This is a genomic window from Paenibacillus nuruki (assembly GCF_001721045.1).
Classification (GTDB): Bacteria; Bacillota; Bacilli; order Paenibacillales; family Paenibacillaceae; genus Saccharibacillus; species Saccharibacillus nuruki.
In genome coordinates, this window is sequence record NZ_MDER01000012.1 from 1 (window position 1) to 57,671 (window position 57,671).

The following is a 57,671-nucleotide window of genomic DNA, read 5'->3' on the forward strand; positions in this document are numbered from 1 at the left end:
TCACTATTATTTATAATTTTACAAAAACTTAATTGATAAAATTTAATTTTACGCAATTCATTATAGTTATTATCGGTATGAACACTATGATTTAAAAGGTTTTTTATAAAAAAAGGTTATATATCTCTATTTTGACCTGAATCCGTATGCATATAGATAAGATTCAAAATGATTCTTTATTTAGAAACCTTATCCCCTCTTGCCCGTAGAAAGTAGAAAGGAATAGGAAATGTACTTAGTAAATGCAAACACATGTCAACCGTTTCCTATGTGTTAAGACCTATTCCGCTTCATTATTTCAAATAAAACCACAAATGTACTTCAAAATGAACAAAAAAGGAGCTATTTATTATGGGTATGATTAAAAGTCTGATCAAACATCTGATCTCTTCGAAGAAAAAGCGTAGGTGTTCGTATAGTAGCAGTGATCGTTATCGTCGTGGAGGTTTTCATAATCAACATGGGCGTGGACATTATCGAGGAAAGCGTTCATCCAGCTCGTATAGCAGTAGCTAATCCGAGGATGATGTATTTCTATCAAGACAAAACAAATATCCCGTGCAGAATATCGTTAAGAGATACGATGTTATTCTGTCGGGATATTTTTATGATCATTATTCTAATTTGAAATCATTTCAATCTCAGCAATAATCTGATCGATTTCTTGAGCAATCTCATCGATCTTATCGTAAGGCTGTGCTGGCTCCACGAGGAGCATACGACGAATCATCTGATGCGTACGTGGATGAAGAGACAATTCGTCTTCCCAGCTACCCTGTGATTGTTCTGTAGCGATAGAAGCTTCTTCGCTCTGCTCTTCATGACTATAGAGAAGGAATAACAACAAATGCCCCAAACCGTAAAAGTCGCTCGTTACATGCAAAGCTCGTCTAATCCGCTTCTCTTCCTGATCACCACTAACCAGCTCATCAAGTAGCGCTACACTTCTTGTTCCTTCTCCTTGTTGCCACATCAGCCCTAGATCGATCAAATAGACTTGATCTTGATCATAAATCACATTCGAAAGACTAATATCTCGGTGTACCCATCCTTGATGATGAATAGCAGTCACAATCTCTACTAATGGCTTCATCCATTGCAGAGCTTCACGTTCATTCAAGCGTATCCCTTGTTCGAAAATGAGCTCTCCTACATTATGCCCTTCCATATACGTCATCACCAGACAATGATAATGATGATATAGAAACGTATCGATCAATGCAGGAATGCAAGGATGATCTATTGCCGCCATCGCTTTACATTCACGGTCATAGATTAATTGTGCACGCCTATGACCACCACGCAAAGGGTAGACTCTTTTCAATACACAGGTCTGCAAGGTCTGGATATCTTCGCATAGATAAGTGACACCATAACTTCCTGTGCCTAAGCGTCTACTAATCCGATAACGCTCATGAATAAGCTGTCCTTCTGCAAAGTGTCGCTCTTGAACCCAGCGCATCAGATGACCTTGTAGTCGTTGTAATGCCTTCAATCATTTATCCAGCCTTTCTGTTCAGATGCTTATTTAGGATCGTCTACTGATGTGATCTGAGATATATCTTGTTTTTTGGTACGTTCACGGAATTTTTTGTATAATTTGCCGACGGTTTCAGGAGTGACTTCGATATTACGTTCGTATGCATATTTCACAGAATAACCTAGTGCTAATGTAATTGCTCCCGCCACGCCTGCTCCAGCTACAGAACCTGCACCCGGGAAGATTTTGAGCACTTGAGCAAATAGACTTTTGCCTAGATTACCAATAATAGCTGTAATCACTATTTCTTTCGCGGTTTCACGACTAATCGGCTTATTATACAGTGCAGCTAAGCGTGTCAGTAGCCCGATCTGAATCGCTGTGATCGGAATAATATCAGCTCCTGGAATAGGTGCTGCTCCTATCGCCCCCGCCGAAGTAGCCGCGCCCACAATCCATTTGTTGGCAGTTGACGATTTTTCTTTGATCGTACGGGCGAATAGAATGTCCTTACTTTTTTTTTTCAATAGATCCAAAATGCTATCACGTAATGTATCAATATTTTGTCCGGTGCGTGAAGATACGGGAATGACTTGATATTTATGCCCTGTTTCTTGTTGAATACGACGAACCAGACGATCAATCTCATCTGCCGCATCAATTTTGTTCAATACAATAATAATATTGCTATTGATTTTCTCTAGTGCTTGTAATGAATTTTTTTCAGCTTCTGAATATACGGTTCCTGCGGCATTTAGGAAAAAAAGAACCACATCCGTTTTGCGATAATATTCGCGTGTCACGGCTGAGTTGCTAAGATTCACATCATTCAAGCCCGGTGTATCGATAAAAATAATCTTTTCCCGATAAGCATAAGGCTTAATCTCGGTCGTCTCACCCGGTTCGGCGCCGACACCAGCTACTTCTTCGCCTACAATCCGATTAATGGTCGATGACTTCCCTGCATTCACATCACCGATTAAAGCGATCAATACTTCATCTTTCATCTGGCGATTAATCTCATCCATTTCTTTATCAAAAGCTTCATCTGCTGTTTTGCGAATCGTCGCTTTGAGCTGGTCATTATTCGTACTCATCGTGTGCCCCCTATATAGATCAAAATATCGTTTACGATTCAAAATCTTCTAATACTAATTTGCCAATCATATCGCCTGCTTCTAACAATCGATGGGCTTCTCGTAACTGAGTGGCATTGATCGGACGTAGACGCTTGGTTTCTGTCGTACGAAGCTTTCCTTCATCAATGTGAGTAGCAATCCGATTCAAAATTATACCTTGCTCACTCATATCGTCTGTCTCATACATCGAACGGGTGAACATAAATTCCCAGACAAACGTAGCACTTTTGTTTTTGAGTGCTTCCAGATCAATCGGTTGCTCGGTTTCGACAATCGAACAGATTTTGCCTTGTGGTGCTATCGCATCCGCCATATGTTGCCAGTGTTGATCGGTATGATTTAAGCATAAAATATAATGCACATCGGAAAAACCTATCTTTTTCAACTGAGGCACAAATGTATCATGGTGGTTAATCACATGATCGGCTCCATGTGCTTTCGCCCAATCTGATGTTTCTGGACGTGAAGCTGTACCAATAACCGTCAATCCTGCCAGATGTGCAATCTGTGTAGCGATAGAACCGACTCCGCCTGCGGCATTGATAATCAATATTGTTTTGCCAGAATTGGATACTGTATCTTCCGAAATTCCCAGACGCTCATGAATTGCTTCCCATGCTGTAAGTGCAGTCAAAGGCAAAGCAGCCGCAGCGGCAAAATCAAGTGACTTCGGCTTATGCCCTACAATTCGTTCATCAACAAGATGGTATTCACTGTTACCACCTGCTCGTGCAACACTCCCTGCATAGAAGACCTCATCTCCTACCTGAAAATGAGTGACTTGATTTCCTACTTCAACCACAATACCCGCTACATCCCAGCCTAGAATACGTGGATTCTCTTCCACTTGATCTTTGGGTGCTCTAATCTTGGTATCTACAGGATTCACAGAAATCGCTTGGACTTGTACCAATAGATCATGTCCACTAGCCGATGGTCTCGGTATTTCTACATCTAATAGACTGTCTGCTTGATCGATAGGTAAGTAATGGGTCACCCCTACAGCTTTCATCGTATTCATTATTTCATCCCTCCGGTATCTATGTACTTCTTTGGTATATATTTACCCGTTATTCATTTATCTCACACTAACCGCTTCGCTCTTTTATTTATCCCTTATTCTACTTCTACGTTCAGATCACCTTATTGGATACAAATACATGGTACATTGGGCAAATCAATGGATGTATGTGACGAAGGAGCTGACGATCTACGTATGAAACTTTCTGTGTTTACCGTATGTACTCCTGATCTAACACCTGAACAATTGATTACAGCAGCAACTCAAGCAGGGATAGACGGGATTGAGTGGCGGTTTGCGTCTATTCCTAAAGAAGCTTTAGCAGAAGAACCTTCGTTCTGGCGACATAATCGTTGTTCGATTGATCCAGAACATACCGAACCGAGCGTCTCGATCATTAAGCAATCTGTACAGCAACATCAATTGGAATCGATTGCTCTTGTGCCTTATCTAAAATGTGGTGATCTAGACAGCACCCATCATGCTTTTGCCACTGCTCAGCAACTGGGAGCTTCGATGATGCGTGTTGGTGTGCCAATGTATGATCGCACCCGTCATTATCGTGATCTGGATGCAGAAGCGACCCGGTACCTTTCCAGTGTGCAAGAACTCGCTCAACAATACGGGATCCAAGCATTGATCGAAACGCATCATCAGACGATAGCTGCCAGTGCTTCTGCCGCTTTACGTCTGGTTGAACATCTTGATCCAGAACATATAGGCGTTCTCTACGATCCGGGCAATATGGTGCATGAAGGATATGAGAATTATCGGATGGGACTTCAATTACTCGGGCCTTATCTGGCTCATGTTCATGTTAAAAATGCAGCATGGATACAACAAGATCAGCAGTGGCATTGTCAGTGGGCTCCGATGCTTGAAGGTATCGTTCCGTGGCAACAGATTATTAGTGATCTGCAAAGTGTAGGATACGACGGTTATCTGGGTGTCGAAGACTTTAGCGGACAAATGGATTCCTTCGAGATGTTGCAGTATTTTGCCGGATCATTCCGTGAGCTTGCCGGACAGTATATCAAGGAGGGACAGTAATGACACAGTCAGATTCTAGCGTACGTGTAGGTATTATTGGAGTCGGCAATATGGGGAGTGCTCATGCCCGCACTTTATTATCAGGGACGATCAAGGGTGCAGAACTTGTCGCTGTCTGCGATATTCGAGAAATGATGCGTGATTGGGTGAGTGAACAGTTATCACCGACACTGGCTTTTTGGACAAATGCAGAAGAGATGTTGTCTTCAGGTACGGTGGATGCTGTCATTCTAGCGACTCCTCATTATGATCATGCAAGACAAGCGGCACTCGCTTTTGGCGCAGGTATTCATGTCTTAGTTGAAAAGCCTGCTGGCGTATACACAAGACAAGTACGAGAAATGAATGAAGCCGCTGCTCAAAGTGGTAGTGTCTTTTCGATCATGTACAATCAACGTACCAATCCCCTTTATATCAAATTAAAAGACTTGATCTCTTCCGGTGAACTGGGCGAGATTAGACGGCTGAATTGGATTATTACTAACTGGTATCGGTCGCAAAGTTATTACGATTCTGGCGGTTGGCGTGCGACATGGAGTGGTGAAGGTGGTGGGGTGTTGATCAATCAATGTCCACATCAACTCGATCTATTGCAATGGACAACAGGGATGATGCCTACACGTATTCGAGCATTTTGCCAGTTCGGTAAGTATCGCAATATTGAAGTGGAAGATGATGTGACTGCTTATGCCGAATATGAGAATGGCGCAACCGCTGTATTTATTACTACCACAGGTGAATATCCGGGTAGCAATCGATTTGAAATTACAGGCGATCAAGGCAAAATCGTAATCGAAAACGACACCCTGACATTTTGGCGCTTACGTGAATCAGAGACTCAATTTAATAAGCATTATGAAGGCAAGTTCGGGCATCCTGAATGTTGGAAATGTGAGATCCCGATCGAAGGCATCGAGACCGGTCATCCAGGCATTATACAAAATTGGATCGATAGTATTCAGCATGGTACAGCTCTGATTGCTCCCGGGGAAGAAGGGATTCGTGGATTGAGCTTATCGAATGCGATGTATTTATCTACATGGATCGATGATTGGGTAGCATTGCCTGTCAGTGAAGAACAATTTGAACATGAATTAGAACAACGTAAACAACATTCCTCGATCTCCAAAAGTAATGCGGCAACTGACCAACTGCCTACAGATCTAAGTGCTACGTATAAATAATTTTGTATAAGCTATGTATTTAGGAGGTTTAGAGATGAGTCAGAACCACAAAGACGGCATGTTCTATGCACCAACAAGTGAATATCAATCTCAAATCGTCTGTGCCCCCGGTCAATTTCAGATCGCTGTTGCTGCACTGGATCACGGGCATATCTATGGAATGTGTGAAGGACTGGTACAAGCGGGAGCTTCGGTCAAATGGGTGTATGATCCTGATCCACTCAAAGTCGAACAATTTCGTAAGCAATTCCCTGAAGTGGCTATTGCTCCAACATTAGAGCATATTTTACAAGATGACGATATTGTGTTGGTGGCTGCGGCGGCTATTCCAGCAGATCGAGGGCCTTTGGGGATACAGGTTATGCAAGCAGGCAAAGATTATTTTACAGACAAAGCGCCATTTACTACACTGGATCAGCTGACTCAAGCTAGGCTAGAAGCAGAACGTAGTGGACGTAAATATATGGTCTATTATAGTGAACGTCTGCATGTAGAAAGTGCTGTCTATGCAGAGCAATTGATTGGGCAAGGTGCAATCGGACGTGTCATACAGGTGATCGGCACAGGGCCTCATCGCTTACAAGCTTCCAAGCGACCGGACTGGTTTTTTCAGCGTGAACGGTATGGCGGTATTTTGTGCGATATTGGAAGTCATCAGATTGAACAATTTTTAACCTTTACAGGTTCTACAGATGCATCGATTCAGCACAGTCGTGTTGCAAACTTTCATCATCCTCAATATCCAGAATTAGAAGACTTCGGAGAAATTTCATTGCTAGGAGATAGTGGAGCTTCGGGATATATGCGTGTCGATTGGTTTACACCGGAAGGGCTTAGTACATGGGGAGATGGACGAACGACTATTCTAGGCACAGACGGTTATATTGAACTGCGTAAATATGTAGATATCGCTCGGGATTCTACAGGAGATCATGTGTATCTGGTTAATCACGAAGGTGAATATCATTTTGACGTAAAAGGTAAAGTGGGTTATCCCTTTTTCGGTCAACTGATATTGGATGTATTGGAACGAACAGAGCGTGCGATGACACAAGAGCATGCATTCAAAGCCGCTGAATTATGTCTACTTTCACAACAACAAGCGTGGAATCAAGCAGCGCCTTTGCAAGGATTTACTTCTTCGCCTGTAGTGAATCGACTGTCCTAGCATTCTCTGTCAGTGTTACAATGGAGTCGAGATTATAGACCCATTGCAGGAGGTACACTGGCAGATGCCAAATACATTGCGTTTAGACCAGTCTGTCACTTATGGATATCGCTCGGAAATGCCTTTTCAACCACCGACCGTCGATGGATTTCATTCTCATCTGCATTATGAAATTTATTATTTTCATGCAGGTGTATGTACGTATATTATTGGAGATCGCAGTTATGATCTACGTCCAGGCGATGTGTTATTGATGCATGGTATGACATTACACCGTCCTCATCCTGCTCCAGATCAGCCTTATATTCGTACAATTTTGCATTTTGATCCGTCGGTGTTACACAATTATATTCAAGCAAAACATATCACGGAATTACTATATCCTTTTGAACAGATCGGTAATTGTCGTCTTTCTCTGAATCCAGAGCAACAAGCGGAATGGGAGCAATCTTTGGCTTCTCTTCAACAGATCGCTCCTCAGGCAAATGAAAAAGTATCGCTGCGATTTATGATGCGTATGTGTGATCTACTGTCTTTACTTGCAGAACGATGCAAGCAAGAACATATTGCCTATGAGCGTATCGGCAAATCAGGATATGCACAGGCGATCCTTGATTATATCGAAGCTCATTATATGCACGATATCACACTGGATCATATTGCCGATCATCTTCATCTCTCCAAGCCTTATATTGCAAGCGTATTCAAGCAATCGACAGGGACAACCGTGTTCAAATATCTATACAATCGGCGGATTACACAGGCTACATTGTTATTTCAATATCAAGCCGATCTATCGATTACAGAAGCAAGTCGATTGGTTGGATTCAAGCAATTAACTCATTTTAGCCGACTATTCAAGCAAATGGTCGGTTGCTCACCTGAAGTGTACCGAGCCAAGTGGGTCAACACTATAGTCGATTCGTAATAAGTAGCAAAGCCTGATCACTGTAAGTTATATCTACAGTAATCAGGCTTTTTGTATGTTTACTATTACATGTGTGACCTTAAGATTGTATCCAACCGGATTGCTGTAACAACCGACGAATCATCACTGTCGCTTGTGCGCGGGATACGTCGCTTTGCGGCTGAATCGCTCCTTGAACACCTTCAAGAATATGATATTTCACGGATAGTGCTAGTGCAGGTACTGCCCAGTTGGATACTTTCTTCCGATCGGCAAATGGGTTTAGCTGTGCATTCGCTTCACGGGTCGTGATCACTGTGCTCAATCCTGTTAATTTCATCGCATGACTTAAGATCTCGCTGGCTTCTTCACGGGTAATCTGCTGATTCGGACGGAAAGTCGTATCATTGTATCCTTCAATCAGTCCATGATTACTTGCACTACCAATCACACCTGCATACCAATCGGAATCATGTACATCCGAGAAAGTGGTCTTACTTGGCTCCGCAGATAATCCTAGTGCTCTTACGATCATCGCCGCAAATTCTGCTCGTGTCACCAGTCGATCAGGCGCAAATACTCCCCCTTTTTCACCTGTGACTATCAGTCGAGAAGCCATATCATTCACATCTGCTGAGCTCCAATGAGAACGAGTATCTATCAAAGATGGATGATGAGATACCAGTGCATAGATGCCATTAGTCCATCCATGAATATGTGCTGTAGCACTGCTATCATTCGGTGATGAGATCAATGTAGGTACAGGATGCATGGAATGATCGGCTTGATATACTATTGCTGTAGTAGGTTTGGACGATATTGAATCTGTCGATGTTGTTACCGGTACTGGCATCGTAAGTTCTAGACTTTGATCGGTGCCTTGCGGAGAAATAGGTACGGTCTGTCCATCATATGAAGCTTGTAATTGTACACTTACAGGCGAGCCGACGATATTGATTTGTTGTAGATTTAATAGTGATTGCAGAGATGCTATATCATTATTGGATGGTGTCTTTATCTGAATCGTCAACGTGATTGAGGTCATCGATACAGGTGGCTTTGCAAAAGACTGTATTACCTTTTGCGGTTCTAACATAGCGATTGGTAATGTATAGGTGACTTGCGGAAAGACAATCATGATCATTGCTTTTTGATCGTATAATGCTTGTAGTAACGAACCTTCGATCGGTATCTGTATCGATGAATGATTACTTGTCACTGGAATCGTCAATGTATGCTCGCTATTAGCGGTGAGTTGCTCAATCGCTACATCGTTATTGATCTGGATAGAAGTGGTACCTGATGGGTCTGATTGGATCGTTGTCAGCGGATGAATAGCTGTTGGGTCAGTATCGGAATCATCAAGCGGAGTGGTCTTAGAATTTATTATAGGATCAGCTGACCCGACTACACTATCTGAGATGGATGGATGAGTCGTAGGGATCATCAAGCTTGCTGTTGGATCAGCAAATAGATACGTACCCTCTCTACCTAACTGAATCACAGCCAATAAGCGGTTATTTGTCGGATCGGCTTGCTCTCGAATATAGAGGTAACCCGGTTGCCACCGTATAGGCGTCACTATATCATCAGCTTGAATCCAGTGACCATTGATTCCATCTGTAGAATCTAGACTGTATTCGATCAAAGGAGTCGTCCCTGTTAACCAACCTGCAAGCACATTAATATCGACACTCTGTAGATCCACAGACGATCCTGCAAGTACAACAGGTGATAACAAGCTATCCCATCCTAAGGTATCTTCTGCTTTAGCCGATTTCACTCCGCCCCATCCCCATGCCATGATTATCAACAGACTGACACAACAGGCGTACACCGAATAGCGAACTGCATAACGTCCTTTATACCGATCCATCGCTAACCCCCTACTCTTTTCTGTACATCCGTATTTCTTGAATCATTCTATTGATGAAGTCGTTGGTATAACTGGACAGTTTCTTTTTCAGGTTCAATACCCAAGTCTTCTCGAAGCAAATTCACAAATCCTCGATAACAACTCGCTAATAATGCGTGATGACCAATACTTGCATAAGCTGTCATCAATAAGCGGCAGATTTCTTCAGAATATGGATCTTTCTGCCATGCTCCTAATAAACGCTGAATCGCTTGCTGTTCCCGGTGATGAGTAATCTCATATTGAGCGGTAGTAAACAGCAAATTCATATACGCATGCAGTAGATTTTGACGGCGAATACTTGCCCATGGATAATCATGTTCTTCTAAATAATCCCCTCGATATAACGATAACAAGTGATCATTTTGATGATAACAATCTTCTGCATAATCTTTGTCTGCTTGAATACCTGCTTCAAAGCGATCTACATCATTCATAATGCCTTCTTGATTCAAACGGTACCCTTCTTGCGCATATTCTAACTTGGTCGTAATGCCCCATTCTTTGAGCAACTTGCGAATCTGATAGACCGATGTATGCAAATGAGTCGTCGCTTTTTCCTCTGTATATTCCGGCCATAACGCATCGATGATTTTTTCTTTGGAGACCCATTCGCCTTTATGATGTAGCAAAAATGCAAACAGTTCTTGTGCTTTCATCGTGCGCCATTTCAGCTTTTTGCCATCATGTTGTCCATCTTGTAAAGTAAGTCGCTTAAAGCATAATACTTTGACAACATCTTCAACTTGCTGAGGTTCCTGTGCTTGGGGTACAGGAATAGAATGACGAATACGTTCTAGTGTTTTCTGGAAACGAACCGGTACAATCGGCTTCAAAATATAATCCAGTGCATTCAATTCAAAAGCTTCTAAAGCATATTCCGAATAAGCTGTAATATAAATAATTTTGATCTCCTGATCGATCTGTTGAATATATTCAGCCGCTTCTAGACCGTTAATCTCAGGCATACCGATATCAAGAAAAACAATATCTGTTTTATTTTTCTTCAGGTGATCAATACCAGCTTGAGCAAATGTGTATTTGCCGACCACTTCAATATTTCCATCTTTGTTTAATAGTTTTTCCAAATGTAACAACGCCGGCTTCTCATCATCAATCAAAATGGCTCTCATGCGCTTACTTCACCTCCCGGAATCGTAAAGCTTATCGTTGTTCCTTTGCCGACTGTGCTTTCAATATGAAGCCCTTGACCATACATCGCTAGTAGTCGTTTGTGAATATTGATCACTCCGACACCGCTATTGGCTGATGTAGATTCTCCTGCTAATAAAGCAGGAATCTTCTCAGGTGCCATCCCTATACCGTCATCTTGAATACGGACAAGTAGATTATTCTGTTGTTCTTGAATAGAGATAGTTAATATCCCTCCTACTGCTCTGTTCATCAGTCCATGACGTACTGCATTTTCAACAAGGGGTTGGATACTGAGCGGTGGAATCATCTGCCCTAGTTCACGATCCACATCCCATACAATCTGCAAACGTTCATCAAACCGTGCTTTTTCAAGCGATAGATAAGACTGAATCAATTCAATTTCTTTATTTAAAGTCGTTAACTGATCTCGATTCTGAAAATCAAAACTTCGCCGTAAATATTGACTAAGCTCAATTAACAACTCTGAGGCTTGATCCGGATCGATCGAACACATCGCAATAATCGTATTCAGCGCATTATATAAGAAATGCGGCTTGATCTGTGCTTGCAAAAATGCCATTTCAGTACGCAACACGGTCTGCACCGAAGACTTCAGTTCTAATAAAGTGTTCACACGTGCTCTTAGTTCAATCGCATGAACAGGCTTACCTAGAAAATCATTGACCCCTGCGGCAAATCCATTCTGAATATCTTCAGGACGACTGCGTGCGGTTAACATCAATATCGGTAGTTCGGATAAGGAGTAGCGTTGACGAACTTGACGACACAGTTCCAATCCAGACATCCCGGGCATCATCCAATCGGTAATCATCAGATCAATCTTCGGATGATATCGTAATTTATCTAGTGCCGCTTTCCCACTTTGCGCTTCGATCACTACATATTGTTGTAACGATAAAATGTTATTCAACACCCGTAAGTTCACCGGATCATCATCTACGATCAAGATCACTTGAGTATGATGTGAATGAGATAGCTCATCCTCTTTATTGATCAATGGCTCTTTCTCACGTTGGAGTACGGGTTTGCTTTTCGAAATAGACCGTTTCACTTCAGGTGGAGCGGTCATCGGTTGAACAGTATTTATCATTTCTTTGGTTATCGGCACATCAGCAGTAGGCAATGTAACTGTAAATGTAGATCCTTGACCAAGAACCGATTCTACCGTGATCTGCCCATCATTTAATTCAACTAACTTTTTGGTAATACTAAGTCCAAGCCCTGTGCCGGCGTAACTTTGCTCGGATAGCCCTAAGCCTTGTTCGAACGATTTGAAAATATCTTCATACCGATCTGCTTCAATTCCGATCCCTGTATCGACTACAGCGAAGGTAACATGCCCTGCACCGACTTCAACAATAAAACGAATCTCGCCTTGCTCTGTAAATTTCACAGCATTGCCGAGCAAATTATAAAGAATCTGACTTAACCGATCTTCATCGGTATATAAAGGAGGCACATATTCAGGCCATTCTTGGATAAATACAATCTGCCGTCCTGCGGCCGTATAACTAACAATCTCTAGCACCGATTCAGCAACAGTTCGTAGATTAACCGCTTTGCGATCCAGTAAAAGATCACCATTTTTCAACTTGGAATAATCCAAAATATCATTGATCAATGCGGCAAGCTTATGCCCTGTCGACGATACCACTATCAATTGCTCGACTTGCTTATCTTCCAGAGGCCCTGCGGCTCCTTCGATCAGTGATTCGGTCATATTAATCATGCCATGCAGCGGTGTACGAAGCGCATGCGAAGTATTTGCAATAAATTCATTTTTCAATTCATCTAATGTCAGTAATTGCTGAGATAGATTTTCAATTTGCTGAAAAGAAAGGGCAAATTGTCGACCGATCATCAGACACTGTGTAATCACAAAAAATAGTACTTCGATAGGAATAATAGCTGTATTATCTATAATTCCGCGCAAGCTAATGATACTGATAATAGCGACAACCGCCAGACTATGCACACTTAGAAGCATCGACTGACTATGCGGTTGCTTCCTGATCACTGCTCTGACTACGATATAGATTACATACGCAATCGTTAGTAGGTTACAGAGGAACCAGATTTGATCTATTTGTGTGAAAAAGGAAGTCGGTGTAAACACACTCATCGCTAGTAAAATAATGCTCATGATCCGATAACTACGTAACACAAGCACATGTGCTACATTAGGCAAAGATTTACTCACATAAAACAGCAAACAATAATAGAAAATCACCGAACAACCCAGTTGAACACGTAACACCAGTTCGTACGACAGTTCTGGCGATATCATACTGAACAACTTTTCTCCGTGAGTTAATACATGTAGAAAAGCAGCAATACAGAAAAATCCAAGATAAAGTAAGGTCTGATCTTTGCGTCGCATCTGATACAGAATCAATACATACAGACCCGGAAGTAAAAAGCCCCCCATGACAGCGATATCGCTAATAATAGAAATTTCACGTTCTTTTGTAATAGCAGTCATATCGCCAAAGTTAATCGGATAAGCGATACCACCAGAGGAATAACTATAATTCGATACTTGTACAACCAGATCAACAGTATTGCCATCGATAGGAACCCATGTGTTATAAGGCACATTGTTAGGGACTGTTGTTGCCGCTGTTGTACCAGGTGTTCCACTGGAACCTACCCGTTGTCCATTAATAAAAATTCGATGAGCAGTACGAATATTTTTGACATGAATCCCGTATAAACGTTCTGCTTGTTGCTGATCTCCTACCAGAATACGCAAATGGTAAGTAGCATATCCAAAAGCAGAGCTACCGTTTTGTTGCATGACTTTATTCCACGATTGAGGGACTTGAATCGGTTGCGCGGGAATATTTATTTTCGCTGATGCTCCATTTTGAAAATCTTGAGGGTTCAGAAATACAGAGGGATAGATATCCCATTCGCCATTTAGCGACACAGTACCGTTGGTACTATAATCCCATTGGCGTAAATCTATAACTCCATGTTGTGCGACAGGATGATCTATTTTATCGACAAGATATTGCCGGATAAATCCGTATACAGGCGCAGCGATTAGCAATAGTACGATTAAGGGCACTAGCCATTGTTTTTTCATAACGGCTCCTTCGTCTTCTAATATCTTGTGTCTATGTAAAGCCGATATTGCATCTTTGTGCAAATTTTATGCATGTCCTACTCTATATAACGGTTGAAAGGATCCAGAAATGTTGGTTTTGAAACAAAAAAAATCAGTATTTTTGCTAATTATTCAAGATGTTTGATTTGGTGTATGTTAACTATAGAGACATAGCCTACGAGGAGGAATACTTATGAAAGCAGTTGTTATCGAACAATACGGTGAAAAAGAAGAACTGAAAGAAATGAATGTTCCTGATCCTGTACCCGGAGAACATCAAGTCGTCGTCAAATTAAAAGCAACTTCGATCAACCCGATCGATTGGAAATTACGTGCAGGTTATTTAAAACAAATGATGGATTGGGAGTTCCCAATTATTTTGGGATGGGATGCTGCTGGTGTAATTACAGAAGTCGGTTCTGCGGTAACGGAGTGGAAAATAGGAGACGAAGTATTTGCTCGTCCGGAAACAACACGTTTTGGAACCTATGCAGAATATACGCTTGTGGATGATCATTTATTAGCAGCGTTGCCTGTGAGTGTGACTTTCCAAGAAGCCGCTTCTATTCCACTCGCTGGACTTACTGCATGGCAAGCACTGTTCGATCATGGACAATTGCAAGCTGGTGAAAAAGTATTGATTCATGCAGGTGCAGGTGGCGTAGGAAGTCTAGCGATTCAACTTGCCAAAAATGCAGGTGCACATGTCATCACTACAGCTAATGAGAAAAACAAAGAGTTCGCCACATCTCTAGGTGCGGATGAAGTGATCGATTACAAATCGACAGACTTTTCGGAAGTCTTGTCCGATATTGATCTGGTATTTGATACGATGGGCGATAAGATTCAAGCAGATAGCTTCAAAGTACTCAAACCGGGCACTGGACGCTTAATTTCTATCGTAGGTGAACCGGATGAGAAGTTAAAAGCACAATACGATGTGACTGCTAAGTCGATCTGGTTAGAACCTAATGGCGAGCAATTGCAAAAGCTAGGTTTATTGATGGCTGAAGGCAAGCTTAAAGCAATCGTAGGCACTGAAATTCCTTTCTCTGAAAAAGGACTACAAGAAGCTCATGAATTAAGTGCAACTCATCATGCTAAAGGCAAAATTGTAATCACGTTCGAATAGAAACGGTGGTGCAATAATCTATGGGATGGTTAAATCCAGCAACCGTATTTTCTGACCCTTTATTTCGCTTGGTCTGGTTCATTGAATTACTGATATTGTTATTTGTGATTTTGACAGGTTCACGCTTTTCTCGTAAAAGCTGGATCGGCACAACGATTCTGTTGGTCTTAGGGTTAAGCGCACTTCTCCCCGGTTACATTTATCAATTAACACATCCTGATCGTGTCGGTGCATTGATCGATATTCCATTGTTACTGATGTTTCCTATTATGCTGGTCAGTGTTTTATGGGCGATCATCATTTGGATCTATCGCTGGCGTATCCGTCAACGTTCACGTGTTACACAGACCTAATCTAAACCAAAAACCTCTTATATCGGCAACTCGCCAAAGTAAGAGGTTTTTGGTGTACTCTATTTTCAAAGTCATGACCAAAAGCACCAGACTTTAGTTGTCTTTTTGCAATTGCTCTACAGTGGTACGTATAATTAACTGAAGAGCACGTGACATAAGATTGATAGGTAGTGTTGGTAAGCTTGGCTTGTGAAGTGCCATTTCGGTAGACGCAGGAAAATGCACAAATCCTGCGAGTACACCCGGACTGGATTGCTTCACATAATCGAGAACACCATACATCACGTTGTTGCAGATAAACGTCCCTGCGGTATTGGAGATCACAGCTGGAATGCCATTTTCAATCAATCGATCTGTTATTTGACGAATCGGTAACGTTGAAAATAATCCGTCCGGTCCATTGGCTCGAATCGGTACATCTTGTGGACGTTCATTGCGATTATCTCCATAGCTCGAAGCTTCAATATCTTTGATATTAACAGCAATACGCTCCAGATTGACTGCGGTACGTCCGGCTGCAAGTCCGCAAGCGATAATAATATCCGGCTGAAAACGTTCTACTTCAGCAAGCAGTAACTCTACACACTCATCATAATGTACAGGTAACAATATCGTATGCAGTTCTAACGAAATATCGGTAAACGAATGATCTTCCATCGCTTGTACTAAAGATTGCGTAGGATTAATCGTATGACCGCCAAACGGCTCAAATCCAGACAATAACAGTTTCATTATTTACAGCCCCTTTTCGCTTATGGTATGTGTAGAAAACATGGTTATTAGGAAGATATCAGACCTTTTGTTTCTCTACAGTTTACATGAAGATGACCAAGTTGGACATTGACATTTAAAATGAATCCGTTACAATTAAAGTATACATTTTTAAAAATTAAATTTTGCAAAATCATTTTTAAAGGAGATGGAATAGAATGTCAGTATACGATTATTCAGCAACAACGATTGATAAAGAAGAAAAGTCTCTTGCCGATTACAATGGGGATGTACTCCTTATCGTAAACACAGCAAGTGGTTGCGGTCTAACTCCTCAATATGAAGGTCTGCAAAAATTATACGATACTTATAATGAACAAGGATTCAAAGTGCTTGGTTTCCCTTGTAACCAATTCAAAGGACAAGAGCCAGGAACAGAAGAAGATATCAAATCTTTTTGTCAGGTCAACTACAATGTTAGCTTCCCATTGTTCTCCAAAGTAGATGTGATCGGTGAGACAGCTCATCCATTGTTCCAATATCTAGTGAATGAAGCTCCTGCACCTTCTCGTACTGGGGAGATCGAATGGAATTTTGCTAAGTTTTTGGTTGATCAAAAGGGTAATGTGGTTAAACAATATCCATCACGTCTTGATCCAGCAGAAGTTGAAAGTGATATCCAAAAAGTACTTGCTGGTGAGAAATTGAACTAATCATAGATGAATATGATTGTTACATTGTGGTAAACTACACATGCAATAATGGCTCTTATACTATCTAACTGGAGGTCGATGAACCATGGCATTAACATTTACAGATTTGGTAACTAAAGCACGTAACAGTGTACCTGGTGTAACTTCTGAAGAAGCACGCAAAAAAATCAATGAGAACCCTGAAACATTCGTTATTGATGTACAGGATGCTAAAGACGTAGGTGCTTGTGGATTAATTCCAAGTAGCGCTAATATCTCTTTGGGCATGTTGCCAATCCGTGCTGATCTACAATTACCAGAAGAATTGCGTGATGGTCGTTTGTCTGATCGTTCACGTCCTGTTTTGGTTACTTGTGGTGCAGGTGGACAAGCTGCTCTTGGTGCCTACCTTTTGAAAGAAATGGGCTTTACAGATGTCGCTTATATCGACGGCGGAACAGCAGCATGGAAACAAGCGGGCTTTGAAGTCGAAGAAGTATAATTAAATTTAATCACGAATAGTTTTCGTGAATATCATCATACACAGAAAGCCTTGAAGATTGATTTCAAGGCTTTTTGTATATTCAATCGGTGGTAACACACGTCTTATCCTCTATTAACGATAAGGGTAAATAATACGCATCTCATATTGTAATCGTTATCATTTTCGGATTTGGATAAAACTTATATTGATGTCTATAAAAGATTATGTTTATAAAAAAAGCTAAATACAGCCATATTTCTTCATATATAGCCTTCACAGTCTGTTATAACAGCGAAGTCTTCTACATTATAGTCATAGCCTGTACTTTACTACGTTTAACATCTGTAACTAAATGGGTAATGTTTTTCACAGCCGTACGCAGTCTACGCCGAGATTGGTACCTTTGAGAGTTATGGTCTCTCTTCTTCCTCCGGTGGCAGGTCGTTCGCTTGAAAAGATCAAGGGGGTAATAATAGATGAGTCGCAATGTAACAATGATGCAATTTTTTGAATGGCATGTCGAGGCTGATGGTTCACACTGGAAAAGATTGCAAGAGACAGCAAAAGACCTTAAAAAAGCAGGAATCGGAACGGTATGGATTCCACCGGTAACTAAAGGGCATACACCGCAAGATACAGGATACGGTGTATATGATCTATATGATTTAGGGGAATTTGATCAAAAAGAATCGGTACGCACCAAATACGGTACCAAAAAGGAATTGCTAGATGCAATTGCAACCTGTCACCGTCTTGGAATTAATGTATATACTGACCTTGTTATGAATCACAAAGCAGGCGCAGATGAAACAGAAGCATTCCACGTGATTGAAGTTGATCCCAATAACCGTACAGAAGAAATTTCGGAGCCTTTTGAAATTGAAGGTTGGACGAAATTTACCTTCCCTGGTCGTGGCGAAGAATACTCTGCTTTCAAATGGAACTACCATCATTTCAACGGTACCGATTACGATGCTCGCGAAGAACGTACCGGTATTTTCCGTATTGCCAATGAAGGCAAGCAATGGAATGAAAATGTAGATAATGAGTTTGGTAACTATGATTATTTGATGTTTGCCAATATAGATTATAATGTTCCAGAAGTACGTGAAGAAATGATCAATTGGGGTAAATGGATGATCGACACCACCCGTTGTGATGGCTTCCGTCTGGATGCAATTAAACATATTAACTATGAATTTTTACGTGAATTTGTAGGTGAAATGATCAACAAACGTGGACAAGATTTCTATATTGTAGGCGAGTTCTGGAATCCTGAATTAGCCGCTTGTCAGGAGTTCTTGGATACAGTCGATTATCAGATTGATCTATTTGATGTATCGCTACATTACAAATTACATGAAGCTTCTCAATCTGGAGCGGCTTTTGATCTTTCAACGATTTTCAACGATACATTAGTACAGACTCACCCTACCCATGCTGTAACTTTTGTCGATAATCATGATTCTCAGCCGAATGAAGCGTTGGAATCTTGGATTGAAGATTGGTTCAAGCCATTAGCGTATTCATTAATATTGTTACGTAAAGATGGATATCCTTGTGTATTCTATGGTGATTATTTCGGAATCGGTGGCGAACACCCAGTAGAAGGTAAAAAAGATATGCTGGATTGCTTGTTATACTCTCGTTATAACAAAGCTTATGGTGAACAAGATGATTATTTCGATGATGCCAATATTATCGGTTGGGTACGTAAAGGTATCGAAGAAATCGAACGTTCCGGTTGTGCAGTCGTGATGTCTAATAGCGATGGTGGCGAAAAACGGATGTTTATCGGTGAAGAACATGCTGGTGAGATCTGGGTAGACATGACCAATGCTCGTGAAGACCATATTACGATTGAAGAAGATGGTTGGGCAACTTTCTTTGTAAATGGTGGTAGTGTATCAGTATGGGCATTGCCTGAACTGGATATCGATCATGAAAATGGTGCTGAAGAAGAACATTGTGTTGCTGTACCTGAAGGCGAAGAATTAGAAGGAAACGTAGTGGTAGATCGCGGTTCTGAAGAATCGAATGATAATGAACCTGCACCAACTCAATAACGGCTTCAAAGATCTTATGTATTAAATAAAAGCGGAATATACTCTTCTTAGAAGTAGGTATATTCCGCTTTTTTATGCTTTTATATATCATACATACGTTATATTATTGGAATTGAAAAGAATGACAACTTACAAATTCAGCTACAGGCTTGCAGGAACTGCATAGTCGTTGATATAACTAACTAAAAATAATGGAGTGAGACGATGGAAAACTTTAAAGATCGCTTTAGTGAATCTTTTTTACAACATTTTGTTGACCGTATAGAGAGTCATTCTGCTGCATTTGATGCCGATGTATTTTTCAAGCAGATTTATGATGATAGGTGGCAAGAACTGGCTTTTAAGCAACGTTTACGACATATCGCACAAGCGATCACTATAGCTCTGCCTCTTCCTTATGAGCAAGCGATAGATATCTTGATTCAGGTTGCTCCCAGTTGCCGGGGAGTCGAATATTTATTTTTCCCTGATTATGTAGAGTTGAATGGGTTAGAGTATCTGGATATTTCTATACGTGCTCTAGAAGTATTTACTATATATTCCAGTGCTGAATTTGCAGTTCGTCCATTTATTATAAGGTATCCTGAGCAGATGTTAGCCCAGATGGATCGTTGGATCATAAGCGATGATGAACATCTACGTCGACTAGCTAGTGAAGGATTCCGTCCACGCTTGCCATGGGCGACACAGTTACCTTTATTTATTCAAGACCCATCTCCAACCCTTGAACGCTTAACACAGCTCAAAACCGATCCTTCGCTCTATGTACGTAAAAGTGTAGCGAATCATTTAAACGATATCGCCAAAGACCATCCTGAACGAATCGCTAATCTAGCCAAAGAATGGTACGGTCACGATACACATACCGATTGGATTGTGCGTCATGGTTGCCGGACGCTACTCAAGCGAGATCATCCTGCTATTTTGCAATTATTTGGTTATGTAGCCAGTGAAGACGTACATATTGCCAATTTTCATATTCAGCCTACAACAGTCATAATGGGCGATTATGTAGAGTTTTCATTTTTATTGATGAATGAATCTTCTAACGAACAATTGCTACGAATCGATTATGAAATTCACCATATGAAAGCCAATGGTAAAAATGTACCCAAACGATTCAAATGGACAGCCAAATCTTTTACACCGGGTAGTCATTTTCTAACTAAAAAGCATCTCTTCAAAGAAATTACAACACGTAAGTATTATGCAGGTATTCATTATGTATCGATTTATATTAATGGTGTAGAGCAAGATAAAGCTTCATTTCAATTACAACTTTAACTTCGATAAGATAGCTTTGTCTATTATCTATTCTTTATCATTACAAAAGTGGATGTTACACATAAAAAGCAGGCAACCCGTGGATCTGATCCATAGGTTACCTGCTTTTTTGAAGTTATTACTGCTAGATGATCATCATCTAATTATTTTAAAACGCGAATGCGTTCTTCAAGCGGTTTGAACTCTTTGTCACCTGCTGGTGCTGTTGGCTTACCGAATGGCATTTGCGCAACTAATTTCCATGATTCTGGAATATCCCATTCTGCTTTGATCTTCTCATCAATCAATGGATTATAATGCTGTAGTGAAGCGCCATAACCTTCAGCTTCAAGCAATGTCCAGATCAGATATTGATGCATACCGGAAGATTGTTGCGACCATACCGGGAAGTTATCTTGATATGCTTGGAACTGCTCTTGCATACCACGAATAACAGACTCATCTTCGAAAAATAGAATCGTACCATATCCTGCTTGGAAACTATCCATTTTTTCTTGTGTAGGTGCAAATTTATCAGCAGGTACGATTTCTTTTAGAATATCTGTCGTAAACTGCCATAATTGATCATGCTTTTCACCAAGTAAAACGATCACGCGAGCACTTTGAGAGTTAAACGCGGATGGTGTATGTAATACCACCTCTTCTACAATCTCTTGAATACGTTCGTCTGAAGTCACCGCTTCTTTGCTGATACCGTAAATACTTCTTCTGTTCTTCATTGCACTAAGTATATCTGGATTCGTCATTACAATCATCCTCCTTCAATCAAATTGAGTACGGAATGTGAATTGTGGTGCTCCTATGTTATTTACCCATTGTGATGAAAAACTATCAGTAACCTACAAAAATAAAGAAACAGCGAGAGAACTCACTGTTTCTGATCTGTGCTTATTTTTGATATTGACGCATACTTAGCAATACTTTGACAGCTTCTGCTCTTGTGGTTGCATCTGTTGCTGCAAATGTATTATTGCCTTTACCGGATAACAATTGAGATTTTTGCATAGCTACAACAGCAGCTTGAGCCCACTTCGGAATCTTCGCTCCATCAGCAAAAGAAGGTGTAGCCTGACTATTGATATTCAACTGCAATACTTTTGATACGATCACAGCCATTTCTGCACGTGTTACCGGAGCATTCGGACGGAATGTGCCTTTAGCATCCCCTTGAATAAATCCAGCTTGTACCGCACGCGCAATCGCTGATTTTGCCCACGAACCTATAGAGTTCTGATCGCTAAATGATAATACTGCCTCTTCTTGACTAGTAGACAATCCATTCATGATCATCACCATAAATTCAGCACGTGTAACCGGAGCACCCGGCTTAAACGTACCATCAGTATAGCCTTTCACAAGCCCTTCACTGACTGCTTGTTGAATCATCATTTCTGCCCAATGACCTTGGATATCTGTTAATGCAGTCGCTGTAGGTACTGCCACAGGCTCAGTCACCGGGGGTACAACAGGCGTTACAGATTCGGATACGTTAGAAACAAATACTGCATATTTCGTAAAATGATCCACCTGTGTACTGATTTGATTACCATTTACTTGAGAGTTGCCTGTCGATATCCAGATTTTCTGATTTTCATCAAAATAGAATACTCCGACTTGCTGATTAGGCTGTACCATCGCTGAATTAAAGGCGAATGTTAATGTAATCGGTATGCTGAAATTTTGAGTGAAATTTTTATTAAGTTCATAGACACGACTGACTAATGTATTCAGATTGGTCATTAAATTAGCAGGCTCTGCAATCGGAACAATCGAAAGATTCAATGGTTGATTAATCGAGCCTACTGGAATACGAATAGAAATATCGTTATCTAAGCTTACTTCACCTGCTTGATCTTTAGTTAAGAGTAATAGCCCATTGGTAGACACTTCTTTGTCCGGTACTGAAGTTCCACCTGAACCTGTGCTATTAGAAGTCGAATCTTCTTTCTTTTTCCACTTCGCTTGTAACATGATATTGGAATTGATCGCTGTTGTATCAAAATCGAACGGGATCGTCAAAGCATTATCCAGATACCAATTCACAAAGGTGTATCCTAAACGAGTCGGCGATGTAGGAGCTGTGATTTTACCTCCGTGATTGACAAAAATATCATCGATCGTAGATCCACCATAGGTATTGAAACTAACTGTATAGACTTGATCTGACCAGTCTGCATACAATGTCATATTCGACGTAATTGGTGTCTGACCGAAATCGAATAAAGTTGTTAATGTAGCGTCGGTATACCAGCCAACAAAAGCATATCCAAATTTGGTTGGAGAAGCAGGAGCGATGATCTTGTCTCCATAATCCACATTGATATTCGCTACAGCACTGCCTCCATACGTATCAAAGCTTACAGTATACGCATTTTTGCTCCATTTACCGTACAAAGTGATATTGTCGGTTATCGCTGTATTCCAATCGTACAATGTTGTTCGAGCTGCATCACTATACCAACCTGCAAAGGTATATCCTGACTTGATTGGATCGGTAGGCGATTTCACTAATGATTGATAATTCACCAGTTGATCGCTAATCAGTGACCCACCATCGGTATCAAATGTAGCTGTATACGGCTTAATAAGCCATTTTGCATACAAGATCGTATCCGTCGTGATCGGCATACTTGTAAAATCAAATACCGATTGAAGTTGATTATCTGTATACCAGCCTGCAAAAGTATATCCTGTACGTTCAGGTGCTACAGGTGGTATCGCTAATTCTTTATAATTGATCATTTGATCGGTTACGACTGTTCCACCGTTAGTCTCAAAAGAGAGCTTATACGCATTGACTGACCATTTAGCATATAAAGTGATATCTGTATTGATTGGTGTAGTAGTAAAAGAAAAAGGCTTTGTTTTGGCTTCATCCGTATACCATCCAATAAATGTGTATCCTGATTTGGTCGGATCAGAAGGCGCAGAAGCTAGACTTTGATAATCAACTGCCATATTAGCAATCGCTGAGCCGCCGTCACTATTAAAAGTCAATGTACGCTTAAAATAGACTTTAAAGGTGATCGTGGTTTGGTTACCTGCAAGATCAGTTACGACTAATGTATGATCTCCTTCGGTGCTTACTGTATCTCCATTATTAAAAGCGATGTTGTCTAATGTGGCTGTTCCTTCATTGAATTGAATCTGAGGAGCCGTAGAATAGGACATATTAGAGGCTACACCGGTAATAACAGGCTTGGTCTGATCTATTGTGAATTTCACGGTAGTACTACCTATTTCATTCGTAACAATAAGAGTATATATACCGTCTGTAGTTATAGACGTACCTTTGCCAAAGTTAACCCCATTTAATGTGGCTGTCCCTTCATTAAAAGTCGGTGTAACCGTATTTGCGTATACACTGTTGTTCGTGACTCCATCAATAACTGGAGTATATCCTTGTAACACTGTAATATCTACTCGTGCTTGTCTACCACTACTTGCATTCGCACCTGTATAAAGAAAGGAATCATTTCCTACATAACCAATAGTGGGTGTATATACAAAAGATCCATTTGGAGACATTGTCACTTGTCCATGTGCAGGTGGTTGCTGAAGACCTACACTGATAACATTTTGATCATTTGTTAATACATTTCCGGTCTGACTCTTATTTTGTGACACAGAGTAAGAGTCATTATTAACGACCGGCTGAGGCTGGTCTGTTGTCAGTGAAGGATACAGGCCTTCTGGAACTATATAATAATTTAATTGTGCTTGATAACCTCTTAAATCAGGCACGGCAAATACAGTCTGATTATTACCACCAAATCGGTACTCTAAAAGAGAATATAATACATTATTCTGATTCATAGATAAAAGATTGCCTGTTGCAGATAATAAATTATTACCAACTACAGGTACGAGGTAGGGAATAACTTCTCCTACATATTCATCACCTGTACCATTTTCGGCTTGAAATGAAGGATCTGTAGATATAGCATACTTTACATTGGGTATTAGATCCGTAAGCACCGGCAATTGGAAAGTATTCGTTGCATCTCCACCAAATTTTGTACCGATCATATTATACAAATCAGTATAGGATTGAATAGATAGCGTTTGCCCTTGTAGAGCTTTCCAACCTGTTGGAACAAAATAATAAGGGAAAAGTCTCACTTCACCTAATGTGGAATTAGATGATCCACTTAGACCTTCATCACGACTTGGAAAAAGACCATTTAGTGCGATATAATAGCCCATTCCTACGGGTGCTTTGCCTGTTAAGTTGGGTACTTGGAAGGTCGTCCGCCCATCTCCACCAAATGTTGTACCGAGCAAAGCGAATAAAGCTGAATTTTGATTAATTGGTAATGATTGTCCCGCTGCATACACCCAACCTTTTGGAGCCCGGTCATAAGGGAATAATTGGATTTCTCCTACATAAGGGATTGTTGCAGCTGCATGTGCACTTTGATTGATTCCAAGCTGGGCTGGAACACTACTGATGACTAAAACGATAATCATCCACACCATAATTACTTTTTTACTTAACGTTATCCCCACTAATTCATCCCCTACGTTTCTCATATTTGAAAGTGTGTTTACTGCCTGTTACTTGCCTTATGATGTATACATTTCGTAACCTTTCACTTTATCTCAGTGTAAACGATATCGACTAGAAAAAGTATCAAATTTTATCCTAAATCTAAAATAAATTGTATAATTATAGGTTTTCATTTATAACATTCACTTTATTAATTAAATAACAAAAAAATATAACTTATTATGTATTTTTTAACTATTTATAGATAGCATTAGAGTCTCTATTTGTTTAACAACGACTTTGATTCGTTTATATACATAGAACAACATCAAGCGTACAGACAGGAGGATGACGATTGTGATTGAAATCGGACTTACAGGATTTGGAGATCATCCTGAACTCTATGGCAAAACCAAAGCACCTGAACGATTACCTACGTATAGTGAACATTTCCCTATCGTTGAAATAGACAGTTCATTTTATGCAGTTCAACCTGTCAAAAATGTAACCAAATGGGTCGAGCAGACGCCAGATCATTTTGGGTTTGTATTTAAAGCGTATCAAGGCATGACCGGACATTTACGAGGGAAAAAGAATTATTTCGATACGAAAGAAGAAATGTTCCAAGCATTCCATGTGTCTTTGCAACCTGCGATTGATGCAGGGAAGTTAAGGATGGCGTTATTTCAATACCCACCATGGTTTGAATGTAATCGGGAAAATGTAGATACGCTACGCGAAACGCGTGAATTAATGGGTGATATTCCTTGTGCTTTAGAATTCCGTAATCAGACCTGGTATATGCCCGAATTCCGAGAAAAGACACTGGACTTTATGCGTAAAGAAGATTGGATTCATACGATTGTCGATGAACCGCAAGCTGGCATGGGCTCGATTCCGATCATTACAGCAGCCACCTCCAAACAAGCAACCTATGTACGTATGCATGGACGCAATGTAGATGGTTGGCATAAGAGCAGTGATCCTAACTGGCGCAAGCTCAGATATCTGTATAAGTACAGCACAGAAGAATTAACCGAATGGCGGGATCGACTGCTAGAGATTCAAAATCAGTCAGAACATGTCTATGTGGTGTTCAACAACAACTCTGCTGGCGATGCGACTCCTAATGCCAAAGAGTTAATTGAACTATTAGCTGATCACAACGTGTTGTCTGAAAAGCATGATATTGGAAGTTCTTCATCATAGGATATGTTAATGTAGTTTGTATCCCTATTCTGCATACGTAAAAAAGTATTATTTTCAATAAATGGCTTGAACCCCTAACAAACAAAGCGTATAATCAAAGTATAAAAAAGATTGTACAGATGTTGGTAGCACCTGCACAATCTGGCAACAGACCCGCATTGAAGAGCGGTCAGCAACTCCAACATAGTGATCTACTTACAAAAGAAATAGACCCATACCTTGGGGAAGGCGGTCTATTTCTTTTTGTTTTGGTTAATTGCCATAGCTATACTAACAACTAAGCCCAGTAATGTAACAATAAATATACCGAACTGAATCATTAATGTGAGTGTATCTTTAACCTCCACAAGCATCACCTCCTTTCAAACTTGCAACATCATTAGTTACAAAAGTCTGATTACAAAGGAGATTAGCCGACCGCCTATCTCTGCTATTCTGTTGTTATTTGGAGTATATCATAATTAACGTAAAAAAGTCATATCTCTTCATAAGAGATATGACTTTTTGTTGGGTATCACTTATGAAAATAAATCAACAGCATCTTGCGGTACATATGTCTTTACACCATTATGAATTACATTTCCTTTGAGCTTCACCGTTTTGCCGTTCCAGTCTGCTGTATTTTTAAATACAGGCAAGCGTAAGGTATCATTTCCTTTGGTTACTACGACAACCGGGTTACGCGCATCCGTAGCATCCCATTTGACGGTAGCGCCTTTAGCAGCAAATGCCGTTTTGGCAGGAACAAATAATTGTTTCGATATGTTAGCCAGATCCACTTGCAATGCAGAAGCCATATAACCTGCGATGTCGCTATTTTCAACAACACCTGTTAATTGTACTCCACCCGGTGCATACGAATACAGAGCCACTTCGCCACCTGTATGACCGCCTGTTGTCCAGCCGATATGAGCACGTTTGCTAATCATTGGACCTACAGCATAATTCATTTTACCTTTTTCTGCTGCTTTGATCGTAGCGATTTCTTCTGCTGTGAGATCAGTAATCCCGTAGTATTGTTTCATGACTGCTTTGATATTGGTACGTTTACTATTGAACTTAGATTCCAAGCCTTCTCCTGTCGCTTTCGCTTTTTTCAAAGGAGCGATAAAAGTAGACAAAGGTTCTTCATCATACGTTCCTGTTGTGCCTGCATCACCAATCGTAATTCCGCCGTTACCATGATCGGTCGCTGCAATCACGAGTGTATTCTGATCGGCTTTGGCAAATGCAAGTGCTTTGGCAACCGCATCATCAAACGCATTAACTTCACTAATAATCCCGATCGGATCATTCGCATGAGCGGCCCAATCGACTTTACTACCTTCTACCATCAAGAAGAATCCTTCTTCATTTTGGGAAAGTACTTGAATCGCTTTGTCTGTCATTTCAGCAATACTCGGTTGCTTCACAGGATCACGATCCATATCGTTTGCCATCGCTTTGTCTGCGAACATGCCCCATAATTTGCCTGACGTGGAAGCTTTCAATTCTGCTGTATTTTTAACGATATTGTATCCAGAATTCGCAATCACTTTAGTCAAATCCTCACCATCTTCACGACCTGCTGGTGTAAAGTACGTCGCTCCACCACCAAGCACCACATCCATGCCTGCATACACTTGCTGTTCGCTCAGTGCATCATAATTGCTACGATCTGGATAGTGAGCACTGAAGTCTGCTGGAGTCGCATGCATAATCTCAGAAGTGGCGATAATACCTGTGGATTTCCCTGCCAATCGTGCGGCTTCTACAATATTAGCAACAGGCTTTTTAGCATCACCAGGTGCTAATTTGGGAAGCCCTGGCATTGTATTTTGATCAGGCAATACGCCTACATAACCGGTATGTGATTTGAATCCTGTTGCAAAAGCAGTTCCTGCTGGAGCTGAATCGGCAATCGCCGCATCCGCAGAATATGTACGCACAAGTCCACTTGCCATTTCATCCAGTGCAAGAGCTTTGCCTCCGTTGTACCAGCGAGTTAACGTAGTACCATCCATACTCATACCATCTGGAATCAGCATGATTACATTTTTGGCACGAATCTCTGGCTGTTCTTTGGTTGCTGCGCTGACAGTTCCTCCCGAAAGACCTAGCAATAATGAAACAGCCAGTGTACCTGCTGTAATCGTAACTTGAAGGTGGTTCCATTGATGTTTTTTGATCATCTTAAAAATAACAATCATCCCCTTTTTTCTTGGTCAACAGGATGATTGTAACAATCAATTATCAATAGAAAAGCTTTATTACGTGCAATTTGTGTTAAAATCAGGCTCAATCATTCGCTCTATATTAAATCTTTTAAATCATATGTCATTATTCAAATATACCTTATAAAACCTTTTATATAGACACTATTTACACATTATTCACGATTTTTTTGTAGGTTTCGATAGCACTTGCGCGAGATATTTTAAGATCTACAATCGCATTTTTTTGAGGTTGATGAATTTCTTTCGCAGATAAGTCATTTAACTCTGGCATCCACTCTCGAATATAATCGCCTTCTGGATCATATTTAGTCGACTGAGTCACTGGATTCACGACACGGAAATAAGGAGCCGAATTAATTCCTAATGAAGCACACCACATCCAGTTCCCTCGATTAATCACATTATCATAATCCAATAATTTACGACGGAAATATTGCTCTCCCAGTGTAAACGGACATTGTAGATTTTTGGTCAAAAACATACCTGATAAAATTCGCAAACGGTTGTGTATCCGACCTGTTTCATTTAACTGTCTCATCGAAGCATCAATAACTGGAATACCCGTCTTCCCTTTGTACCATGCTTCAAAGTGCTGATCGGTTAATTCAGATAGATCATACTTGTGTTCATATTTGAAATAATGCTCATCATAGATCGCCTGATACAAATAGAAATCACGGAACGAAATCTGGCGTACCCATTCTTCATGCCCTTGTGCTCGTAGCGCATCATCCAACATCTGCCGAATCGATATTGCCCCGATGGTCACATGCGGATTCAGGTCACTGGACGGATCAATACTGTAATAGTCCCGTTCTTCGCCATAATTCACCATTTTGCTTTTGATAAACGTCTGCAAGATCGGTTCAGGATCTTCGGCTGGCTCATACTCTTCCAATGCAAAAGGCAACTCAAATTCTGCCGGTAATGTGAGTTCAGCACGAGAGACATTTAAGTCTTTGAGACTGATACTCGACGCATGATTCGGATGCTGATCGAGAAAGTCTAACCATTTCCGGTGAAAAGGAGCAAATACTTTATAAAAGCCATCTTTGCCTGTAAAATCAGTAAACTGCTCGACATCGATTAACATATGATCGACCAATAAAGTAAACGCAACATTGGCTTGATCTGCGACGGCTTTTAATTTGCGATCACGGTCTTTGGCATACGGAGTAAAATCGCGATGGGTCACCACTTCGTCAATATCGAGTTTATCCAACACATGCTCCAATACCACCTCAGGCTGTCCATAAACGATATGTAGTGTTTTATGCTGACTTTGATACAACTTCTGCAAACGATGGACATGACGAAGAAAATTAACCCCACTATGCTCTTTTTCTCTACCTTTTCGCAATAAAAAAGGATCGATAATGAGTAGATGTACACTTTGTGCTTCAGCTTCATGAATATAATTAAATCCGACCAAATCGTGTATACGCAGGTCTTTACGATGAATAAATAATTTCAAAAGGAATTCCTCCTATAATGTACTTCTGCTACTCTTTATTAGGCATTACCCTTTTGGCGTACTTTCATTCATGCGATCAAGGATTTCAGACAACGTCATATCGGTCATCGATACCAATCGTAGATCATTATGTTCAAAGGGTAAAAATGAAGTCACTGGATTGGGCACAATCGTACAGCGTAATCCAGCTGCTTTGGCTGCCGTTAATCCATTTAACGAATCTTCAAAAGCCAGTGCTTCAGCAGGTGCAATACCCATAGCTGTCACCACTTGTGTATACAATTCAGGATCAGGCTTCACCCGGGTCACATCATCACTGGTGCGAATCACTTGAAAATAATCGACCAATCCCAGTCTTGTCAAAAAGCGTTCGATCCATGCTCGATTGGAACTGGTAGCAAGCCCTATGTTCAATCCCAATTGCTGTGCTTCTTCTAAATATTCTTTCACCCCTGCACGAGCTTCCAAATGCTCCATCTTCTGTTGATGCAAAAGACTAACTGCTTTGTCGATTTCTACTGAAATGCCCGGTTGCTTCAACGTTAGATCGATATAATCAAGAAACTCTGTGCCATGCGTGCCGATACTTGGAGCGAATTGTTCTAACGCAAGCTCCATCTTATAGCCGCGAAGCACCTCCTGATAACATTCAAACCATACACTTTCCGTATCCAAAATCAATCCATCAAAATCAAACACTACGGCTTTAATCATCTGTTCTTCCTCCTTGAGTATACGTGTCTATTTTATCTATAAAAACAACTTTTCTGTTGGTCAATTGTGCTATAAGGGCATGCTCTTTTGTTCTTAAACATTTTGTCTGTTGGTGTAATCTTTTGTCAAACGATTTGTAGCGATTGTTTAAATGGTAATGCTGTCGGGTAATGTTAACTATCAGCGAGTTCGAGCTAAAGCATAGACGACTTGTTGATCATTTAAAAATGATTCCTTTATATTAAATACAAATTCATTCTATTTGAACAGGAGATGTTAATGATGAGTAACGATAACGGTTTGGGCGATAAAGTAAAAGGTGCAGTATCTAAAGCTAAAGGCGAAGTGAAAGATCAAGTAGGTAATGCTACAAATAACTCTTCTTTACAAGCTGAAGGTAAAGTAGATAAAGCTAAAGGCGCAGTACAACAAAAAGTCGGCGAAGCAAAAGACGATCATAACCGCCACTAAGATTATTTTTTAGAACAATCCCCTATAGCATATACATGAATAAATATATTTTTATATAAAAACTCACCCCATTTTATATGAGGTGAGTTTTTTTGTTGATCTTTAATTGGTCTTATTCGTTCCCTTTTACAAAGGTGCCCGAGTCCATCACAATCACATGTGTAGAAGCATCTACATCTTGATCATCATATACGGTATGAATCGTATCCGCCGATGGAAGCGGATGATCAGCATCAACTCGATAAAACACACCATATTCGTTATAGATTGTACCTACACGGTTTTGAAGTTCTTGCATTTGTGAAGAACTAACTACTTGTGGGTCTTTAAAATCATTAGTGCTTGCAAAGCTATGAACAGCCACTCCAGCCGTCAAAACCACTATACTTGCTACAGCAATACAACTCAGTTTCTTGATTGCAATCATCAATAGATCACCAACTTTCTTGATATGTACTTTCTAAATTTAACATTTATTAGAAAATAATCAAATAATTTTAAAATTAACTATCGTTCCATAATAAGATTTTTACGATTTTTCTTTGCGATCTAAAAGTAAAAGAAGCACAAATACAACTAAAGCAATCAAAACAAAATACATATTTTCAATCCAATCCATTTTACTTAACGTACCTGTAAAAAAGCGATATAGCACAATCAAAATACCTGATACAACCATAGACAAAATAAAGCTTACGATCTTTTTTTTCATAAATAACGTTTGCATCCATATTGTTATATTGCGATCTGATTGTTATGATTGGATGCCCTTTCTTCTAGTTTCTTGAAGTGTTCATTCTAAACTTATCGCTTATGTAAATCAAATACCTGCATAAACAAAAAAGACCCGGGAATCCGAGTCTTTTTTTGTTTCTATCTATATTGAAGTTCTTATTTAACCCATTGTACGATTTCGTCTAAGCCTCTTCTTGCTTTAGGACGCAATTCTTTTTCGGTACGGTAACCGAAAGCAGCCATTACACTGACGCCGTATTCGCCGTTACCCATTAGACCTGCATTGCTCAAAATTTGTTCTACTGCTTCTTTTTGGAAGCCTTCGATCGGGCAAGAATCGATACCGATCTCTGCCGCAGCTGTCATCATATTGCCTAGTGCAATATAGGTTTGTTTGGAAGCCCAGTCAAATAAAGCACGTTCGCTTTCAAGCAAGTTCAAGTCTCTTTCTTGGAACTCTTTATAACGAGGAAGAATCGTCTCGAACATTTCTGCTGGCATTTGTTTCACTTCGATCATTTGATCACGCAAATAAGCCGAATCATAACGAACATCGTTACGTGCCAAAATGACAACAAAGTGACTTGCTGTTGGTAATTGACCTTGTGCACCCCAAGTAAATTCACGCAATTGCTCACGTAATTCTTGGTTTTGGATCACAAGGAATTTCCACGGCTCTGAACCGACCGAACTTGGTGATAAACGACCTGTTTCCAAAATAAACTCAAAATCATCTTCTGAAATTTTTTGTTCAGGATCAAATGCTTTTGTCGCATGTCTTGCTTCATATGCTTGTAGAATCTCTTGTTTACGTTGTTCTTTATTCATGGATATCTCTCCCCTATGGATGTTATTGATTATCTATAATAATATGCACGTTATATAACATACTTACTTTTAAATACCAAAGATAGTATACCGTTTATATGCGTTGTAGTCAATTGGATCACATTCAATTTGTAACGATTGGTTTAATATATACATAAGCTTGTTATTCTACAAGTCAGATGATACTTCAAGGAGATGACTTATGAATACATATCCAACAACCGTCCCTCGTACGATTGCACGCTATATCTTTGCACTCTTTTTTATCGGAGCTTGTGTGGCTCACTTTATAGAAGTGGATGGATTTGCTAAGCTATTACCTGAATTTGTACCTTTCAAAAATGCACTGATCATCCTGACAGGAGTGATCGAATTAGCGTTAGCGATTATGATTCTTATTCCAGCTTGGCGCAGACGTGCAGGAATATGGACAGCTTGGTATCTAGTGCTTATTTTTCCTGCGAATATTTATGCTGCTTTTTACCAGATTCCAGCACCAGGACAAGCGTATACCGATCCAGCCGCTTTATGGATTCGACTGATTTTTCAACCGTTGATGATCTGGTGGATTCTATGGTGTACCCGCCCACCTAAACCGCGTACAGATTGAGAAATAGCTGCCCAGAAATGTATGATTAGAATTCATTATCACTTGTATACTCTCTATAAATACCATAAGAAAAAGCACAGGTCGCTTGATGATCCCTGTGCTTTTTTTATTTATACATACGCATGAACTTTAGGATTATATTCTTCATAGGCAGTCTGTAATTGATGTAATGTTAGAGCACTGTCCTCGATAATCGCTTTACGCTTTGCTTTGAGTACAATCTGTTCAATATCTGCAAAGCTACAACCACTGAGTATCGTAGAGGCTGTATGTTCTAACGTACCGATTGTGGCAAACGAACCGATTAGCAGTTGAATATAATGCTGGCGATCTTGATCGGAAGGCATAGCATAATCCATCTTCGTATCAAAACGACGCCATACCGCATGATCCAATTCATCGGCTAGATTGGTAGCCGCTACTAAAATACTTTCACCTTCAAACTCATCCATACATTGCAATAATGTATTCACAACCCTTGACATCTCTTTCACTTCATCATTATTATCGCGTGTACGAGCAATCGCATCGAATTCATCTAAAAAAAGCACGCATGGAGAAAGACGTGCAAAATCAAATATTTTGCGAATATTAGAAGCGGTTTCTCCTAGATGACTATGAATAATGGTATCCAGACGAACCAGTACCAGTGGCAATTGCAGACGTTCTGCGATGTAAAAAGCAGTCAGCGTTTTGCCTGTTCCGGGTGGGCCAGACATCACTAATTTGTTAGGCATAGGTACATCTTGTTCGATAAATTTTTCTTTCATATCCAAAATCATCATAAACTCATCTATAATACGCTGATTGCATTCATTCAGAACGATATGTCTTACTTTACGAGCACATTCTTTAGGCATATATACGGTAGCCATATCTGTTCCTTTTGCTTTGGGCAGACGGCTGTTATTTTTGTTTGTTTTATTCATACAATCAACAACTCCTTGCTCCACTTTATTAATAGTAATGATTACTATTAAATAGTTTAACAAGTTTTTGTGCGAAGAACCAGTCTTTTCTTTATTTTCACAAAATCTCTTTGGTTTTTACAATCGTATATTTGCCTGATTGGTTGGTAGCGAACTGTATTCCTTTAGATGTGGCTGTATAGTCCGTTATTTTACCTTTTAGATACTTGTGGGTTCCATCTGGATATTCTGCATAGATTGCTAGATGACTAAGCTCTGATTTGGAAAGTTTCTCTTTCGGCAATGGAAGAACAATCCACACATCTTGCGATTGATCCCATTCGGAGACGACAAATTCCAAAGACTTACTAAGCGCACCTTGAGGCGCTGCTGTCTTCTCGTCGGTACCCAAACTGATCGTGACATCTTCTTTGTCCGATTGTAAAGATGTACTAGGCATCATCATTCTACCGTGCCAGGCTTGAATACTAATACCCAGTTGTGAATTAGCAAACAATTGTTGTGCACGAGCTGTAAATGTTAATTCAAGCTGTGCAGCAGGTGGCATTTCAGGAGGAGCTGGCATACTCAAGTACGCCATATTTCCTGTATCTCGGCGCAACATATCCACCGTCAGAGCGGCTTCTTTGACATCGATTTTGGCTGTATCTTGCATAGAGGTATTTCCATTGATTTGACGTTTGACTTGCATGCTAACGGGATGACCTTTTTGATCGGTATGCATCAATGTTTCTGATACAATTGTTGCGACAATCGATTCATAGGGAGAAGGTTCTACCGCCTTATCTTCAGGCATAATATCGGTTGCGCTAGGAGATTCTGTAGGAATCGTAACAACAGGTTCTGATTTATATTCATCTTGAACTTCTGTAAGATTGCCAGATTCATCGGTATTAAGCATCGCATAGGCGATATTATCCTGTTGTGGGTCTGTAGAATGTGAGTGTACAGGAAGAAAAGAAGTCGTTGTAATGGCTACAATTGATATGGAAGCCACGATAGCTGTAGGCGTAGAAATCGTTCTTTTGAGTTTTTGGAAAAGTAATTGCACCTTCATACCGTTGACCTCCTTGGGAGATGATACTTTATACTACGTACAAATGTTTAATATTGATTACATTATAATCTATTTTTCCAAATATATCCTTATGATTTCTACTTTTAGTAAATACTTCCTATTCCTAATCTTGCATATTATACTTCCTATTTGCTTGATATGACTCTATTTTGAAGGTGAAATTTGACTCATAATTCCCATTTAGTGTTTAATTTAACTGGGAACGGGTAAATACAAAGGAACTCTCTTTGAGGAGGTACAAACTAATGGGATTTATGGAAAATTGGAAAGCACTTCAGAAGTACTCTGCTCATGCAGCAGAACGGTTTTTGACCATCTATCTGAACACCGAACCAACTGCCAACACCCAGCCGGAATGGAAGCTACACCTCAAGAACGGTTTTAAGAAGCTTGCTGAATACACTGAAGCCGGTGACGAACGTAGACATTTAGACAGCTTACTTGCTCTACAGTCCAAAGTCGAAGAACGCGTAGAAAACAGTCGGAACGATATGAAAAAAGGTCTGATTATCGTAGCGGATTCATCAGGTGGATTATTCTTTTGTGAAAAAGTACAGGTTGGATTATCCAATGCGTTCTATTACGAAGCTGAACCACGATTGGAAGAATTGCATGCGATCACTTCCAAATGCCCTGCTGCTGGAATCGTGCAATTAAGCAGTGATTCAGTGACTATTATTGACAGCTTACTTTGTGAGATTAACAATGAGTATTACTTTGAATGGGATATTGTTAATGATGAGTGGCGTGAACGTCCAAGTCAGAGCACAAGTGATCTGAAGTCAACGGTGAACAAACAGCGGGAAGATTACAAAGAACGTTGGGAAGTCGATCAAGCTCGTTGGGTCAAACGTTTAACTCCTATTATCGAACGTATGGCACAGGAAAAACAGTGGCAAGAAATTATTCTAAGTGGTGAAAAAGCTGCTGCTTCTCATGTCAAAGAAGCTCTTCATACTACAACGTCTATTCATATTGTTCCCAAAAACTTAAATAATATGAAGTCGCGTGAAGTGTTACAAGAAGCTTATGCTGTACTTCAATCCTAATATAACAATCCGTTAATAAGATATGTGATAGTGAAAATAACAGCCCTCTATTTGGTGGTTTGTAAGCCGTCGATAGAGGGCTTTTTTAGTAAATAAAAATAGGAACATTTGTTCTAATTTAAATTTTGTGGTATGGTGGATTTAACAGTTGGATTTCGTATACACTTAAAAGATACTTCATCTTTTAACAACGTAGATATAACGTTTATCTATTGTGTATATATATGACGATCCAGAGCAAGGAGGAAATACACTTATGCGTATCTATGTTACTGTCAAAAGTCTTGGTAAACGCAAAAATGCGCTGACACGCGAACCTTTGGATATCCCTGTTGCTCCGGCTACCTTACGTGATTTTCTAACCGAAGTGGTCAAAGAAAATGTACGTGCATTTATCGAGCGTCAACAGCATTCTTCACTACTCTCCTACTTAACACCTGATCAAGTTAATGAACAAGGAGAAGCCGGCAAAGTAGGTTTTGGAGTTATACACGATGATCGTACACCCGATGAATCTGTGGCGATTGAAGCGGCTTTATTGGCTTTTGAAGATGGATTGTACAAAGTATTTATTCGGGAACAGGAAATCGATCATCTGGATGATGCAGTTCATTTGACTGATGGAGATGATGTGGCTTTTATCCGTTTTACAATGCTTGCAGGAAGCCAATGGTAAGAAAGGGGATTACAAATCATGAGTGAACGCAATTATTATGATGAATATCTTGAACATTTGAAGAAGAGGACTGCTGAACTGATAGGTCAACAACAGCAGATCGCTCAGTATTGTGTACACCTCTATGAGCATACTTATATCACGAACAGTGACGATGAAGTGGATCAACTGAAGCAGATATTAGGGGTAAAAACCGATACCCAGTCGGTATCTTTTGAACCTTTGATTGAAGTTGTGGAACGTTTATCCGATAAAGCTACTGCTGATCTTTTCCGCTATATGACAGAACATGCAACCGAGTACCCGTATAGTGTTGGTTATACTCGCCGTCCTTACCGTACATCCGATATCTCTTTACATATAGCACCAATCTTATCTCAATTAATCTCTCTCTTTTTCCTAAATGCGTATGAATTTGATCTGCATACGTATTTGACTGAACGTGATTATCCGCTCAGCAAAGATTACCGGGTACAAAAAGAAGCGATTGCTATTCATATCGCTTACGCATGGGATCATGATCAACCTAAAGTGAAAAAAGCTTTGCATGAGATCATTTATGGAGACAATCAGACGGCTCTATTCGATCGCTCAATGATTGAAGGGATGCTGATGAGTCATCAACCGGAAGCATACAACATGATCAGCGAATTACTGATAGCCGCTCGTCTGCAAGAAGGTCTACGTCAAAGTATTGTCGAGCAACTGGACGAAGGTACTTTGGAAGCCACAATGACTTTACTGCGTACTATTATTGAAAATGATCTCATTCGTTATAGTTCTATCGTGCGTGCATTAGGAACATGGACAGGCATCAATCTAGAAGCAACGAATACACGAGTATCCAAGCAATTGATTACACAAGCCTATGAAGCATTGTCAGACCAATCTGTTCGAGAAGAATGGTTAAGCAGTGCAAATGCGAATCATATCTATATGAGCCTGTGGGCAACTGCTGTGCATGAAGAGCAAGATGTCTATGAACGGATTCAACATCTAATGGATACAGGAGCACGTTATCAGAAGATTGTAGCGCTTTATGTCCTTCGTAATAGTCAAAATAAAGATTTGCGTCTACGTATTGCACAACCTCATCTGGCAGAAGAGGATGATGAAATCCGCTATTGGGTACTTGTGAACTACGATTATGAATGCTACTACTCATGGGAAACGATACGCGATATGGCAGCACTTCAACTGGTAGTTCCTCGTACTCCTTTGTTAGAAGATAAACAGGTACGTAGACAGGACTTTGAACATTTCCGCAATCTATTTTCAAGTCTGAATGGACGTGAGATTTCGTTCCAGTCGAGCGTGCTGGATTTTGTACAGGTGAGCTATTCTGCTGATCTGCCTATCAAAAAAATGCTGTATCTAGCTGCATATGATATGGATGAACAATGGATCAGTGAGATTTTACAGTTAAAAGATAAATTAAGCCCTGATCTACGTGGAACCATACTACAACATTATCTTTCAAATACAGATATGCCGGAACAACGACAGTTTGTATTTGCTTCACTGTCAGATAAAAGTATGTCTAATCGTGAGTTAGCTCTGAAACAAGCTAATAAGCTTATATTGAACGATACGGAATTACAAGATATCGAAAATCTACTCAAACTCAAAACAGGTTCATTGCGTCAAGGTGCGATTCAATTGCTTCTTAATCAACCTGTTGATTCACTAGACACTACAGTTCATCGTTTAATACAAAGTAAAAGCGAATTGCAACGATTGGCTGGCTTAGAAACGATCAGTGAATTACAAAGCAAACCTGAACGGTCTGAACAGTATGAACGTTTATTACCGTTGCTAGATACGATAGCCAAGCCAACTGCCAAAGAACAAGTCTTGATTGATAAATTAGGATCAACTGATAAATACAATGAAAACAATGGATTTGGATTATTTGATCCTCGAATGATGGATGAATGGTTAAAAGAAAAACCAGCACATCCAGATTTCCTATTGCAACGTGATGTATTTACAATTGAACCGAAGCGCATCACCGATTTTCTACAAGGATTAAACGATCTAATACATGAACATCGAGATCATGAATATACAGTCGAATACTATAGTGGTTATAAAGAAACGCTGTTAATTGGTAATCGACTCAGGGGGAATTGGCAAAATCCGAATGCAGATAGTAAGACTCTGCAAATAGAGCAATATCCTTTGCCTGAAGTGTGGCAACACTATTTACAACAAAGCGATCTTCCAGTTGAAGGAATGATACAGTTGTATCTGTATACCCAATCCGAAATGTATGATCAAACTTTAGATGATCTATACAGCTATTTTATCGATCAAATGGATTATATGGAGCTCGGAAAACATAGATTGTTAGAAGGTTGGCGAAAAACATTTATCGAGTCTATTTATCCGTTAGAACAAATCTTAGAAATACAGACATTCTACCAAACACTTCCATATCGTCAACAATTAGATGAGCTGATTCATCGCCAACAATTGGATGAGCTGATCCGAGCTTATTTGGAAGATAGTGATAAACAGGCTACTTTCGCTATGGTTCGGGATGCGCTGATTACAATGATCTATACATTCCCACAAGAAAAGTTAAAAGAAGAAAGTGGTCTCTTTAAATTTTTGATTTCACCGTGGCGTTCGTTAGTGCGCAGTCGTCTCTACGATCAAGAATCGTCAATGCAAATGTTTCATATCTTTTATACATTGGAATTTTATTATGGTCAGGATGGTCTACTGGGCACAACCGATTATGCACGTGCTTATGAATGGGACAAAATCAGCGATAACGAAATCTACTCCAAAATCATGAGCAGCGATCTCAGTCGCCAGTTTATTCGAGAATTAACATCTCAAAATATCAAATACGATACTCAGATTAATGTAAAAGAATATCCTAAAATGATACCGATTCGAGATGCTGTACTTGCTCGCATTTTGGAAATTGAACTTAGCCGTGGGGAATTAGTAACCGGAGTCACTTCACTGGCGATGAATATTCAACGTGTAGAAGGCACGGAAGTCTTTGTACGTATTCTATCGAATCTGCAAAAAGAAACGTTTGTACGCGGGTATATTTACGGATATGGCAATAGTATTACGAAGAAAGAGACATTCAGTTATTTGCTCAAAAACACGTATCCTTTAGAAGGCGAAGATGAGCACAAATTAGAATCGTTACTTCAGCAATATCCGATAGATGACAAGAAATTATTAGAAGCAGCGATGTATGCTCCGCAATGGATCGAAATCATCGCCAAACATCTAGGTTGGAAAGGTCTACGTAGTGCAGCATGGTATTTCCATGCCCATATTAATGAGACTTTCTCAGCGGAAAAAGAAACGATTGTAGCACATTATTCACCGATCTCTCCACAAGAGTTCAATGATGGTGCGTTCGATATCGTCTGGTTCCGTCAAGCCTATGATGAATTAGGTACAGAACGATTTGATATCTTATATGAGTGTGCTAAATATATCTCGGCAGGCTCGAATCATCGTCGCAGTCAATTATTCGCCGATGCGGTACTCGGTAAGCTTGATCTAGCATCGATTCAACAGTCTGTAGCAGATAAGCGTAACAAAGATCAGTTGCTTGCTTATAGCTTGATTCCACTGGCTTCAGGTACCAAGCGTGATGCTGATATTCGTCAGCGGTATGAATTTATTCAATTGTTCCTCAAACAAAGTAAAACGTTCGGCGCACAACGTCGTGCTAGTGAAGGAGCGGTCTCGGCAATTGCACTGGATAACCTGGCTCGTAATGCTGGTTATACCGATGTCACCCGTCTTCAATGGGATATGGAATCACGCAAGTTGGATGATTTGCTGGCTTATTTTGAACCACACGCGATTGAAGAAGGTCTGAACGTCTCGCTAGTGATTGATCATGAAGGGCAGACTAGCTTAACAGCGATCAAGCAAGAGAAACCACTCAAATCGGTTCCAGCACGTCTGAATAAAAATGAATATATTATTCGTCTGAAAGAAGTAAAATCTGAACTAACCGATCAATATCGTCGTGCCCGTCAAGAATTGGAACGTTCGATGACCAATAGCACTACTTTTACAGCAGATGAATTGATCAAATTATCGCATAATCCTGTTCTTGCTCCACTGGTCAATACATTGGTATTACAGGCAGATCAAGCACTCGGTTATCTTGATGGGGAAGCTAGTCTGTTGCGCAGTCCAGACGGTACGGAGCATCCTTTGCAATTAGAAGATCAAGTGATTATTGCTCACCCTGTCCATCTGTATGAAAGTGGTCAATGGAGTCTGTATCAACGAGATCTATTTGAGCGTCAGCAACGTCAACCGTTCAAGCAAGTATTCCGTGAATTGTATCTCCCTAACGAAGATGAGCGTGCTAGTGGTAATCTCTCTCGTCGTTATGCTGGATACCAGATTCAACCGAACAAAGCGGTCGCTTTACTACGTGGAAGAGGTTGGACTGTCAGTTACGAAGAAGGCTTGCAGAAAGTCTATTACAAAGAAAATATTATTGCCAATCTCTATGCACTAGCAGATTGGTTCTCACCTGCGGATACAGAAGCACCTACACTGGAAACGGTACAATTTTATAATCGTTCTAACTATGAACGGTTGCCTTTTGATCAAGTATCTCCACTGATTTTCTCTGAAATCATGCGTGATGTGGATCTGGTGGTCAGTGTAGCTCATGTAGGTGGTGTTGATCCTGAAAGTAGCTTAACCACGATCGAAATGCGTCGTGTGATTGTGGAAGAATCGTTACGTCTACTTCATATCGACAATGTAAAAGTAGAAGGCAATCATGCTCGTATTGAAGGAAGTTTAGGGAATTACAGTGTGCATCTAGGTAGTGCGATCGTGTATCAACAAGCTGCTAGTGCTCTGCATATTATCCCTGTCCATTCTCAGCATCGTGGACGATTATTTTTACCATTTATGGATGAAGATCCGAGAACAGCAGAGATTTTATCTAAAATCGTTATGCTTGCTCAAGATCACAAGATCAAAGATCCACAGATTCTAGCACAACTCAAACCGCAATAAATATCAATAACCCCTATTTTCTTGAGATATTTCCAAGAAAGCTAGGGGTTATTTTTGTATGTTCTCGTGTTTGTTACAGATCCATCTCGTGCCAGACCATAACAGCGGCTCCTGTAGCTACTGCATTTTCTTCTAACAATCCTTTTGAAAATACAGGTCGATAGCTATTGGAGTAATAGATATTCTGCTCAGCGACCGCAATCGCTGTATTGTAGAACAAATCATGTGAATTGATGAGCACACCACCCAGAATAATCTTTTCCGGATGCAAAATATTGATCAGATTCGCTAACCCAATCCCCATATACGCCGCCGATTGAGCAAAGATTTCTTTGATATGATCATTGCCTGTTTCTAACGACTGCACTAATGTTGTGAAATTAATTGCTTCTGGCTTCACGGCGACCTGACTGTCCCACACAGAACGCCCCATCTTGCTACGAGCACGGACTTGTTGCTCTAATGCTTGTACGGATGCAAAAGCTTCTAAAGCTCCATAATTACCTGCTCCATGAAGCCGTGGTCCATCCGTCTGGATAATCATTTGTCCGATCGAACCTTCCATATCGACTGCTCCATGCACCACATGTCCATTAGACATCATTGCAGACCGTAGACCTGTACCAACATGCACATACAACATATGTTGAATATGTTCATCACGCACCATCCAGTGCTCGCCTGTAAGTGCGGTGTTCGCTCCATTTTCAAGCGTAACTGATAAGCCTGTCGCTTCTTCTAACCAGCGTCGTAGTGGAATGTCTTTCCAACCCGGTGCTGCAAAGTAAAGCGGATTAAGTATTTTGCCTTGCTCACGACTAAGAGGTCCTACTGCACCTACACCCATTCCGATCACCAAGTTATGGGCTATGCCTTGCTCAGATAACATCTGTTCTACTTGTTGCTGTACATGCTGGACTAATCGCTCAGGTGTCATGCTCTCATCCATAGACCAGCGCACCATCGCTAACGGTTGCATCCGCATATCATAAAGCCCCAATACGGAATAAATACGTGAAATATCTAAGCCAAAAATATAGCGAAAATTCGCATTGATCCGATACAAAATCGGTCGTCTTCCACCTGTCGATTGACCGAATCCAGACTCCATAATCCAGCCTTCATTTGTCATTTCTTCAAGCAGACGAGTAAGGCTACTGCTAGTCATCTGAAATTCATTCATAATTTCTGCTTTGGATATATCGTCCTGCATCGCAATTCGGTCATAGACTGCTTTTTTGATGGAGGTTACGCCTTTGATATGCTTACCCATAATATCCCACCGTTTTCCCTACAATTCTGATCGGAATTGTTTTTTCACTTATTATATATGGTTTTTACAGGGAATGCTATGTATTTGTTGCATCAATATAGAGAAATACGATTGCAAAAAACCTCTTCCCTATGATAAGGAAAAAGGTTTTTTGTGATTGTACAGATGATTGAATCTATCTATAGATTTTCATACATCTATTTTATTTGAAAAGAATATTACTTCGCTTCGCCTACTACACTAAAGCGTTGGTTCACATGTGCAGCTTGCTCTGCTTCGTCTACAATCGCAATCGCATAATCAGCATAGCTAATGTAGCTGTTGCCTTCATTATTAACGATCATTTTTTCTTGACCGGCTGTGTATGAACCTGTACGTGGACCTGATGCATCAAAAAAGGCAGCAGGACTTAAAAATGTCCATTGGATACCGCTAGATGCTTTCAAATCATCCAAGTTTTTGCCTTGATTAGATGCGGTTGCTTTGTAAGCTTCCGGGAAGTCTGGTGTATCGATTAAGCGTACTGATTGAGCATCATCTACATACAAGCTACCTGCACCACCAACTACGATTAAACGAGTATCAGGAGCACCTTTCAAAATCTCAATCAACGATTGACCTACAGTCACATGAGATTCTTCTTGTCCTTGCGGAGCACCATATGCATTCACTACAACATCATAGCCTTTAATATCTTCTGTTGTTAGATCCAATACTTCTTTTTCAACTACATTCACTTTATCTTGTTGTACTTTAGAAGCGTTACGGACGATTGCTGTTACTTCGTGTCCTCTGCTCAAAGCCTCTTCAACGATCAATGATCCTGCTTTACCTGTTGCACCAATAACTGCGATTTTCATATCTAAAACCTCCATTTAATGTGTATGATTCGACGAAATACGTACTTGCTATATGTGTAGCTATCAAGCTGTAATATACATTAACCCTTACATGTAACAATTATAGTTACAGGTTGAGATAATGTCAACTGTTATGGTCGGATAAAGAAGAACCATTTATAATAAAGCATAAGTTGAACATCATTTGGGTATTCATACATGAGTACCATCAAAAGAATAGCTTTAAACAAATCAGCATCATGATTAGATCATTTTATACTCATCAAAGGAGTGGCAATAATGAAGAATATAGCGTGGATCGGCACAGGTCATATGGGCTTGCCTATGGCTCACAATTTGCTCAAAGAAGGATATAACGTACAGGTATACAATCGTACAATAGAGCGTGCTCAACCTTTAGCCGAAGCAGGAGCAACACTATACGCTTCCCCTGTAGAAGCCATCGCTCAAGCAGAAGCCGTCTTTATCATGCTGACCAAAAAAGAAGCGATAGACGATGTGCTGAGCGGAGAACAAGGTATTCTGAGTCAGCTTCGCGCAGGTACGTATGTGATCAATATGAGCACGATCAGCCCGGAAGAAGCAAAAGAATTTGCTGAGCAGATAGCAGCCCAAGGAGCAATCTATGTCGATGCTCCGGTATCTGGTTCTGTTGCGCCAGCAGAGCAAGGCACTCTCGTTATTCTCGCAGGCGGTCAGACGGCAGAGATCGAAGCTTGCCAACCGTTTTTTGATATTTTAGGGAAGAAAACGATCCATTTCGGTGAAGTGGGTAACGGTAGTGCTGCCAAATTATCGATCAATTTATTGCTAGGTATCTCTACACAAGCGATTGCAGAATCGTTATTAATCGCTGAACGTTCTGGGTTAAATCGTGAACAAGTATTAGAAATGTTCGGTGAATCTGCTGTAGCAACTCCGCTATTAGCGGGTAAAAAAGAGATGTTTATCCATAACGAATTCCCTGCGGCATTTATGCTAAGTCTAATTTCCAAAGACTTGGGCTTACTCACGACTGAAGCGAAGCGGTTAAACGTACAATTGCCACTTGCAGAAGCCGCTGATCGCACGTATCGTGAAGCGAATAATAATGGTAAAGGTGAACTCGATCTAGCTGCTATCTGGCTTGAATTGCAAGAACGCCATCCGAAATCGGAATAAATTTGCGTTATACATGATATATATAAAAACACCTTTCATTGAAAAACGGGTATGAAAATACCAGTAAATCAATGCTGAGGTGTTTTTTTTCTATGGCTACAATATTTGGTTATAAACGAGTAGCTGAAACAAAGGATATCTTGCTGGATTGGAATTTCGAAAGCGATGTAAGCTACATCATCTTATTGCTGGAGCCAAAGGAATAATAAGTAAAAGAGCTCTTATTTTCGTTTATATATGAGTTATTACCAGAAGTAATAGCTGTGTTAATAGCAAAATATTAAAAGGTGAAGCCGTGTTACTCACGACGAATTTCTCTTTTTATCTGTGAACGCTCTATTTGAATTATTAAATATGAGTAGAATCTATGGAGCATACCTAACGATAAAAAAGAATGATTTGGGTAAAAATAGATTGCAGAGTTATCAATGATTGAGGCGAATGGGTAACCATCTAAACCAGTAACAGAATGTTGTAGAAAATGAATCCGTTCCTGCACATTTGAATACTAAAAATCGATAACTCCATGCAAGTAGAAGTGACTCTAATGATGATGGTAGGCATCCAAAAAATGCCATTCCAAAGAACAAAGGCAAGTGAGCTCTAAGGATAAAAACTAAAATCAAATTGGAGGTTTTATTTATGTTTTTTCGCACAGGAGAACTTCAATATTACGCAAAACCGGATGCTCCAGATCCAGTCTTTGCTAAAAAAGTGCAGGAACTGATCGGCGGTCAATACGGCGAAATGTCAGTTGCCATGCAATATTTATTCCAAGGGTGGAGTACAAGAGGAAACGAAAAATATAAATATCTGCTGATGGATACAGGAACAGAGGAGTTGGGGCATATTGAAATGCTCGCAACGATGGTGGCAAGACTCCTTGAAGGGGCACCTGTTCATGAACAGGAAAAAGCTGCAAGTGATCCAATAGTTGGAGCCATCATGGGCGGTATGAATCCTCAGCACGCCATTGTTCACGGTCTAGGCGCTTCTCCAAAAGATAGCAATGGTGTTCCTTGGAACGCAGGATATATCGTAGCAAGCGGCAACTTGCTGGCTGATTTTCGTGCCAACGTTAATGCAGAATCACAAGGGCGTTTGCAGGTAGCCCGTCTCTATAGCATGACAGATGATAAAGGCGTAAAAGACCTGTTTTCATTCTTATTAGCCCGCGACACCATGCACCAAAACCAGTGGCTTGCGGCTATTAAAGAACTAGAAGCAAAAGAAGGTCCAATTGTACCTGGAACGCTTCCGCCAGAATGGGAAGCAACCGAATTTTCTCATACTCTTTACACGAATTCTGAAAGTAGCAAAGAACTGAAATGGATAAACGGGCCAGCACCAGATGGTCATGAATTTAAAATCAGCAAGCCAGAACCGTTTAGCGTGAAGCCAGAACTAAAACCGGCACCGCCACAATCTCACAATTCATTGTCTGAAGACAACCTTAAATAATTTTTTTGAGAGAAAGCCCCAAAATCATGAACAATGGTTTTGGGGCTTTCTGTTTATCTGTTATCTACTTATGGACGTGTAGCATGAGTGATGCCTTCACGAATAAAGTCGATCACCTTTTCGGCTGTACGTAATTGTCCTTCCGAGTTATGAATAATCAGATCACATGCAGATAATGCTGATTTTTCTTGATCATAACTAAGTAGCCGTTGTTCCTGTTCAGCAATACTAACTTTACGATCAAATAATCGCTTTGCCAGTTGCTCCCGATCGGCCAGTACACCAATTAACAATACACGGTCGCCCCATTTGTCTTTGACTAGCTTGGCTCCGGGTGCATCCATTACAGTTGAACGTACCTGTCCATCTTTGCCTGCATCTTCAATCGAGCTAATTGATGTTCCATATAGGTTATTGCGATATTCACTCATTTCTAACATCAATCCTTGACGAAACATGAGTTCAATCTGCTCTCTAGTCGCAAAATGGTAATCAACACCATCTTGTTCACCCGCTCTGGGTTGGCGGGATGTCCATGTTACAATTTTGGGTACACCCAGTCTTGCTTGTAATGTGCTTTTACCTGATGCACTAGGTCCCTGAAAAACAACGATTGAAAATGACATTTCAATCCTCCTTCAACACTTACTCTTATTTTCTGTAAAATCAGTATACCAAAAGATACCCCTGAGGATGTTTCTATTGTTGCAGAACTATTTATAATAAAAGAGTACGTTAGAAAGATTACGAAAGGATGTTGGAGCGACGAATGACATTATCACATCCATCTGCTTGTGCGGTTCAATTTCAACATATCACCAAATCGTTTGCACATGCTAATCATACGGTGACTGTATTAGATCGTATTGATGGGGATATCAAGCAAGGCTCAATTACTACACTGGTAGGGCCTTCTGGTTCTGGCAAAAGCACATTGCTATCGCTTTGCAATCTACTGATCACTCCAGACACCGGACAATTATATATTCAAGGCAAAGATATACATAGCTGGCCTATTACTGAACTACGTCGCAATGTAGGCATTGTGTTCCAAGATGCTCCAATGGTACAAGGAACTGCTCTTTATAATTTGCAGACCGCTCAGCGCTTACACGGGATCGATATCGGCAATCCTGAGACTCTTATGGAACAAGTAGGGTTATCTTCAAGTCTACTCACACAACATGTACAAGACCTGTCTGGCGGGCAAAAACAGCGCTTAGCACTCGCACGTACACTCGCTAATCAACCACAAATTTTATTGCTTGATGAGATCACTTCTGCACTTGATCCTTCTTCTGTACGGGAAGTGGAACAATTATTATTAGAGATCAATCGAGAATCAAGGATCACTTTGATCTGGGTGACTCACCAGATGGAGCAAGCACAACGTGTTGGACAAGAAACATGGTTTTTGATGAACGGGCAATTGTTAGAACAGCGATCAACCGCTGACTTTTTTGCACATCCACAGACAGAAGAAGCCCGGCAATTTATCAAAGGTGAACTCCAATGACGATTATCGCTTTAACGCTATCTTTATGTTTTGTACTTTTTGCTGTTGTGTTATCTCGTTCTTTCAAATTAGGGCTAGAAAAAGATGTACTGATCGCTACATTACGAGCTACTATCCAACTGTTAATTATCGGCTATGTGTTGAATTTTATTTTCGGCTTAGAGCAATTATGGGTCGTCGGTCTATTCTTATTGTTGATGATTACAGTCGCTTCACTGAATGTTTCCAAAAAAGGAAAATCGGTTCCGTATATGACGATCAAAGTATTTATTACATTAGTGATTGTCGAGATTGTCACACAAGCATTATTGTTAGGCTTCAACATTATTCCAGCAACTGCCCGTTATATTATACCGATCAGCGGTATGATTATCGGAAATTCGATGATACTGGGAAGTTTATTAGTCACTCGACTTCGTTCTGAAGTGACACTACGACAACGGGAAATTATTCTCCTTCTATCACTCGGAGGAACGCCAAGACAAGCGATAATGCCTGTACTCAAAAGCGCAGTCCGTTCCAGTATGATCCCTACTATTGATGGTCAGAAAACACTGGGATTAGTCCAATTACCGGGTATGATGACCGGACAGATTATCGCAGGTGCAGATCCGATTACAGCAGTGCGTTTTCAATTATTAATTGTTTTTACAACGATGACTTCAGCGATTATTACAAGTATTTTACTTAGTCTATTTATCGCTCCTAGTCTGTTCAACAAACAACAACAGTTGCAGACCGAACCTTTAGAATCCTCTAGCTAAATACAGAAGACCATACAAAAAAGACTCCTTGATCGAATGAGCTTCAATCAAAGAGTCTTTTTATTTTTATATTTCTATTGGATTAAGAATGTACTTCTTTGGTGTCGATATTCACAACAGGTGTATGACCTGATTTTTCTTTCGGTGTACGATTGACCAGTAAAATACTAATGACGATCAATACCAGTCCAATAATCAGGTTAACCGTTACCGACTCACCCATAAAGAGCACACTAAGAATAATGGATACTAATGGAATCAAGAACGTGTATGAACCCACTGTGCTTGCTTCACCTGAACCGACAAGACGGAAGAAACATAACCAGCTTAATGCGATTGCGAAAATACAGATAAACAGCAATACACCAATAAACGTAGCGTTCCACGTAATGTCTCCCCAGCTTTCCGTTCCTGTGCCGACAGCAGTCATCACGACTCCACCCATAATCAACTGAATAGTCACCAACCAGATTGGATCAACACGGTCGCCTACTTTTTTCACATACACAGTTCCGACACCCCAGCTCACTGCCGATGCCAAAGCCAACACGATACCGATCACTGAAATAGAACCTGAGAAGCCCCCTGCGCTAATCGTAGCTACACCTGCACAACCTAAGATTAGTCCGACAGCTTTGAGTGGATTCATTGATTCGCCCACCCATAACCAGGATAGGAATCCTACCAATACCGGTTGTAAAAAGACGATCGCTGAAAACAATCCAGCTGGCATATAAGCGATCCCAATGGTCTGACAGCCATAAAACAAAATAATATTTAGAATTGCAGATATCGCATAGATTTTCCAAGTCTGCTTCCAACGTAAATCACGCAAACGTGGTAAAGCGACAACCAATAGCAATAACCCTGCAATCAATGTCCGAATACCGGAAAATAAAATAGGAGGTGCATAATTTAATGCGAACTTGGATAAGGGCCAGTTCACACCCCACATTAAGATCAAAAATGCTAAAAACAGAGCAGTTTGCCCTTTGGATAAAGCCTTCATTCCATTTCTCTCCTCTAAGCCAATCTGGATGACGATCACTTGCGACAAAGCTGACATGTCATGTATCTTTTGAGTATACAATGCTTTTTACAATTGTTCAATAGACATTAAACATTTGTTCAATCTAAAAGAAGCACACTTTCCCTATCCTCTACTTTCCGGCAATCGTGCTATAATAAGACGGCACTGAGCAATGACAGTGCACTTTATATGTATACCACATCACTAGAATAATATAATCGCATCGCTAAGGATACAGGAGGAATAGAATTATGGATATTACCAGTTATCAAGTAGAGATGATTAAAGACCCTTTTGAGATTTTGGTAGGCAAACGCTATGAATTTTTTATCGATTTTGAAGTGGATGAAGAAGATGATATTTACTCCGTAAATGGTCTATATATTCGTGCAATCTATAAAGTCCAAGAAACAGGCAATGGTATTGTGAGCTACGATATTATGGAAAAAGGCACAGAACGTGTACTGGATTTCGACCTGGAAGAAGAGGAAGAACAAGAATTAGCAGCATTTTGTGAGCAAAACTGGAAAAACGCTGAGAGTAACTAATGCGTATTCTACTGCTTGGTGCTACCGGACGTGTCGGACGATTCGTTTTGCAATATGCACTTCAAGATGGACATGAGGTTACCGTATTAGTGCGTTCTCTGGATAAGTTAAATGTGCAATTGGCAGAATATGCAGAGGATTTGGTAGACTCTCCTAAAAATATGTCAGCGATCAATCACTCTTTACCTATCCACGAACAGATTCCAAGTCTGCGTGTTATCGTCGGTGATGTATTGAACAGTAGTGACCTTTATACGGCGTTGGACGGGGTACAAGCTGTCATAAGTACACTGAATACCGATAAAACAAATACGTTATCTGTCAGCACGCCGATGATTGCTGATCTGATGCAGAAGCAGTTGATTGCGCGCATTATTACAGTCGGTACAGCAGGTATTTTACAAAGCCGTATTGAAGCCGATAAGTATCGCTATGAATCTTCTGAATCCAAGCGCAAAAGCACCCGTGCTGCGGAAGAACACCGGATGATGTATGAGACTTTGCGCGATTCCAAGCTCGACTGGACAGTGGTCTGTCCGACGTACTTGCCCGATGGAGATTATACCGGTGTCTATCGTGATGAGCAAGACGTTTTGCCTGAAGGTGGAGCATCTATTTCGACAGGAGATACAGCTTATTTCACATATCAGCAGTTAAGCGACCCTCGGTATATTGGATATCGAGTAGGATTGGCTTATTAGATTAGGCGGTATTCCATTGTCAGCTTTAAGTATAAGATAAATAAAAGTGCTATACATAAAAACCCTAATTTCTATACGAAGTTAGGGTTTTGTGTACTCTATATTTGGTTCACGAGCATTCTTATTTATTTCACTTTGACTTTTAAAGCATATATTACACCATCATTTCCCCATGTACCATCTACGCCAAATACATATACACCCGGTTTGTTCGGTACGATGATTTGATTGGATGCTTTATCTATATTTTTAAATTCTGTTTTACTCGGATATTCACGAATTCGAATTTCATCAGGACTTGTCCCATTAAAAGAAAGTTGAATAGTGGCATTTCCTTCTACAAGAGTAGGTTTTTGCTTTTCTGTAGCTTCCCAAGGTCCTCCATACGTCATTTGTCCATTCCAATTGTATGTAGCCACTGTGACAGGAATACTTCTTGTCTGAATAGAATCACTCCATTGTGCATTTAACGCTGGAACCTTATTATAATCCTCTTGGTTACTACAACCGATAATGACACAGATAGAGAAAAGCATATAAAATGCCAAACCAATAGTATATTTATTGATAATCATTGCATCCTTTCTACTCCAATATTCATACAAATGAAACTAACTTTAAAAGCACAAAACCGAACGGATTATTTATGTAAATTACTATGGATATCATGTTATTTAGGTTTAGAGTGTAGTTTACTAATGATTAGTTTTTTTGCATATCCATAGAAAAGAGAGCCTTCTAATACCCAGTACAATAATTTAATAATGATCCATTGATGTACCCAAAATAAATACACAATTATAATCAAAGACGATACTACCGTAAACACTTGAAGCCATGTTTGTTCAATACCTGTCTGATTCTTATAACCATGTATATAATAGATCATCGCTTGTAATGTAACCATCCCCATAGCGATCACAGGACCTATCGAAACATCATTCAACGGTTGTGAAAAATAGATCAGTGCTACAAACAACACCATCAGCAGAATAATATTCAACATATTCTTTTCTGACGTAGACATCATTCACCCCCTTTATATCCTAATTAATCTCTGTTTAGTGATCAAGTCACACTCACGTATTCAAGATTTTTTCCTGCATCCGATACTCTGTCGGGGTCACCATGAATTTTTTACGGAATACTTGTGTAAAATGACCGACATTGGTGTAGCCGATCTGTTCTGCAATATCAGCAAGCTTAAGCTTGGGATTGTGCAATAGCACTTTGGCTTGTTCCATCCGCAGACAGATCACATAATCTTTGTACCCTTGACCTGTTTTCTGCTTGAACAACTGGCTGAAATAAATCGGATTCAGAAATACAACAGCCGCTACCTTTTCTAAAGACAATTCTTCGTTAAAATGAGCGCGAATATACTGTAGCGCCACTTGAATCGCCTGGTCGCTGCTACTTCCTTCTTCTGACGCATCCATTTGCTGAATTTTCTCTTCACGCAGTCGATTGACTTCAACAGCCACATGTTCAATCTCATGGTGAGGACCCGAGTGTCTGGTGGAAAAAGGAACTTTCAAATACTTATGCAAATGCCCTTGCAATGGCTCTAACAAATGCTCGATCTGTACATGAGCATGCAAGGTGACTAAGCCCAGCAGACTATTGCGATCAAAGCTCACGACGAACCCCTGACCTGACTGATCGATCAATTCATTTAATACATTTTCCACGATAAAATGTTCCAGATGGGTACTGTGCTCATCTTGTTCCATTTTAACCAGAAGCAGATGAAATTCGGGATAATCAGCGATAAAGGTATCCAGACTGATTTTGCCCATACTGAGCCCTGCCGCTAACCGTTGAAACACTGCTTCTCGTAAGTAATTCAATCCATCTTTGAGCGCTTCTTCTCCTTTGGAGACGACTCTTTCCTGACGGATCTCAATCGTAAGCGATTCCATAAGTTCAACCAGTTTCTTTTTGCCGATCGGTTTCAGTAGATAATCTCTTGCTCCTAGATGCAATGCTTGTTGCGCATAAGAGAACTCGGAATGCGCCGAGATAACAATCCATTTCGCTTGAGGCTGACTGTGACGGGAGATACGCATCAATTCGAGACCGTTAATACCGGGCATAAGAATATCGGTCAGAATAATATCGATCCGATGCTGGCTCATCATCAATACCGCTTCTTCCGCAGAAGATGCTAGATGAACATGATAATTAGGAAAAACACTTTCGATGGTACGCTTGATCCCTTCACGGATATAACTTTCATCGTCTGTAATCAGAATGTGCACGAACAATACCTCCTTTATGGATCGAAATAGGTTGATCTGAATATTCAGACTCTATCGTCTGCGCAGACAAGGATAGAAGAGAAGATTGATCAGATAACGGTAGCACTAATTTGACCGCTGTCCCTGTTCCAAGAGAACTCTCGATCTGTATACCATGAGTAATCCCGAACATATGAGACAACCGCTGATGTAGATTTTGCAAGCCAATACTTTTCCGTTCACGATGTACAGGATCGGTTGGACGAAGCAATGAATCTCTCAGTCGCTCCAAGGTAGACTCATTCATTCCTTTACCATTATCTGAAATAATAATATTGAGGTATTTGCGATCAGGTATCGCTCTCACTCGTAAAATGCCCGGTCGATCCAAAGCTTCTAGACCGTGTTTGACTGCATTTTCGATAATCGGTTGCAATAACATCTTCGGCACATGCAGATCCATCCACTGCTCTTCGACATCAATCTCTACACTTAACCGACCATCCAGTCGGATCAGAATAATCGTCAGATAATGATTGATCTGTTCGATCTCTTCTCGTAACGTAACCAGTGCATGGTCTTCCCAATGACTGCTATAACGGAACATATGCGATAACGATAACACCACATCGCCTAGCTCATCATTTCCTTTTTCATCAAGCATCCAGTAGATCATATCCAGTGTGTTATAGAGAAAATGAGGATTAACCTGTGATTGAAGCGCATGAAGCTCGGCATTCTTTTCACTGACCGAAGAGACTTTGACCCGTTCGATCAGTTCTTCGATACGCGCAACCATATGATTGAACGATAATACAAGTGAATTGATTTCTTCGTAAGAGGTAACGGTCACCATGCCACGAAAATTCCCATTTTCCACTTGCTTCATTTCTCGAATCAATCGCTTGAGTGGCGAAGAGATCGTACGGGAAACGATAAAAGCGATCAGTGCAGAGACCACAATAAGCACCGTGACCACAATAAATAGATAACGCTTGGTCTGAGTCAGTTCGACATTGAGATCACGATCTGGTGTGGAGCTGACGATTGTCCAATTGGTGGTACCCAGCTTGGAAGCGGCAATCAGACGGCTATTATTCTGCTGTACATTGACCTGACCGGGAATCTGAGGAAGTGAAATATGAGGTGGTATCGTTCCAGGCTTACTGTTCGGTTCTATCGAAGTTGGGATATGTTTGCCATCGCCTGTTACAATATTCACTTCACTATGAGGACCTAATTTCAGATTATTCATTGCTGTTAAAAAAGTATCTGCTCGTGCTTCGATCAATACAATTCCTATCTGATGTTGCTCGTTGAGATTGAAAATAGGGCGACCGAAAGCAAACACAGGCTGATCTTCCACCTGATCGATAATCGAATGAGGAAACACGCCTAGCCATACCATCTGACCGGACGACCCGCTAATCTGCTGATACCATGACGATTTTGTATATTCAGGATCAATCACATTCATCGAATTGCTATAATCGTAGATTTTGCCATTTTCACCGATCACATGAATCCCTACTAGATCATCCCGTGAAAAGTAAATCGCACCCATAATCGTTGTAATGTAATTCTGATTAATGTACTCCACTTGCGGCGAACTTGCTGACTTCTGACCGAGCAGACGCACAATATCTACATTGGCACTAATCGATTTGGAAAGGCTATCATAACTACCTAGTAGAAGATCAAGCAATCCCACCGTTTGTGATACATTTTTCTGTGCAATCTCGCCTAGCTTTTCATGAAATTGAGTCGTTGTACGATTATAAAAAAGGATGCTCACTAACAACACAATCCCAGCCATACAGAACAAAAACAAAATAAATAACCGATTATGAATCGAATGTAAGCTTCGTGACACGGTGGAATGCTCCTTTCTACAAGGTTCGCTAAAAAGCCAAAGGGCGGTAACCATAAAAAGGATTGGTTCCTCTTCATGATTACCGCCAAGTCCCTATACAGAGATAGTACCAATAAAGGTAGCTTCTGGCAAAATAGTTTTGTGTAGCTTTTGGTAATTATCCTTTTACTGCTCCTGCAACCATTCCTTTTGTGATACGTTCAGACAGAATAAAGTAGAAAATAATAACCGGTAACGCACCCATGACAAGAAATGCTCCGATATTTCCGTAATTGACTGAATACTGACTGACAAAGGTATACACCCCGAACGGCAACGTTTTGAGTTCTTCGGATGAAATAAAGGTCGCCGCTACAATATACTCATTCCAGATATTGATAAAGGTTAGAATACATACCGTCATCACAGGCGGCACAGAGATCGGTAAAATAATACTACGGAAAATCCGGTACACACTTGCTCCATCCATAAAAGCAGATTCTTCGATATCCGTCGGAATAGATCGCATAAATCCACTTAAAATAAATACCGCAATCGGTAAAGCAAACGCTGTGTACGGAATAATAATCGACCAGCGTGTATTAAGCAGGTCTAAGTTTTTGAAAATAATCATTAGTGGTAATAATGTCGCTTGTAGTGGAATCATCATGCCTAGTAAAAACAGCAACATTACATATTGACCATATTTCCATTTAAAGCGAGTAATCGCATATGCAGTCATTGAGCTGAAAATAATAACAGCAAACAAACTAATCGCTGTAACGATGACACTGTTGCCTAAATACTTGAGATAGCTACCTGAAGTATAAGCATCTGCATAGTTATGCCACTGCGGAATATTCGGAAGAGCGAAAAAGCTACCTCCTAGAATTTCTTCGTTGGTTTTGAGTGAATACATCACTAGCCATAATAGTGGATACAATTGCGTAACGATCAGGATCGCGAAGAGTAGATACACGAACCATTTTTTCACATTATTCATATCGTGCTCTCCTCCTCTACGTCACTTTACGTTCGATTTTGTTAAATACACCATTGATCACTACGGTGATGACTAGACAGAAAATAACAAGGAATGTCGCTACCGCACTACCATACCCGTACTTCTGAGATAAGAACGACATATTATACATATGTGTCGCTATCGTATCGGTCGCATGTGCAGGACCACCGCCGGTCATAACCATGACTAGCTCGAAAGCTTGCAGTGAACCGATAAAGGCAAGCACCACCGAGATTTTGAAAATAGGCACTACCATCGGGAATGTAATATAACGGTCTGCTTTGAATCCATCGGCTCCATCAATTTTGGCAGCTTCATAGATTTCGTCCGGAATATTCTGTACCCCTGTAAATTGGATCAACAGATGGTAACCAAAGTACTGCCACAACGATACAAAGTAGATTGCATACATCGCAATCGCAGGCTCCGTCAACCAGCTATGTGTCCAGCTATCCAGACCTAGCTTGATCAATACTCCATTTAACATCCCGCCCATCGAAGCCGGATTGTAGATCGTTTTCCACAATTGTCCCAAAATAACGTTAGACAAAATAACAGGAACAAAATAGATCGTCACCAAACGATTTCCTTTGCGAATATAACGATTCAACAAGATAGCGAACAACAAACAAATTGGGATTTCAATAATGGAAAAGACAGCATACATAATCGTACGCTTCACAGACATCCAGAAGTTAGGATCATCAAACAGTAATGTTTTGAAATTCGCCAGACCGACAAACTTGGCATCTGAAATACCATTCCAGTCCAACATCGCTGTGTAAAAAGAAACCAGAATAGGAATAAACACTGTTCCTATGTAAAGGATCAGACAAGGAAGTACAAAAATAGCAATCGTGCGAG

The 57,671-nt window shown here is 40.3% G+C and carries 51 protein-coding genes (1 of these 51 running past the window's edge); 23 read left to right on the plus strand and 28 right to left on the minus strand.

Annotated features, from left to right (window positions below; genetic code table 11):
- Window positions 1–351: 351 nt before the first annotated feature.
- Window positions 352–516 (plus strand): hypothetical protein, encoded by a 165-nt coding sequence (locus tag PTI45_RS23995; protein WP_175425097.1) that lies wholly within the window; start codon window positions 352–354, stop codon window positions 514–516.
- A 103-nt stretch (window positions 517–619) separates the two neighbouring features.
- On the opposite strand, the gene PTI45_RS01180 is transcribed toward PTI45_RS23995, so the two are convergent.
- The 3 genes from PTI45_RS01180 to PTI45_RS01190 are packed head-to-tail and all read right to left on the minus strand — an operon-like array spanning window position 620 to window position 3,640.
- The gene (locus PTI45_RS01180; RefSeq protein ID WP_069325723.1) at window positions 620–1,495 is read right to left on the minus strand and encodes a serine/threonine protein kinase; all 876 of its coding nucleotides are present in this window, start codon (window positions 1,493–1,495) and stop codon (window positions 620–622) included.
- 29 nt (window positions 1,496–1,524) lie between these two features.
- Window positions 1,525–2,577 (minus strand): YcjF family protein, encoded by a 1,053-nt coding sequence (locus PTI45_RS01185; RefSeq protein WP_069325724.1) that lies wholly within the window; start codon window positions 2,575–2,577, stop codon window positions 1,525–1,527.
- A gap of 31 nt (window positions 2,578–2,608) precedes the next feature.
- Window positions 2,609–3,640 (minus strand): zinc-binding alcohol dehydrogenase family protein, encoded by a 1,032-nt coding sequence (locus PTI45_RS01190; RefSeq protein ID WP_069325725.1) that lies wholly within the window; start codon window positions 3,638–3,640, stop codon window positions 2,609–2,611.
- A gap of 195 nt (window positions 3,641–3,835) precedes the next feature.
- On the opposite strand from PTI45_RS01190, the gene PTI45_RS01195 reads away from it, so the two are divergent.
- The 4 genes from PTI45_RS01195 to PTI45_RS01210 all read left to right on the plus strand — a co-directional run bounded on the left by PTI45_RS01195 (window position 3,836) and on the right by PTI45_RS01210 (window position 7,970).
- Window positions 3,836–4,690: a sugar phosphate isomerase/epimerase family protein gene (locus PTI45_RS01195; RefSeq protein ID WP_069325726.1), complete on the plus strand. Its 855-nt coding sequence runs from the start codon at window positions 3,836–3,838 to the stop codon at window positions 4,688–4,690.
- Complete coding sequence (locus tag PTI45_RS01200) at window positions 4,690–5,874, plus strand: Gfo/Idh/MocA family protein (RefSeq protein ID WP_069325727.1); 1,185 nt, start codon at window positions 4,690–4,692, stop codon at window positions 5,872–5,874. Before PTI45_RS01195 ends, PTI45_RS01200 begins: the two co-directional genes overlap by 1 nt.
- 34 nt (window positions 5,875–5,908) lie before the next feature.
- Window positions 5,909–7,042 (plus strand): Gfo/Idh/MocA family protein, encoded by a 1,134-nt coding sequence (locus PTI45_RS01205; RefSeq protein ID WP_069325728.1) that lies wholly within the window; start codon window positions 5,909–5,911, stop codon window positions 7,040–7,042.
- A 64-nt stretch (window positions 7,043–7,106) separates the two neighbouring features.
- Complete coding sequence (locus tag PTI45_RS01210; protein WP_069325729.1) at window positions 7,107–7,970, plus strand: AraC family transcriptional regulator; 864 nt, start codon at window positions 7,107–7,109, stop codon at window positions 7,968–7,970.
- Window positions 7,971–8,049: 79 nt separating this feature from the next.
- Here PTI45_RS01210 and PTI45_RS01215 read toward each other — a convergent pair whose 3' ends face one another.
- The 3 genes from PTI45_RS01215 to PTI45_RS01225 are packed head-to-tail and all read right to left on the minus strand — an operon-like array spanning window position 8,050 to window position 14,128.
- The gene (locus tag PTI45_RS01215; RefSeq protein WP_069325730.1) at window positions 8,050–9,825 is read right to left on the minus strand and encodes an S-layer homology domain-containing protein; all 1,776 of its coding nucleotides are present in this window, start codon (window positions 9,823–9,825) and stop codon (window positions 8,050–8,052) included.
- A gap of 47 nt (window positions 9,826–9,872) precedes the next feature.
- Complete coding sequence (locus PTI45_RS01220; protein WP_069325731.1) at window positions 9,873–10,997, minus strand: response regulator; 1,125 nt, start codon at window positions 10,995–10,997, stop codon at window positions 9,873–9,875.
- A complete protein-coding gene (locus PTI45_RS01225; protein WP_069325732.1) occupies window positions 10,994–14,128 on the minus strand; it encodes a hybrid sensor histidine kinase/response regulator in 3,135 nt (1,044 codons plus the stop codon). Before PTI45_RS01225 ends, PTI45_RS01220 begins: the two co-directional genes overlap by 4 nt.
- 214 nt (window positions 14,129–14,342) lie before the next feature.
- Here PTI45_RS01225 and PTI45_RS01230 point away from each other — a divergent pair, with 214 nt between their 5' ends.
- Window positions 14,343–15,281, plus strand: coding sequence for an NADP-dependent oxidoreductase (locus PTI45_RS01230; protein ID WP_069325733.1), 939 nt, complete (start codon window positions 14,343–14,345; stop codon window positions 15,279–15,281).
- A 20-nt stretch (window positions 15,282–15,301) separates the two neighbouring features.
- The gene (locus tag PTI45_RS01235) at window positions 15,302–15,634 is read left to right on the plus strand and encodes a hypothetical protein (protein ID WP_069325734.1); all 333 of its coding nucleotides are present in this window, start codon (window positions 15,302–15,304) and stop codon (window positions 15,632–15,634) included.
- A gap of 93 nt (window positions 15,635–15,727) precedes the next feature.
- Here the strand turns inward: PTI45_RS01235 and PTI45_RS01240 are convergent, their stop codons facing one another.
- Complete coding sequence (locus PTI45_RS01240) at window positions 15,728–16,366, minus strand: pyroglutamyl-peptidase I (protein WP_069325735.1); 639 nt, start codon at window positions 16,364–16,366, stop codon at window positions 15,728–15,730.
- A 197-nt stretch (window positions 16,367–16,563) separates the two neighbouring features.
- Between PTI45_RS01240 and PTI45_RS01245 the strand changes: the two genes are divergently transcribed.
- The 4 genes from PTI45_RS01245 to PTI45_RS01260 all read left to right on the plus strand — a co-directional run bounded on the left by PTI45_RS01245 (window position 16,564) and on the right by PTI45_RS01260 (window position 20,871).
- The gene (locus PTI45_RS01245; RefSeq protein ID WP_069325736.1) at window positions 16,564–17,058 is read left to right on the plus strand and encodes a glutathione peroxidase; all 495 of its coding nucleotides are present in this window, start codon (window positions 16,564–16,566) and stop codon (window positions 17,056–17,058) included.
- An 85-nt stretch (window positions 17,059–17,143) separates the two neighbouring features.
- Window positions 17,144–17,539, plus strand: coding sequence for a rhodanese-like domain-containing protein (locus PTI45_RS01250; protein ID WP_069325737.1), 396 nt, complete (start codon window positions 17,144–17,146; stop codon window positions 17,537–17,539).
- A gap of 458 nt (window positions 17,540–17,997) precedes the next feature.
- Window positions 17,998–19,587 carry an alpha-amylase gene (locus tag PTI45_RS01255; RefSeq protein WP_083243285.1) on the plus strand — a complete coding sequence of 530 codons (1,590 nt, stop codon included), beginning with the start codon at window positions 17,998–18,000 and terminating at the stop codon, window positions 19,585–19,587.
- Between the two features lie 204 nt (window positions 19,588–19,791).
- Entirely contained in the window at window positions 19,792–20,871 is a 1,080-nt protein-coding gene (locus PTI45_RS01260) for a DNA alkylation repair protein (protein WP_069325738.1), read from the plus strand.
- Between the two features lie 143 nt (window positions 20,872–21,014).
- Here PTI45_RS01260 and PTI45_RS01265 read toward each other — a convergent pair whose 3' ends face one another.
- On the minus strand, window positions 21,015–21,617 hold the full coding sequence (locus tag PTI45_RS01265) for a nitroreductase family protein (protein ID WP_069325739.1): 603 nt from the start codon (window positions 21,615–21,617) through the stop codon (window positions 21,015–21,017).
- Window positions 21,618–21,759: 142 nt separating this feature from the next.
- Window positions 21,760–25,404 carry an InlB B-repeat-containing protein gene (locus PTI45_RS01270; protein WP_083243286.1) on the minus strand — a complete coding sequence of 1,215 codons (3,645 nt, stop codon included), beginning with the start codon at window positions 25,402–25,404 and terminating at the stop codon, window positions 21,760–21,762.
- Between the two features lie 313 nt (window positions 25,405–25,717).
- On the opposite strand from PTI45_RS01270, the gene PTI45_RS01275 reads away from it, so the two are divergent.
- Window positions 25,718–26,569, plus strand: a complete 852-nt coding sequence (locus PTI45_RS01275) for a DUF72 domain-containing protein (protein WP_069325779.1) — start codon at window positions 25,718–25,720, stop codon at window positions 26,567–26,569.
- A 233-nt stretch (window positions 26,570–26,802) separates the two neighbouring features.
- Here PTI45_RS01275 and PTI45_RS24425 read toward each other — a convergent pair whose 3' ends face one another.
- From PTI45_RS24425 to PTI45_RS01290, 4 genes are all read right to left on the minus strand, one after another.
- Window positions 26,803–26,916 (minus strand): putative holin-like toxin, encoded by a 114-nt coding sequence (locus PTI45_RS24425; protein ID WP_241669384.1) that lies wholly within the window; start codon window positions 26,914–26,916, stop codon window positions 26,803–26,805.
- 171 nt (window positions 26,917–27,087) lie between these two features.
- Window positions 27,088–28,740 (minus strand): alkaline phosphatase, encoded by a 1,653-nt coding sequence (locus PTI45_RS01280; RefSeq protein WP_069325780.1) that lies wholly within the window; start codon window positions 28,738–28,740, stop codon window positions 27,088–27,090.
- A gap of 190 nt (window positions 28,741–28,930) precedes the next feature.
- Window positions 28,931–30,259: a cryptochrome/photolyase family protein gene (locus PTI45_RS01285; protein ID WP_069325741.1), complete on the minus strand. Its 1,329-nt coding sequence runs from the start codon at window positions 30,257–30,259 to the stop codon at window positions 28,931–28,933.
- A gap of 45 nt (window positions 30,260–30,304) precedes the next feature.
- Window positions 30,305–30,973, minus strand: a complete 669-nt coding sequence (locus PTI45_RS01290; RefSeq protein ID WP_069325742.1) for an HAD family hydrolase — start codon at window positions 30,971–30,973, stop codon at window positions 30,305–30,307.
- Between the two features lie 282 nt (window positions 30,974–31,255).
- Between PTI45_RS01290 and PTI45_RS01295 the strand changes: the two genes are divergently transcribed.
- Window positions 31,256–31,444 (plus strand): CsbD family protein, encoded by a 189-nt coding sequence (locus PTI45_RS01295; RefSeq protein WP_069325743.1) that lies wholly within the window; start codon window positions 31,256–31,258, stop codon window positions 31,442–31,444.
- A 112-nt stretch (window positions 31,445–31,556) separates the two neighbouring features.
- Here the strand turns inward: PTI45_RS01295 and PTI45_RS01300 are convergent, their stop codons facing one another.
- From PTI45_RS01300 to PTI45_RS01310, 3 genes are all read right to left on the minus strand, one after another.
- Window positions 31,557–31,871 (minus strand): hypothetical protein, encoded by a 315-nt coding sequence (locus PTI45_RS01300; RefSeq protein ID WP_069325744.1) that lies wholly within the window; start codon window positions 31,869–31,871, stop codon window positions 31,557–31,559.
- A gap of 102 nt (window positions 31,872–31,973) precedes the next feature.
- Entirely contained in the window at window positions 31,974–32,156 is a 183-nt protein-coding gene (locus tag PTI45_RS01305; RefSeq protein ID WP_069325745.1) for a hypothetical protein, read from the minus strand.
- A gap of 179 nt (window positions 32,157–32,335) precedes the next feature.
- On the minus strand, window positions 32,336–33,007 hold the full coding sequence (locus PTI45_RS01310) for an NAD(P)H-dependent oxidoreductase (RefSeq protein WP_069325746.1): 672 nt from the start codon (window positions 33,005–33,007) through the stop codon (window positions 32,336–32,338).
- A 202-nt stretch (window positions 33,008–33,209) separates the two neighbouring features.
- Between PTI45_RS01310 and PTI45_RS01315 the strand changes: the two genes are divergently transcribed.
- Window positions 33,210–33,617 (plus strand): DoxX family protein, encoded by a 408-nt coding sequence (locus PTI45_RS01315; protein WP_069325747.1) that lies wholly within the window; start codon window positions 33,210–33,212, stop codon window positions 33,615–33,617.
- 110 nt (window positions 33,618–33,727) lie between these two features.
- Here the strand turns inward: PTI45_RS01315 and PTI45_RS01320 are convergent, their stop codons facing one another.
- Window positions 33,728–34,546 (minus strand): AAA family ATPase, encoded by an 819-nt coding sequence (locus PTI45_RS01320; RefSeq protein WP_069325748.1) that lies wholly within the window; start codon window positions 34,544–34,546, stop codon window positions 33,728–33,730.
- A 97-nt stretch (window positions 34,547–34,643) separates the two neighbouring features.
- A complete protein-coding gene (locus PTI45_RS01325) occupies window positions 34,644–35,603 on the minus strand; it encodes a hypothetical protein (RefSeq protein ID WP_069325749.1) in 960 nt (319 codons plus the stop codon).
- A 266-nt stretch (window positions 35,604–35,869) separates the two neighbouring features.
- Here PTI45_RS01325 and PTI45_RS01330 point away from each other — a divergent pair, with 266 nt between their 5' ends.
- From PTI45_RS01330 to PTI45_RS01340, 3 genes are all read left to right on the plus strand, one after another.
- Complete coding sequence (locus PTI45_RS01330; protein ID WP_069325750.1) at window positions 35,870–36,673, plus strand: VLRF1 family aeRF1-type release factor; 804 nt, start codon at window positions 35,870–35,872, stop codon at window positions 36,671–36,673.
- Window positions 36,674–36,929: 256 nt separating this feature from the next.
- Complete coding sequence (locus tag PTI45_RS01335; RefSeq protein ID WP_069325751.1) at window positions 36,930–37,349, plus strand: hypothetical protein; 420 nt, start codon at window positions 36,930–36,932, stop codon at window positions 37,347–37,349.
- 18 nt (window positions 37,350–37,367) lie between these two features.
- Complete coding sequence (locus tag PTI45_RS01340; RefSeq protein WP_069325752.1) at window positions 37,368–42,377, plus strand: DUF4132 domain-containing protein; 5,010 nt, start codon at window positions 37,368–37,370, stop codon at window positions 42,375–42,377.
- Between the two features lie 73 nt (window positions 42,378–42,450).
- Here the strand turns inward: PTI45_RS01340 and PTI45_RS01345 are convergent, their stop codons facing one another.
- Together PTI45_RS01345 and PTI45_RS01350 are read right to left on the minus strand one after the other, a co-directional pair.
- Window positions 42,451–43,650 carry an ROK family protein gene (locus PTI45_RS01345; protein ID WP_069325753.1) on the minus strand — a complete coding sequence of 400 codons (1,200 nt, stop codon included), beginning with the start codon at window positions 43,648–43,650 and terminating at the stop codon, window positions 42,451–42,453.
- A 218-nt stretch (window positions 43,651–43,868) separates the two neighbouring features.
- Complete coding sequence (locus PTI45_RS01350; RefSeq protein WP_069325754.1) at window positions 43,869–44,510, minus strand: NAD(P)-dependent oxidoreductase; 642 nt, start codon at window positions 44,508–44,510, stop codon at window positions 43,869–43,871.
- 279 nt (window positions 44,511–44,789) lie between these two features.
- Between PTI45_RS01350 and PTI45_RS01355 the strand changes: the two genes are divergently transcribed.
- Complete coding sequence (locus PTI45_RS01355; RefSeq protein ID WP_069325755.1) at window positions 44,790–45,671, plus strand: NAD(P)-dependent oxidoreductase; 882 nt, start codon at window positions 44,790–44,792, stop codon at window positions 45,669–45,671.
- Window positions 45,672–46,313: 642 nt separating this feature from the next.
- The gene (locus PTI45_RS01360; protein ID WP_069325756.1) at window positions 46,314–47,132 is read left to right on the plus strand and encodes a manganese catalase; all 819 of its coding nucleotides are present in this window, start codon (window positions 46,314–46,316) and stop codon (window positions 47,130–47,132) included.
- Window positions 47,133–47,200: 68 nt separating this feature from the next.
- Here PTI45_RS01360 and PTI45_RS01365 read toward each other — a convergent pair whose 3' ends face one another.
- A complete protein-coding gene (locus PTI45_RS01365; RefSeq protein WP_069325757.1) occupies window positions 47,201–47,758 on the minus strand; it encodes a guanylate kinase in 558 nt (185 codons plus the stop codon).
- A gap of 143 nt (window positions 47,759–47,901) precedes the next feature.
- On the opposite strand from PTI45_RS01365, the gene PTI45_RS01370 reads away from it, so the two are divergent.
- Window positions 47,902–48,648, plus strand: a complete 747-nt coding sequence (locus PTI45_RS01370) for an ABC transporter ATP-binding protein (RefSeq protein ID WP_069325758.1) — start codon at window positions 47,902–47,904, stop codon at window positions 48,646–48,648.
- Window positions 48,645–49,412, plus strand: a complete 768-nt coding sequence (locus tag PTI45_RS01375) for an ABC transporter permease (RefSeq protein ID WP_069325759.1) — start codon at window positions 48,645–48,647, stop codon at window positions 49,410–49,412. The genes PTI45_RS01370 and PTI45_RS01375 overlap by 4 nt, the downstream gene beginning before the upstream one ends.
- Before the next feature lie 82 nt (window positions 49,413–49,494).
- Here PTI45_RS01375 and PTI45_RS01380 read toward each other — a convergent pair whose 3' ends face one another.
- Window positions 49,495–50,421 (minus strand): DMT family transporter, encoded by a 927-nt coding sequence (locus PTI45_RS01380; protein WP_069325760.1) that lies wholly within the window; start codon window positions 50,419–50,421, stop codon window positions 49,495–49,497.
- A gap of 272 nt (window positions 50,422–50,693) precedes the next feature.
- Between PTI45_RS01380 and PTI45_RS01385 the strand changes: the two genes are divergently transcribed.
- Together PTI45_RS01385 and PTI45_RS01390 are read left to right on the plus strand one after the other, a co-directional pair.
- On the plus strand, window positions 50,694–50,990 hold the full coding sequence (locus PTI45_RS01385) for a DUF6509 family protein (protein ID WP_069325761.1): 297 nt from the start codon (window positions 50,694–50,696) through the stop codon (window positions 50,988–50,990).
- Window positions 50,990–51,691 (plus strand): NAD(P)-dependent oxidoreductase, encoded by a 702-nt coding sequence (locus tag PTI45_RS01390; protein WP_069325762.1) that lies wholly within the window; start codon window positions 50,990–50,992, stop codon window positions 51,689–51,691. Before PTI45_RS01385 ends, PTI45_RS01390 begins: the two co-directional genes overlap by 1 nt.
- Before the next feature lie 125 nt (window positions 51,692–51,816).
- Here the strand turns inward: PTI45_RS01390 and PTI45_RS01395 are convergent, their stop codons facing one another.
- The 6 genes from PTI45_RS01395 to PTI45_RS01420 all read right to left on the minus strand — a co-directional run.
- A complete protein-coding gene (locus PTI45_RS01395; RefSeq protein ID WP_069325763.1) occupies window positions 51,817–52,266 on the minus strand; it encodes a hypothetical protein in 450 nt (149 codons plus the stop codon).
- A 95-nt stretch (window positions 52,267–52,361) separates the two neighbouring features.
- A complete protein-coding gene (locus tag PTI45_RS01400) occupies window positions 52,362–52,718 on the minus strand; it encodes a hypothetical protein (RefSeq protein ID WP_069325764.1) in 357 nt (118 codons plus the stop codon).
- 52 nt (window positions 52,719–52,770) lie between these two features.
- Window positions 52,771–53,952, minus strand: coding sequence for a response regulator (locus tag PTI45_RS01405; protein WP_069325765.1), 1,182 nt, complete (start codon window positions 53,950–53,952; stop codon window positions 52,771–52,773).
- Window positions 53,927–55,804 (minus strand): cache domain-containing sensor histidine kinase, encoded by a 1,878-nt coding sequence (locus tag PTI45_RS01410; protein WP_425415561.1) that lies wholly within the window; start codon window positions 55,802–55,804, stop codon window positions 53,927–53,929. The genes PTI45_RS01405 and PTI45_RS01410 overlap by 26 nt, the downstream gene beginning before the upstream one ends.
- A 157-nt stretch (window positions 55,805–55,961) precedes the next feature.
- Window positions 55,962–56,786 carry a carbohydrate ABC transporter permease gene (locus PTI45_RS01415; protein WP_069325766.1) on the minus strand — a complete coding sequence of 275 codons (825 nt, stop codon included), beginning with the start codon at window positions 56,784–56,786 and terminating at the stop codon, window positions 55,962–55,964.
- A gap of 16 nt (window positions 56,787–56,802) precedes the next feature.
- Window positions 56,803–57,671, minus strand: partial view of a carbohydrate ABC transporter permease gene (locus PTI45_RS01420; protein ID WP_069325767.1) — the 3' portion only. Its footprint extends 22 nt past the window's final position; the window shows 869 of its 891 coding nt (coding positions 23–891); its start codon lies beyond the right edge, outside the window — the gene reads right to left on this strand; the stop codon is at window positions 56,803–56,805.

Coding starts and splice junctions, on each gene's coding strand:
- PTI45_RS01225 (WP_069325732.1), bottom strand. CDS start 14,128: ATGAAAAAACAATGGCTAGTGCCCTTAATCGTACTATTGCTAATCGCT.
- PTI45_RS01385 (WP_069325761.1), top strand. CDS start 50,694: ATGGATATTACCAGTTATCAAGTAGAGATGATTAAAGACCCTTTTGAG.
- PTI45_RS01325 (WP_069325749.1), bottom strand. CDS start 35,603: ATGAAGGTGCAATTACTTTTCCAAAAACTCAAAAGAACGATTTCTACG.
- PTI45_RS01305 (WP_069325745.1), bottom strand. CDS start 32,156: ATGAAAAAAAAGATCGTAAGCTTTATTTTGTCTATGGTTGTATCAGGT.
- PTI45_RS01260 (WP_069325738.1), top strand. CDS start 19,792: ATGGAAAACTTTAAAGATCGCTTTAGTGAATCTTTTTTACAACATTTT.
- PTI45_RS01370 (WP_069325758.1), top strand. CDS start 47,902: ATGACATTATCACATCCATCTGCTTGTGCGGTTCAATTTCAACATATC.
- PTI45_RS01380 (WP_069325760.1), bottom strand. CDS start 50,421: ATGAAGGCTTTATCCAAAGGGCAAACTGCTCTGTTTTTAGCATTTTTG.
- PTI45_RS01190 (WP_069325725.1), bottom strand. CDS start 3,640: ATGAATACGATGAAAGCTGTAGGGGTGACCCATTACTTACCTATCGAT.
- PTI45_RS01360 (WP_069325756.1), top strand. CDS start 46,314: ATGTTTTTTCGCACAGGAGAACTTCAATATTACGCAAAACCGGATGCT.
- PTI45_RS01355 (WP_069325755.1), top strand. CDS start 44,790: ATGAAGAATATAGCGTGGATCGGCACAGGTCATATGGGCTTGCCTATG.
- PTI45_RS01310 (WP_069325746.1), bottom strand. CDS start 33,007: ATGAATAAAGAACAACGTAAACAAGAGATTCTACAAGCATATGAAGCA.
- PTI45_RS01235 (WP_069325734.1), top strand. CDS start 15,302: ATGGGATGGTTAAATCCAGCAACCGTATTTTCTGACCCTTTATTTCGC.
- PTI45_RS01250 (WP_069325737.1), top strand. CDS start 17,144: ATGGCATTAACATTTACAGATTTGGTAACTAAAGCACGTAACAGTGTA.
- PTI45_RS01200 (WP_069325727.1), top strand. CDS start 4,690: ATGACACAGTCAGATTCTAGCGTACGTGTAGGTATTATTGGAGTCGGC.
- PTI45_RS01340 (WP_069325752.1), top strand. CDS start 37,368: ATGAGTGAACGCAATTATTATGATGAATATCTTGAACATTTGAAGAAG.
- PTI45_RS01205 (WP_069325728.1), top strand. CDS start 5,909: ATGAGTCAGAACCACAAAGACGGCATGTTCTATGCACCAACAAGTGAA.
- PTI45_RS01185 (WP_069325724.1), bottom strand. CDS start 2,577: ATGAGTACGAATAATGACCAGCTCAAAGCGACGATTCGCAAAACAGCA.
- PTI45_RS01255 (WP_083243285.1), top strand. CDS start 17,998: ATGAGTCGCAATGTAACAATGATGCAATTTTTTGAATGGCATGTCGAG.
- PTI45_RS01330 (WP_069325750.1), top strand. CDS start 35,870: ATGGGATTTATGGAAAATTGGAAAGCACTTCAGAAGTACTCTGCTCAT.
- PTI45_RS23995 (WP_175425097.1), top strand. CDS start 352: ATGGGTATGATTAAAAGTCTGATCAAACATCTGATCTCTTCGAAGAAA.
- PTI45_RS01290 (WP_069325742.1), bottom strand. CDS start 30,973: ATGATTAAAGCCGTAGTGTTTGATTTTGATGGATTGATTTTGGATACG.
- PTI45_RS01295 (WP_069325743.1), top strand. CDS start 31,256: ATGAGTAACGATAACGGTTTGGGCGATAAAGTAAAAGGTGCAGTATCT.
- PTI45_RS01345 (WP_069325753.1), bottom strand. CDS start 43,650: ATGGGTAAGCATATCAAAGGCGTAACCTCCATCAAAAAAGCAGTCTAT.
- PTI45_RS01300 (WP_069325744.1), bottom strand. CDS start 31,871: ATGATTGCAATCAAGAAACTGAGTTGTATTGCTGTAGCAAGTATAGTG.
- PTI45_RS01400 (WP_069325764.1), bottom strand. CDS start 52,718: ATGTCTACGTCAGAAAAGAATATGTTGAATATTATTCTGCTGATGGTG.
- PTI45_RS01245 (WP_069325736.1), top strand. CDS start 16,564: ATGTCAGTATACGATTATTCAGCAACAACGATTGATAAAGAAGAAAAG.
- PTI45_RS01240 (WP_069325735.1), bottom strand. CDS start 16,366: ATGAAACTGTTATTGTCTGGATTTGAGCCGTTTGGCGGTCATACGATT.
- PTI45_RS01265 (WP_069325739.1), bottom strand. CDS start 21,617: ATGACGAATCCAGATATACTTAGTGCAATGAAGAACAGAAGAAGTATT.
- PTI45_RS01375 (WP_069325759.1), top strand. CDS start 48,645: ATGACGATTATCGCTTTAACGCTATCTTTATGTTTTGTACTTTTTGCT.
- PTI45_RS01415 (WP_069325766.1), bottom strand. CDS start 56,786: ATGAATAATGTGAAAAAATGGTTCGTGTATCTACTCTTCGCGATCCTG.
- PTI45_RS01215 (WP_069325730.1), bottom strand. CDS start 9,825: ATGGATCGGTATAAAGGACGTTATGCAGTTCGCTATTCGGTGTACGCC.
- PTI45_RS01220 (WP_069325731.1), bottom strand. CDS start 10,997: ATGAGAGCCATTTTGATTGATGATGAGAAGCCGGCGTTGTTACATTTG.
- PTI45_RS01350 (WP_069325754.1), bottom strand. CDS start 44,510: ATGAAAATCGCAGTTATTGGTGCAACAGGTAAAGCAGGATCATTGATC.
- PTI45_RS01270 (WP_083243286.1), bottom strand. CDS start 25,404: ATGAGAAACGTAGGGGATGAATTAGTGGGGATAACGTTAAGTAAAAAA.
- PTI45_RS01335 (WP_069325751.1), top strand. CDS start 36,930: ATGCGTATCTATGTTACTGTCAAAAGTCTTGGTAAACGCAAAAATGCG.
- PTI45_RS01230 (WP_069325733.1), top strand. CDS start 14,343: ATGAAAGCAGTTGTTATCGAACAATACGGTGAAAAAGAAGAACTGAAA.
- PTI45_RS01365 (WP_069325757.1), bottom strand. CDS start 47,758: ATGTCATTTTCAATCGTTGTTTTTCAGGGACCTAGTGCATCAGGTAAA.
- PTI45_RS01395 (WP_069325763.1), bottom strand. CDS start 52,266: ATGATTATCAATAAATATACTATTGGTTTGGCATTTTATATGCTTTTC.
- PTI45_RS01320 (WP_069325748.1), bottom strand. CDS start 34,546: ATGAATAAAACAAACAAAAATAACAGCCGTCTGCCCAAAGCAAAAGGA.
- PTI45_RS01315 (WP_069325747.1), top strand. CDS start 33,210: ATGAATACATATCCAACAACCGTCCCTCGTACGATTGCACGCTATATC.
- PTI45_RS01210 (WP_069325729.1), top strand. CDS start 7,107: ATGCCAAATACATTGCGTTTAGACCAGTCTGTCACTTATGGATATCGC.
- PTI45_RS01195 (WP_069325726.1), top strand. CDS start 3,836: ATGAAACTTTCTGTGTTTACCGTATGTACTCCTGATCTAACACCTGAA.
- PTI45_RS01280 (WP_069325780.1), bottom strand. CDS start 28,740: ATGATCAAAAAACATCAATGGAACCACCTTCAAGTTACGATTACAGCA.
- PTI45_RS01390 (WP_069325762.1), top strand. CDS start 50,990: ATGCGTATTCTACTGCTTGGTGCTACCGGACGTGTCGGACGATTCGTT.